Here is a 57,671-nt window from a genome sequence, read left to right as displayed (position 1 = left end):
CCAAAAGAGGAGGAGAGATTCAATGACTAAATACGAAATTCTTTATATTATTCGTCCAAACATTGAGGAAGAAGCTAAAAAAGCTCTAGTTGAACGTTTTGATGGGATTCTAACTGAAAACGGTGCTACAATCATCGATTCAAAAGACTGGGAAAAACGTCGTTTAGCTTACGAAATTAACAGATTCAATGAAGGTTTATACCACATTGTTAATATCGAAGCAGCTACTGACTCAGCAGCAACTAGCGAATTTGATCGTCTTGCTAAAATCAACGGCGACATTCTTCGTCATATGATCGTTAAGGTAGAAGCTTAATTCTAGTTTAATAAATCATAGGAGGACCATCTTATATGATTAATAACGTAGTATTGGTAGGGCGTTTGACAAAAGACATCGAGCTTCGTCAAACTGCTAGCGGACAATCAAATACAAGTTTCACCCTTGCGATTACTCGTAATTTCAAGAACCAAAATGGTGAATATGATGCTGACTTTGTTCAAGTAGTAGCTTGGAGACAAACCGCAGAATTTTTAGCTCGTTTCGGTGCTAAAAAAGGTAATCTTCTTGGTGTTACAGGACGAATTCAAACTCGTAATTATGAAAATCAACAAGGACAACGTGTATATGTAACTGAAGTTGTTGCTGATAATGTTACTTTCCTTGAAAGTCGCGCAACTCGCGAAAGTCAAGGTGGTTCAGCTGGTGGTGGCTATCAAGCTCCACAAGGAAACAGCAATAATAATTCATACGGTTCATCAACTCAACAAAACAATGTGCCTGATTTCGGACGTAATGACTCTGATCCATTCGGTGGAGGAAGTCCAATCAACATTGATGATGATGATCTACCATTCTAATACCTTATTGATATATTAGTAATTCTTAAGGATTGCTAATGTTAATTAAAGGTTCTCATATTTTATATGAGTAGTTGACTATTATAAGAACGTAATTTCAAAATTAAGAAATAATATAAGGAGAAAAAATCATGGCTCAACAACGTCGTGGCGGATTCAAACGCCGTAAAAAAGTTGATTTTATTGCAGCTAATAAAATCGAACATGTAGACTACAAAGATACTGAACTTTTAAAACGTTTCATCAGTGAACGTGGTAAAATTTTACCTCGTCGTGTTACTGGTACTTCAGCTAAAAACCAACGTAAAGTGGTTACAGCTATCAAACGTGCTCGTGTAATGGCTTTACTTCCATTCGTAGCAAACGATGAAAACTAAAAAATAATAAAATAAGAACTAGCTTTAGCTGGTTCTTTTTCTTATATAAAAAGCAGCATTAGCTGCTCCAAAACAATATTTACATTTCACTCGGAAGGATAACAGTTTCCCTACCCATTCTGTCCACAACATGAACAACCTTTGGCCAATTTTTATCATAAGGAAAGTCGAAATCAAAAGCTATTTTATCGTATGATCCTTCTTGTGAGAAAAGGATTGTAAGATAACCGTCATTATTGATAAGTTCAAAATTAATAATTGGTTCTAAAACAAAAACCCCTTTTAAGTTATTATCAATAATGTACCAAAATGAATCAATGATTTGGCCTGGTAATTCAGATGCAATACCAAAGCTTGCATATCTTCCACTCGTATTTGTAAAAGCCATTTTCGCCCACCCCTTTCTTTTTTTTGAAAATTCAATTAGAATATAACCTAAGAATATATTAAAGGAATTAAAAGGTCAAGGAAAAGAAGTTGAGAATAGATGAACTCATAATGAAAAACTTTTTACTAAATAAAAAGGAAACGAAAAAGGCTATCAAAGAAGGTTTAGTAACAGTTGATGGAAAAATTCCCGCTAAAATTAGTCAAAATGTGGATAGTTCAGTACAAGATGTTATCTTTCGTGGAGAAAAAGTAATTTTTTATCCTCATAAATACTATATGCTCCACAAGCCTGTGCAAACAATCAGTGCAAATACAGATAAAAAACATGAGACCGTCTTTGATTTACTAGAAAATGTGGATAAGTCGGAATTATATCTGGTTGGTAGACTAGATTTTTGGACAAGTGGACTTCTTTTAATCACAGATAATGGGAAATTGGGGAGAAATATGCTAAATCCTGAGAGTCATGTGGAGAAAATATATCAAGTTACTACCAAAGAACCACTCGTAGCATCAGATGTGGATAAGTTTGCGCAAGGCCTTTCAATTGATGGTGATGTGTTATTGAAACCTGCTCAGTTAGAAATTACTGGTGCCCACCATGCTAATGTAAAAATTTCTGAAGGGCGGAATAGACAAGTGAGAAAGATGTTCCTCTCTACAGGGAAGCTTGTAACTGAACTTAAACGTATTAAATTTGGACCACTTGATTTGGGTGAGGACTTAGCACCTGGTCAATACAGAGAATTAACTATTAAAGAAGTAGAGTCACTAATACCACACTTTAATTAAAAGTCATATTCTCTAAGTTCCCTATTAATGGTATCGAAGTCAAATCCTTTACGTGCTAATGATTGAATAACTCGCTGTTTGAGATCATATCCGTCATATTTTCGACCATATTTTCTCATACTTTTTTCTATTTCGCTTTGAATTAAATCACTTTCCTGTTCACTATCTGATTCGAGCTCTAAACTTTCAATTGCAATTTTTGCAATATCATAAGAAAATCCTTTAGTTACAAGAGATTGATTTATTTTAATTTTAAGCATTTTGAGAGGTAACTTACTATACTTTTGCATTACTAACTTTTCAGCGATGTTAGTTGCGACATCAACTTGACTTTCTCTTGTATAAGTTTGACTCATGATTTCATCAATTAAGTCGGTTTTTATACCTTTTGTAGAAAGCTTTTGTTTAATTTGATAAGGTCCATTTGTCTGAGAGTTTATTTTACTGTTGATGAAACTTTCAGTATAAGAAGCATCATCAATATATTTACTAGATTCTAGTTCATCAATAATACGAGCAATTTGACGGTTATCTATTTCGTGCTCTTGTAAATATTTAATAACTTCAACTTTAGTTCTCATTTTAAAGCTAATATAGTAGATGGCTAAATTTTTTCCACGCGAAAAGTTTGCAAATTCAATGATTTCTTTTAGTTGTTCTTCACTGTATTCAGCAGCTTTAGACATCATATATTTAACTACAGTGTCTTCAGTGACATAAATTGTATCATGCTTATCAAATTCGACTTTATATAGTCGTTTTTTCTTTTCTATTGCAGTAATCTTTATCATGTATATTATTATACGTGAAAAAATTGCAAAAGTAGTCATGGAAATTTATTTTTTTAATATATATAATACTTGACAAAAAGTAACTAAGTCATTACACTGTAAATGTAAACAATTGATTACATTATGAAAGCAGGTCTTTACATTGATAAAAAATAGATTGAAAGTCTTGAGGGCAGAACGCGACTGGACTCAGGCAGACTTGGCAGAAATGGCAGGCATATCGAGACAGGCAGTAATTTCTATAGAAAAATATAAATATACACCATCACTTGATTTAGCTTTTACCCTAGCAAAAGTATTTGGTGTGGATATAACAGAAGTCTTTGTGCAAGAAGAAGATTAGAAAGGAATTATAATGGGTTCTTTTACAATTATTAATGCAATTATTACTATATTTAGTACATGGTCTGTATCTTTTCGTGACAAAAAACGTAAAGAGTACAATAATGATGAACGTTGGAAAACAGTTGAGCAAAAAGCAGCAAGTATATTTAGTTGGTATTTATTATCGATAATGATTTTGGCATTTGTTGCAATAGTACTAATCAATATTTTAAAAATAAGAGATGGTCAACTGTCTTATTCAGAAGTTGCTAGCTTGATTTTTACCCTTGCATCAGTTCCAATAGCTCTATACGGACTTGCTTTAAAGTATTATGATTCAAGAATATGAAGGTGGATTAAATGAGTAGTTTTGTATTTTGGGCAATAGTTAAGATGATTATAGCTATTGTTATAGGCTTTCCAACAATGTATCTTATTTTTATAGTCACTTAAAAATAGATTAATACATCGTTGCGATTTATACTAATAAGCTTGCTTATTAAAGTATAATCGACATCGGAGCAAGGCGTAGCGACTCATCTCGATGAACCCTAGTTCTATCATCGATTCATCGCCATTAGAGAACTAATTGCTTTAGCAATTTAAGTTCTATGGACATCGTAGCGAAGCGAAGTGCCTTGTCTTGCGACTTACACTAATAAGCTTGCTTATTTAAGTGTAATCGACAGCGTAGTAAAACGAAGATATTTCTATTTTAATCAACTATAAATATATGGGTTATTATCGTGATAAAGGAAGTGAATATGGAAACGATGAGCGCTGGATGATAATAAAATTAAAGGCTAGTAACGTTGTCAGGAGATATTATGATATATGTTGTCTTACAGCTGCAGCAATATACCTGTTATGGATTCTAGCACGACCTGTAGTCCTTCTTATTTTTGGTAAGATTTTACCAGAAGGTAGGACTTCTTTGGTATCAATAGTTGCCACTTTAGCATTTATTTATATGCTTTCAGTTATTGTAGAGTATTTTGCTTTAAGATACTATGACAAAAATATGTAAAATAGCAAAGGATGAACATTATGGATTATGATTTAATACAACTTCTTATTGATATTCTAATTGCAGGAATATGTATTTGGTATATTATTTATTCAGGCAACAAAGTGAAAGAATATGGAGAAGATGAGAGATGGAAAATAATTAGAGAAAAGGCGGGTAATGTTTCAAGATACTATTATTATTTTGCTTTAGATTTTTTCTTAGTTATATCGTTAGTTTTTACGATATTAAAAAGATTTTACCCAAATTTAAAGACTATAAATATTGATCTTTATAGTGTAATTATGATAATAATAATTGTATTATCTATTGGATTTCTAGTTGATCTTTTTGCTCTTAAGTACTTTGATAAAAAAATTTAAAAACTCGTCATTTGACGAGTTTTTTTGAAATATAAAAGGTAAATAAAGAGCACATCTTAAGATGTGCCCAGTAATATATTATTTAGCTTTCAAAGCAGCCATAGTGATATAGTTATATGGTTGGTTGAAGTGTGGTAAGAAGAAGATATCAAGAAGTTGAAGTTGATCAATTGTTAATTTTTCTTGAATTGCAAGACTAAACATATGAATGTTTGCAGAAATATCTTCTCTTGAAGCAAGTTGTGCTCCAACGATACGACGACTATCTTTTTCGTATACGATACGAATCTTAACCAACTTGTTATCATCTTTAATGAAAGAAGGTTTTTGTAAATCTTCATATTCTGTGTAAAGAACTTCAATATTGTTCTTGCCAGCAGCTTTGACAGAGATACCTGTAGAAACCATACCTAGACCGAAAATATCAATACCATTAGAACCTTGAACACCTGGTGATTCTAATTTAGTTCCACCAACATTATGTCCTGCTACAATACCAGAACGTACCGCATTTGATGCAAGAGCGATATATGTAGTATCTTGGATTGCATTTGAGTAGATTGTAGCACAGTCACCAACAGCATATACATCATCATTGCTAGTTTTTTGTGTACGGTCAACGATATATGCACCATTTCTGAATGTATCTAGGCTATCTTTTCCTAAATCAGCATTGGCAGTGAAACCAATTGAGTTGATAACCATATCAACATCATAAGTACCTTTACCAGTAATTACTTTGTTAACACGTCCATTAGCATCACCTTCGTATGCTGTAGCTGGTTCGCTGAAGTGTAATTCGATACCATTATCAGCAAGATTTTTATCCATCAATTTAGTGAAGTCTTCATCATAATATGAAGCAAGAGAAGTGTCTTCAGCATCAAATAGTAAAACATTTTTACCACGACGACGAGCAGCTTCAGCGATTTCAACACCGATGTATCCAGCACCAATAACGGCAACTGTCTTAACATCATCACGACTCATATCTTTATCAACAGCTTGTCCTTCTTGGAAAAGTTTAAGGAAATGAATTCCGTCTAAGTCTTTACCAGGAATGTTTGGAATGATAGGTTTTGAACCACTAGCGATAATTAGTTTATCGTAAGTTACATCAAATTCTTCACCATCTTTAGATTTAGCTTTTACTGTCTTGTTGTCAAAATCAATTTTGTCAACTTCAGTCTCCATAAAGATCTCAGCACCTTTAGCACGAAATTGTTCTTCATTTGTATAGAAAAGACCTTCGTAACCATCGATTTGACGTCCTACCCAAAGAGCAGTTCCACAACCTAGGTAGCTCAAGTTTGAGTTACGGTCGATCATCACGATTTCTTGATCTGGATAGTTATCCAATAGAGTGTTTGCAGCGGCGATACCAGCATGGTTGGTACCAATAATAACTGTTTTCATAGTTAATTATTCCCCTTTATTTTTTAAGATAGTTTTATTTTACACAAAAACAAAACTATTAGCAATATTTTAGCTTACAATTTAGAATTTTTGTATCCGTTAACATCATTTGTGTGGCGTGCTTTTCGGAAAGTGGACGCATACTACTTCTGGAACAAAAAAGTCATCCTGAATAAGTGATAATTTCCCAGTATTTTGGTCAATACTAAATAGGTTAATATAATCACTATATTGGAATCCACAAACTAAAAATTCTCCACTATCATTTATATTAAAATCACGTGGGAAGTTTCCTGTTGTATAGATTCTTTGAATTTCTTTAATGTCTTTTCCACTTTTTGAAACTTCAAAGACCACAATAGAATTTTCACCTCTATTAGAAACGTATAAATACTTACCATCATTAGAAAGTCGTATTGCAGCTGCACTATTGAAATCAACAAAGTCTAGATCAATAGTGAACGTTTTACTAATAGTTTTGAGTGTTGCCTCTTTCTTATCATATTCTAAAACGTTAACAGAACAGTCTAATTCCCCAACTACATATACGTATTTCCCGTTTTTACTAAAAACAAGATGTCGAGGTCCAGTTGCTGGCTTGGCGTGCCAAATACTTTTAAGGGTCAACTCACCAGTCTCTAATACATCGTATAGATAAACTCTATCAGTACCTAAGTCACAGGCGATTAATCTACCGTCAGGTGTTAGATTAGCAAAATGAATATGAGGAGCATCTTGGTTTTTATGTGGACCAATAGGTTCACTATGATATAGAGATTCAATGCTATTTAAATTTTTATTGTTTGTAATTTTATAGCTATTGAGCTCTCCTTTGTGATAGTTTGCTCCAAATAGTAGTTGTCGCTTTTCATCTATTGAAACATAACATACAGGAGATCCAGTCTCTAGTATTTTATCAATTAATTTATAATCTGAATCATAAGAAGCGACTCCACCCATTCTTTTATGTCCATTGACTGTAAATATAGAATTTTCTTTATTAGTAACTAAGTATGTTGGATTCGCTTCTTTGATAATCAAAGATGAATCTGTAAGCTTTCCTTTATCAAGATCTAGGTATGCCTCATACACTCCTTCACTCAAGTTTTTCTCTGAGTATGTTGGATCGTCAGTATATGTACCGAATAATATTCTTTCTTTTTTAACCATAAGTTACTCCTCCTGGATACCTTATACTTTATAATTTTTTAATTATTGGTTTAACGATTGAAGTCCAGAATGAGATTAGTGGACCACATCCGAAGGCACAAATAATTGTACCAACACCAATTGGACCTCCTGCAAGGAAACCAATGATAACGACAATTATATCTTGGGTTGTTCTAACAGGTGTATAACTTTTACCTGTTTGTTTACAAATTGTTGGTGCAATAGCATCATATGGCGAATCCCCCTGATTTGTTGCCATATATATTGCTGAACCTAGAGTAAACAATGCTATACCTATAATTAAACAAAGAGTTTGTGCAATTAAAGAATGAGTCATTGAATGTGTTAGCGGTTTGAACATTGCTGAAAACATATCAATGAATGCCCCTACTAGGAACATGTTTAAAATTGTACCTAAACCAATTGCTTTTTTATTGTATAGGTAAACATAGACTAATATTAAGCAGTTTACGATAATTTGGAATACACTTAGGCTTAATCCAACGTGACTAGATAATCCGATATTCATTGCAGTAAATGGATCAACCCCAAGTTTTGCTGTACGTAAGATACTTGATCCTACTGACATTGTAAGTAGACCTATTAAGATTATCACTACATTTTTAAAAAATTTCATAAATTACCTCCATTTCATTTATGAAAAAACCAGGGGCACTGTGACCCACTGGCTAACTATGTTGATTGTTTTTATCAACCTGCACCATGTTGGAATGAAGGGTATAGAGTCATTCCTCCATCAACGAATAAAGTTGTACCAGTTATATAAGAAGCTTCATCTGAAGCTAAGAAAGCTGCAGCATTCGCAATATCTTGTGGTTTACCGATATTTCCCATTGGTACCATGCTTTCAGTTTGAGCCAATTGTTTAGGGTCTGAAAACTTTTTAGCATTAATTGGAGTATCAATAGCCCCTGGTGCTATACAGTTTGCACGAATTCCTTGATCAGCATATTCAAGCGCAATTGTTTTAGTAAACATTTCAGTTGCACCTTTACTTGCTGCATAGTGCGCAAAAGTAGGCCATGGAATTTGTTGGTGAACTGAAGACATGTTGATGATTGTTCCTTTTTTCTTGTTTTTTGTAAAGTGTTTTAAGGCTTCACGAGAACCAAGGAACACACCGTCTAAGTTGACATCCAGTACTTTTTTCCATTCTTTAAATGGCATTTCAGCAGTATGACAAGCTTTTTCAACACCTGCATTATTTACCCAGATATCGATATCTCCAAAAGTATCAACGGCAGTTTTTGCTAGTCCCTCAACTTGTTTTTCGTTAGAAACATCAGCTTCAACGAATTTTACTCTATCTGGATGCTTCTTAGCAGCGTCAGCTAATTCATCAGGAAGTGTTCCAACATAGTCACCGACTACATTCATTCCTTCAAGTATATATCTTAGTGAAATTGCAAGCCCTAGCCCCGTTGCAGCTCCTGTAATTACAGCTACCTTACCATGTAATTCTCCGTACATATTAATTCTCCTTTTTAATTTGTATTAAGTATTAAGTTAGTTACGACATTAGATAAAATTCCCCATAATTTCTCTTCTAATAATCACCTCCTCATTTAATATGGCTTCATAATATAACTTTTCTTTAGAAATTGCACAGATAAACTGTACGCAGTAAATATTGTAAATTTGATTTTTTTTTTGATATTATGAAGTGTTAGTTGATGCTATTTTCTATCACAATTCACTATGATAGAAGTTTATAAAATAGCTTTTAGTATTGTACGTACTTTTGAAGAAGATTTTTCATATTAAATGTTATAATACTTCTATGGTATATTTAAAAGTAGGACAAAAAATCCCCCTTAAAATAAAAAAGATGGGGATAAATGGCGAAGGTATTGGTAATTTTAAAGGACAAACTGTATTTGTAAAAGGGGCGCTCCCTAAGGAAGAAGTTTATTCTGTTATTACTAAAGCTCAAGGCCGTTATGTAGAAGCAGAAATTGTAAATATTAATAAAAAATCACGTCAAAGAGTAGACCCAGCATGTAAGTACTACGAAGAATGCGGAGGTTGCCAGATTATGCACCTTGAGTATTCAGCTCAGTTGGAATTTAAGCGTGATATTCTTAAGCAATCCCTTCAAAAATTCAAACCAGAAGGTTTTTCGGATTATGAATTGAGACCAACGATGGGTATGAAGGAACCTTGGCATTATCGTAACAAACTACAGTTTCAAACTCGTCAAATCAAAGACAAGGTGAACGTAGGTCTGTATGCTGAAAACTCTCACCGTTTAATTGATATAAAAGACTGTCTAGTTCAAGACCAATTAACTCAATCGATAATCAATACTATTCGTAATTTGATTTCTAAATATAAACTTCCTTTATTTGATGAAAGGAGAAGTCAGGGTCTAAGGACAGTTATGGTCCGTCATGCTATGAAATCAGACCAAGTTCAGCTAGTTTTTATCTCGAGTAAAAATATTAATTTAGACCGAATATCGAAAGATTTAGTGGCAGAATATCCGCAAATCAAGACAATTGCTCTTAATATTAATACGAAAAAATCGTCAGAAATTTATGGACAACATACTGAAATTATTTGGGGACAAGAGGCCATTAATGAAGAAGTATTAGATTATGAATTTTCTCTTAGCCCACGCGCCTTTTATCAACTTAATAGTATGCAGACAAATGTCCTTTATCAAGAAGCTATAAACGCACTTGATGTATCAGAAAATGACAATATCATAGACGCATATTGTGGAGTAGGAACAATTGGCTTAGCTTTTGCTTCAAAAGTGAAGTCAGTTCGTGGAATGGATGTAATCGCACAAGGGATTGATGATGCTAAGAAGAATGCAGAAAATCTAGGTTTTGATAACACTCATTACGAGGTTGGACAAGCTGAGGATATCATTCCTAAGTGGTATAAAGAAGGTTATAGGGCAGATGCTATAATTGTCGACCCACCTAGAACTGGATTAGATGATAAACTACTGGATTTAATAGTGGAATATAAACCAGAAAAAATGGTTTATGTATCATGTAATGTATCGACACTTGCACGTGACCTAGTTAAATTATCGCAAGTATACAATGTTGAATACTTACAATCAGTTGATATGTTCCCACAAACAGCTCGAACAGAATGTGTAGTTAAATTAACAAGAAAATAGAATTTTGAGACCGAACAATTCGGTCTTTTTTTTGTACAAGAAATAAACACTAAAGGTCTAGTTAATAGAGTATTTTTGTATTATAGTTATAACAATTATAAGGAGATACGTATGGGAACAAAGAATAAAGGTATATTTTTAGCATTATTAGCTTGTAGTTTATGGGCTATATCAGGAATTTCAGGTCAGATACTATTTGAAGATTATGGCTTCACTGCTAGTTGGGTAGTCACAGCGAGAACTGTAATATCAGGAATTTTGTTACTTCTTAGTGCAAAATTTATTTTTAAGGAAAAGATATTTGAGATTTTCAAAAACAAGAGGGATTTAATCGATATTATTATTTTCTCTTTTGCTGGAATGTTCATGCTCCAATTTGCATTTTTTAAGACCATTGAACTTAGCAATTCAGCATTAGCTACTATTCTTCAATATACATGTCCATTTTTCATAATTATTTATGAAGCCATTAAAAATAAAAAGATGCCTTCGGCTAAAACATTTGTTCTCTTATTTGCAACAAGTATTGGCGTTCTTTTAATAGTAACAAAAGGAAATATATCAAATCTCATAACGTCTTTTCCACCATTATTCTGGGGAATCATGACAGCCGTAAGCCTTGCAATTTACAGCATTCAACCACAAAGGATTTTAAAAAAATATAGCACTATCTTAGTCGTTGGCTGGGGAATGATAATAGCAGGGATACCAGCAAATATTGTTCATCCATTATGGAAACCAACAGGAGTTTTCAACTTTACCACAATTGGACATTTAACAGTTGTAATCATTCTCGGCACACTTTTCGCCTATCTGGTATATCTCTCAAGCGTAAAATACATCAGCCCAGCACTAGCGGGAGTGTTAACTGCCTGGGAGCCCATCCTTTCAAACATCTTATCAATTTTTGTCTTTAGTCATAGACTGACTTACATTGAGATAATCGGCTTTATTCTAGTAATCGTCTCAATCGCTTTTCTCCAAAAGGATATTTAGTTCTTTGAGAAAAGGAAGAGACTTTGTTATACTTATTGCAAGGTGGAAATTAGATTATGACAGTCTACATTAGACAAGCAAAATTAGAAGATTTAGCAGAGATCATGCAGATCATAGCATCAGCTAAAGGATATCTGGCTCAGCAAAAAATCGACCAGTGGCAAAATGAATATCCAGCAGTTTCTGATATTGAAGATGATATCAGAAGTTCTGAAAAGGAAGCTTGTGTACTCGTGGTAAATGAGAAGATTGCAGGTTATGCTGTCATAATGACAAGTGTCGAACCAGCTTACCAGAAGATAGCTGACGGCAAGTGGCAAGAAAGTGATGGAGCAGAAAATTACGTCACTATCCATCGTATGGCTTTGTCTGCTGAATTTAGGGGACTTGGGTTAGCAAATATCTTTTGGTCAAATATATTGAGTACCATGAGAATGCAAGGATTTACTGATTTTCGTGTAGATACTCATCCCGAGAACAAGGTTATGCGTGGAGTACTTGAAAAACAAGGCTTTGAATACCGAGGAAACGTGATGTTTGAGGGACTACGATATGCCTATCAACTAATATTAAAATAAAGAAGGAAGATAAATATGACTTACGAACAAGAATTTTTAAAGGATTTTGAAGAATGGCTTAGCACACAGGTTATGGTTAATGAGATGGCCATGGGTGAGGCTCAAAAAGTAGCAGACGAAGATGATGATGCGCGTGCAGTGGACGCCGTTATTCGTTATGAAAGTAGACTAGATGCATATAAATATCTACTAGGAAAATTCGATAACTATAAAGCACAAAAAGGATTTCACGACCTACCTGAGGGATTATTTGGACAAAGAGAGTATTAAGATATCAAAATCTATACTGTCTTCATATTTCAATCAGGATTTTTCAGATGATGATTTGATTATTGAAAAATATAACCAATAGTACGCAGCACTTTCATGTAATTCTTTAAGTTTTAGAAGTAGATTGGCTAAGAAAACTCCAACTAAAAAAGGATATTTTCTTGCAATTTGGAAAAAGGATGAAGATAATAATAACCGTTCATTCAATAAAGAAGAAAGCCCAGAATTCTTATTTGTGATTATTAAAGATGAAAACAAAGAAGGTATTTTTAAGTTTCCCAAAGATGTTCTTGTCAGCAAAGGTATAATATCTGATGCTAAACGTGGGAAAATGGCATTTAGAGTTTATCCAGCTTGGGAAGTTGGACTTAATAAAACAGCTCTTAAAACGCAAAAATGGCAAGTTAAATATTTTGAGCATTTGACTACTAACTATTAGAGTAGAGGAACTAAAAAGTATGAAATCATATGATAGTAAGCAGGAGTTGATAGACGCAATACATGCTAGCTATGGAAAATATATAGAAGAATTTAAGGCTATCCCTGAAGATATGAAAGATATTCGAATTGACGGAGTAGATAAGACACCTGCTGAAAATTTAGCTTATCAGCTTGGATGGATAAATCTATTATTATCGTGGGAAAAAGATGAAATATCAGGGATAAAGGTTATTACCCCAACAGCTGACTACAAGTGGAATAATCTTGGAGGCTTATATCAATCATTCTATGAAAACTATGCTCAACTCTCTCTTAAGGAACGAATAGATTTATTAACTGGAAAAGTGGATGAATTATGTGATTGGCTTGAAAGTTTATCAGATGAAGAACTTTTTGAACCTGAGAAGCGCAATTGGGCTACTACGGCTGCCATGTGGCCAATATGGAAATGGGTACATATAAACTCTGTAGCTCCGTTTACAAATTTTCGTACTAAAATTCGAAAATGGAAAAAAGTAGCAATGATTGATAAGAAATAAATTTAATTTGAAAAATTCTTTTAAATCTGCTAGACTAGTAACAATCAAGAGGAGTAGTTTACGGGAGATTTGAGAGAGGAACTGGTTGCTGAAAAGTTCTATCAAAGGTAAATGAAGGTTGCTTGTGATTAAATTAAAATAATAAAATTGAGTGGTGATTAATCGTTTATACAAAGGACATTAATCACAATACAGGTGGTACCGTGCGTGAAGCACCCTGACTATATTTTATATATAGTTGGGGTGCTTTTCTTTATTATTTTATTGTAATAAGAAGGTAAAATGACAAGAATCAAACAATACGCAGAAGACTATCTTAATAGCTCAAATGCTAGTAATTACAGTTACAGCTCTGAAGATTTATATTTAGCAGTTTGTGGATATGAATCTGAATTATCAAAAAAGCTTAAAAACCTACACGGCATTTATATGCTTGAATTTATAGATGGAAGTAGATATATAGGTTCTGCTTTTCATGAAGAAGGTATGTATAATCGCATTAAGACTTACATTAAGTATTCAGCAGGATCTGGCAATCCACTTGGAAATCAAGCTAAAAAAGATGCCCTTCCCAAAAGTATTCAAGATAAATTTGCTACGGATAGAGAAAATTTTCTAACTGATGATGAAGATTATCTAACTTTTCATATTCTACACACTGTAGAAGCTATACAGGATGAACAAAAATATGGAATATTTGATGGGGATTTAGAGATTTTATCTGATATGCTTGATTTTGTAGGAGATGAGGGATTTACTTTTTACCGGAATCTCAATGACAATCAAGCAGAAGAGAAGTATTTTAAGGAACTTTTTGATACTAAAATTAATGGACTAAACCTAAACTAAAAGGAGAAATATATGACTGAACTTTCGACAAAATTCAATCCTGCTGAAGTTGAAGCAGGGCGTTATGAAAAATGGTTAGAAGCTGACGTTTTCAAACCATCAGGCGATGTAAATGCTGAACCTTATAGCATCGTTATTCCACCACCAAATGTTACAGGTAAACTTCACTTGGGACATGCTTGGGATACAACTTTACAAGATATGATTATTCGTCAAAAACGTATGCAAGGTTTTGATACTTTATGGTTACCTGGTATGGACCATGCGGGTATCGCTACTCAAGCTAAGGTTGAGGAACGTTTGCGTGAACAAGGTATCACTCGTTATGACCTTGGGCGTGAAAAATTCATCGAAAAAGTTTGGGAATGGAAGGATGAATATGCTTCTACCATCAAAGAACAATGGGGTAAACTAGGACTTTCACTCGACTATTCTCGTGAACGCTTTACTCTTGATGCAGGGCTTTCGGAGGCTGTTCGTAAGGTATTCGTTGACCTTTATAGTAAAGGATTAATCTACCGTGCCGAGTATATTATCAACTGGGATCCTGCTGCTCGTACTGCTCTAAGCGATATCGAAGTAATCCACAAGGATGTCGAAGGTGCTTTCTACCACATGACCTATGACCTTGAAAATGGTCAAGGCTCTCTTGAGGTAGCAACTACTCGTCCTGAAACAATGTTTGGTGATACTGCAGTAGCGGTTAACCCAGAAGATCCTCGCTATAAAGACCTTATCGGCCAAAATGTAATTCTACCTTTAGTGAATAAAGCTATTCCGATTGTAGGTGATGAGCATGCTGATCCTGAATTTGGAACAGGGGTTGTAAAAATTACACCAGCTCATGATCCAAATGACTTTGAGGTTGGCCGTCGTCATGATTTACCTCAAGTAAATGTTATGAATGCTGACGGTACTATGAATGAGCTTGCAGGTGATTTTGCTGGTATGGATAGATTTGCTGCTCGTAAGGCAGTAGTAAAAGCCCTTGAGGAAAAAGGACACTTAGTTAAAGTTGAGCCAATGGTCCACAGTGTAGGACATTCAGAACGTACTGGTGTTCCTGTAGAACCAAGACTTTCTACTCAATGGTTTGTTAAGATGGAAGAACTATCTAAGAAGGCTATTGAAAATCAAGCAACTGAAGATAGAGTTAACTTCTTCCCAGATAGATTTAATGATACATTTATCCAATGGATGGAAAATGTACATGATTGGGTAATTTCTCGTCAGTTATGGTGGGGACATCAAATTCCAGCATGGTACCACAATGAAACTGGAGAAATGTATGTTGGCATGGACGCACCAGCAGATGCTGAAAATTGGACTCAAGATGAAGATGTACTAGATACTTGGTTCTCAAGTGCACTATGGCCATTTTCTACTATGGGTTGGCCTGATACAGAAGCAAAAGACTTTAAACGTTATTATCCAACGAACACTCTTGTTACAGGATATGATATTATCTTCTTCTGGGTAAGTCGTATGATTTTCCAAGCCCTAGAATTTACGGATGAAAGACCATTTAAGGATGTCCTAATGCATGGACTAATTCGTGACGAGAGTGGTCGTAAAATGTCTAAATCACTCGGTAATGGAATTGATCCAATGGACGTTATTGAAAAATATGGTGCAGATGCCCTTCGTTGGTTCCTATCTAACGGATCAGCTCCAGGTCAAGACGTTCGTTTCTCTTATGAAAAAATGGATGCTTCATGGAACTTCATCAATAAGATTTGGAATGTGAGCCGTTATATCATCATGAATAATGAAGGCTTAACACTTGAAGATATTCAAGCTAATCTTGAAAAAGTAGCTAACAAGGAAGCTGGGAATGTAACTGACCGTTGGATTTTAACTCGCTTAAATGAGACAATTGAACGTGTTACAGAAAACTTTGATAAATTTGAGTTTGGTGAAGCAGGTCGTGCTCTTTATAACTTCATCTGGGATGAATTTGCTGACTGGTATATCGAACTTACAAAAGAAGTTCTTTATGGTGAAGATGAGACTGAAAAAGAGGTTACTCGTTCAGTTCTAACTCATGTTTTAGACCAGATTTTACGTTTATTACACCCAATTATGCCATTCGTAACTGAAGAAATTTTTGAAAATATCCCACATACTGAGGAAACGCTTGTAACAGCAAAATATCCACAAGTTCGTCCTGAATTTGATGATGCTCAAGCTGCACAAGGTGTCGAAGTACTTAAGGAAGTTATCAGAAGTGTACGTAATTCACGTGCTGAAGTTAATGTAGCACCAAGCAAGGCAATTACTATTTTAATCAAAACAAAAACTCCTGAAATTGAAGAATTCTTCAAAGCTAATGAAAATTACCTAAGAAGATTTACAAATCCAGAAGTTTTAGAAATCAGTTCAGATGTGGATGCACCTGCACAAGCGATGAGTGCTGTCATAACAGATGCAGAAATCTATCTACCACTTGCGGATCTTATCAATGTTGAAGATGAAATAACTCGTCTTAACAAAGAACTAGCTAAATGGCAAAAAGAACTAGATATGGTTGGTAAAAAATTAGCTAACGAAAAATTTGTAGCTAATGCTAAACCAGAAGTAGTTGAAAAAGAAAAAGAAAAGCAAGCTGACTATCAAGAAAAATTCAATGCGACAAAAGAACGTATCGAACAATTAGAAAACTTATAATTAAAAAAACTATCCTTGTGAGAATGAGGATAGTTTTTCTATGTCATTTTATGCCTTTTATGATTTAAAAATAACCACTTATGATTTTAATCTGTCTTTATTTATTTTATTGTGTTATACTTCAAATAAAGTAAACAAAGTTTTTGGATATAGTGTGAAAAATAAAGGGAATAAAAAATGTAAAGATATAATCATTTAGAATTCAATCATATTATGTCTGGGATTGTTTTTTGGTCTTTTAAGATAAGATAATAAATAATACTAAATAATTTATTATACTTATTTATTAATGAATAGATTTAATATGTATTTTTGGGGGATGTACTATTGTGGAAAATCAAACTGGAATGTTATCAATAAAGAAGATTCGAAAAATAAATTTTTTATTTAGTTTTATATCTTTTATTTTAATGCTAGTAGCAAGCATACTCTGTTTTTGGAGTAGTCATAGATTTTTAGGAGCTATATGTGTACTGTTGGTAGTAGTTTCAGTAGTTAATGCACTTAAAATGGATGATATGTATATCTCTTAGATTAGTATACAATCAAAGGATTCTGACAAAATTGTAAGTTTTCATATAATAAATGTCAGATTACTTGATTATATTCTTGCTAAAATGTATTTAAAGAAGACGGTGGAGTACATAATGTAAAGATGAGTGATGAATATTTTATATAATCATAATCTGTCAAGGAAGGATAAATGAAATATGGGTAAGGCTTTAAAAATTTATTTGCTTTTTATGATGGTAGTGTGTTTTATCATGTCAGCAATAAGTGTAGTATTTTTAGGAAAAGAAAATTATTTGCTTGGTTTGCCAACATTTGCTATTGCTGGATCTTTATTATGGAAAATAATGAAGTTTAATATGGATTTAAGAAGTTTAAAACAATTCTGAACAATAAAATATTAAAAGAGAGGTAATGAGATGGGAGAAAATAAAATTCCTGTTTTAAATGCTGGTCAGTTGCAGTTGTTGATTTCAATTATAATATGTTTATCTATCGTTGTAGTAAGTTTAATTTTAATTAGTCAAGGCAAGATCGGATTAGGTATAAGTGGTCTAGTCTTATCAGTTGCATCAACAACAATTGCTTTTAATATAAGTGAAAAGCTTTGGAGTGATGAAGAAATCGAAGAGTAAAATTTAAGGATAGTGGGATATAAATTTTTCACTATCCTTTTTAATATTACGAGGGTAAAATATGATTTTGTTATTATTATTTTTAGTTATATTTGGGGTTGTTTTAGTAATATCAGGAAATAATACAAATGATAAATCAAGGATGGTCACGGGATTTGTTTTATTATTGGTATATGCAGTTTTATTTTTATATTTGGGAGTATTATGATAAAAAAACAAAAGCTATATTTTATTCTTACAGTTATTGTTCTTTTACCAATTTTAATTTATTTAAGAACAGTGGATTATTCAATGGATGGAAACTACAGACATATTGATGTTCAAGAAATACCTGAATATGTCCCTAAACTAAAAATAAAAAAAGGTTTAGTACTTCCTTATTCCTCTAAAGATAATCTACAGGTAACACAAATTAAATTATTAAACTATAATAGAAAAATTGTAAATCTAAATAATCTCTCTTGGCCTTTAAGACTTAAATTTAATTATGAAGATGGATATTTTTCAAATTATAATATGCCAGATATGGAAGGTGATTTCAGTGATCACTGGTATAAAAATGAATCCAAAGCTCTAGAAAGACATGAAAATGTCAAAAAAAGGTTCTCAAATGCTGAAGGTAAATTAGAAGATATCGCTTATCAAGATTTTACAAAAAACTTACAAGATAAGATATGGGTAATTAAGTATCCTGAAAATGAGAATTATGATAAGGTGAAATTATCAATAAATAATGCAGAAATTTTTTATAAAGATGGCTCAAGTAAAAAATTCAGTGTTCAAAATGTTAAGGTAACGATCGGTATGGCGCAATATTATGATGCAGATACTAACGATAAAAAATATAAAGATTATATAGCTAGTCTAGATAAAGCTTTAAAGTGTACAACTATTGAACAAATGGAAAAGAATGGCATAGCAACATCATTAGACTTTAATATATCAGATTATAAGTATACAAGTCTCTCTTTAAACTTTATACCATCCAGTCATGATGACGTTATTTTAAGTAGAAATGATGTAATTTTGTATGATGAGTGATTTATAAAGTTTTTGATATTGGTTTTATATTAACCAGGTCTATTATCTCTTTAACTGATTAATAAAAATAAAAAGCTTAGAGATTTAACCTTGAGGGGTCGAAATTTCTAGCTTTTTCCATGCCTTCTTGATAAGATAGATTCATGAATGAACAAGACATGATGATGCAGGCATTGAGTAAGGCCTATATAGATGGTAGCAGTGGTCAGGCAGATAGAATCCACGCGCCAAAATTACTCAAAAACGATAGAGAAAGCAAAGAGACAGTTCTCGCTGCAGTCCTTCGAGATTTGGAAGACTGTCAGACTTTTGATATATCTACAGCCTTTGTTACAAAGGCTGGCTTGGCCCTCTTAAAAACTACTTTGTCAGATTTAGCTGATAAAGGTATTTCAGGTAGGCTTGTTACCTCTACCTATTTAGGATTTAATAATCCATTAGTATTTCGTGAACTTTTAAAAATTCCTAACCTTGAAGTGCGTGTTTCAAATTTAGAAGGATTCCATGTTAAGGGATATTTCTTCAAGAAAAAAGATTATAACTCTTATATTATTGGTTCTTCTAATTTGACGGATACAGCTCTTAAAACTAACTTCGAATGGAATTTCAGATTTACCTCAAAAGTTAGCGGAAATACAGCTAAGGAGCTGGAAAATGAATTCGAAAATCTTTTTAATTCATCGAATGAACTTACAGATTCCTGGTTAAAAGAATACGAAAAAAATTATGTATGGCCGAAATTCAATTCAGTATCAAACCAGATTCCCCGTGAACTTGAAAAATTAGAGATTATTCCAAATTCCATGCAGGAAAAGGCTCTTGATAATCTTGAGCTTTTGAGACGGGATGGAAAAGAAAAGGCTCTTTTAATTTCAGCAACCGGGACAGGGAAAACATACTTATCAGCATTAGACGTTGCACAAGCAAAGCCTGATAAGGTCCTTTTCATCGTTCATAGGGAACAGATTTTACTTGATGCAATGGAGTCATTTAAAAATGTACTTGGCGGCTTTGTTAGTGACTATGGATTTTACACAGGTACGCAAAAAGACCTTTCATCTAAATATATTTTTGCGACAGTACAATCACTCTCAAAGGAAGAAAATTTATCAAGTTTTGCAAAGGATCACTTTGATTATATTTTGATTGATGAGGTCCATAAGGCAGGGGCAAAATCATATCTCGATATCTTGAATTATTTCCAGACTAAATTTCTGCTAGGAATGACAGCAACTCCTGAAAGAACAGATGATTTTAATATTTTTCAACTTTTCGACTACAACATAGCTTATGAAATTAGACTTCAAGATGCAATGGACGAAGATTTACTTGTACCCTTTCATTACTACGGAGTAACTGACTTTGAAAAAGATGGAGACTTTATAGATGATACAGCTAGTCTCAGTCGTTTAATAAGTGAGGAAAGAGTAGATTATCTTTTGGACAAAATTAGCTACTATGGTGTATCAGGAGATAAGGTTCGAGGTCTAGTTTTCTGTTCAAGCGTTGATGAATCACGCGCTATGAGTGAGATTTTCAATGATCGTGGTTATAAAACACGCTGTCTGTCTGGGAGTGATTCTATCCTTGAACGCGAGCGACAGATTGAACTTCTTGAAGCAGGGCAGCTTGACTACATTTTTACCCGCGATATTTTCAATGAAGGTATTGATATTCCAAGTGTCAATCAGATTGTTATGCTGAGAAATACTGAGTCCAATATTGTCTTTATCCAGCAGCTCGGACGAGGACTTAGAAAACATCATTCCAAAGATTACACTGTCATTATTGACTTCATCGGTAACTACAAAAATAACTATTTAATTCCCCAGGCTTTAACTGGTGACAACACAGCAAGTAAGGATTCGCTCCGTCGGGACCTTTTTGCGACGAATTATCTATCTGGTCTTTCATCTATCAACTTTGAAGCTATCGCCAAGGAAAAAATTTACGAGTCTATAAATTCGGTAAAACTTGATTCAGTCAAGTTTCTCCGTGATTCTTATAACCGTTTGAAAAATCGTTTGGGGAAAATTCCTATGCTACTTGATTTTGAAAAATTTGCGGAAATCGACCCATTCATTCTTGCCACAAAATTTGATACTTATCCATCTCTGTTAAGGAAGATTGAACTAGAATATGATGGTAAATTAGATGAAGATGAATTCGTTATGCTAAGATTTTTTGGTCGTGAACTTCTAAAGGGAAAATCAAAAGGAGAATTACTTTTACTTGAATATTTAATGGAAAAAGAGAACATATCAAAAGATAATTTCTTTGACCTCTGTCACAATTTAGATATTCTAATGGATGAAGAAACTTTTAGAACATTAGTTAAAGTTTTAAATATGACCTTCTGGACATCTATTTATAAAAAAGTTTACTCAGTTCCTTTTATTAAGTATGATGAAAAGTCACAGCTTATATCAAAATCTGATGCCTTAATTTCTGCCTTGGAAAATCCAGATTTTGTTGAAAATCTGATAGATTATCTTGCTACTGCAAAAGTCAAAAACCACAACTTTGACAATAGACAAGCTATGACACAAGGTCAAAAATATGAAAAACGTGATGTTACTAGATTTCTTAACTTTGACCACCAAGAAGTTGACTTGGCAATTGCCGGCTATAAAATAAGACCTGATAAGAAGAAAATGATGATTTTCTTGACCATGACAAAGACTGAGGAATCAACAAGTACTCAGATTAAATATGTTAATAAGTTTATCGGAAAATCTAAAGTTTCTTGGTATAGCAAGCGTAAAAGAAATCTTAATAGTCCTGAAATCAAGGCACTTTTAGACTATGAGAATAACGGGATGGAAGTCTACGTCTTTATCAAAAAGTCGGATGCCGAAAAGGAAAGTGACTCATATTTCGTTGGACGAGCAAGACCACTTCTTGAAACTATCCGTGAGTGTAAGATAGATAAACATGATGGAAGTCAAGAAGATGTTGTTGAGACATACTTTGAGTTTATCGATAAGGTAGATGATGATTTGTATGGGTATTTACTTGGTTAAGATAAAAAACTGCCTAATGAGCAGTTTTTTATATATTTTGTATATAATTTAAGGTATAATTAACTTCCAATAAAAGGAGGTGATGATTATGAAGATACTACTGATTGGCTCGCCAGGCTCTGGTAAGTCAACTTTCGCAAGTGAAATTGAACAAATTTCTGATATACCCATATTACATTTGGATAAGATTTGGCATACAACGGATTATAGTCAAGAGGCTGAAAAGTGGTTCGTTTCAGAGCAAGAAAAATTTATGACGGGTCATGATTCATGGATTGTTGATGGAAATTATTTTGGTTCGATGGATACAAGGCTTAAGTACGCTGATACTGTGGTTTTATTAAATATTTCTAAGTATAAGCGTGTCTATAGAATTATTAAACGTTCTATAAAGCGTCGTTTGTCTAAAAGGAGCCAAGCAGACATGGCTTCTAATTTTTCGGAAAAATTTGATAGAGAGTATTTTGATTTCTTGAAGTTTGCTTGGAATTATGACAAGAATTTTGAAAGTAAGGAAAAAGAATTAGGAATTGTTAATCCCATAATCATCAGAAATAAGAAGGACAAGGGAAAATTTATAGATAGTTTGCTTAGAAACAGTAGGAAAAAATCATGAAAATAATTTTAATTGGCTCACCTGGTTCTGGGAAATCAACTCTTGCGCGTGAGATTGAGAAGTTAGCTCAAATTCCAATTCTCCACTTGGATAAACTATGGCATACAACCGATTATAGTGATAAGGCTATAGATTGGTTTATCAAAGAGCAAGAAAAATTCATGGATGAGAATGAGTCTTGGGTTATTGATGGTAACTATTTCAATTCAACTATTGAAAAAAGACTATCTTATGATGATGTAGTTGTTGTAGTAATTCAAATTCCTAGATATAAAAGAATCTATAGAATCCTTAAGCGTAGCGTAAAACGTCGTTTTTCAAAAGAAAATCGTCCGGATATGGCTTCAAACTTTTCAGAGAAATTTGATAAGGAATACCTCGACTTCTTGAAAATTGCTTGGACTTACGATGAAAAAGTTGCTCAAAGAATGATTGATTATGAAATCAAAAATCCTATTATCATAAAAAATCAAAGAGATAAGGAAAATTTTCTTAATATGATTAGTCAGTAGTCACGTTTCACAAAGTTACGTGGCATTTTTTGTTTCTATTTAAGAAAACATTAGGAATTTGTGCTAAAATAAGTAAATAAATTTGTACAAGGTGGTAAAACTGTGAGAGTAGTTGCAGGTGATTATGGAGGGCGTCCACTTAAGGCGCTTGACGGTAAAACAACGCGTCCAACGACCGATAAAGTCAAGGGTGCCATTTTTAATATGATTGGACCTTACTTCAATGGTGGTAGGGCTTTAGATCTTTTTGCAGGTAGCGGAGGACTTTCCATTGAAGCAGTTAGCCGAGGGATGGACGAGGCTGTCTTGGTCGAAAAAGATTTTCGTGCGCAGAAAATAGTCATGGAGAATATCAAGATGACTAAGGAAGATAGTAAATTTACTCTTCTTAAGATGCCAGCAGAAAAAGCAATGAATAGTCTAGCTGCTCAAGGTCAAAAATTTGACTTAGTTCTTCTTGACCCACCCTATGCTAAAGAAGAGATAGAAAATAATATTCAATTTTTACAAGATAAAGATATGCTCAGCGATGATGCTATCATTGTATGTGAAACTGACAAAAGCGTTGATTTATCTAATGAAATTGGTAGCTTTGAATTAATAAAACAGAAAGTTTATGGAATAAGCAAAATTTCTATTTACGAGAAAGTTTTAGATCAAGTTGAAGAAGAAAATAATGAAGATATGGAGCAAGTAAATGACTAGCAAAGAAAAGATTGGTCTTTTTACAGGGACCTTTGATCCATTGACTAACGGACATTTAGATATTATTGAAAGAGCTAGTAAACTTTTTGATATTCTTTATGTTGGAATTTTCAAAAATGACAGTAAGAATCCTCTCTTCACAACTGATGAAAGAAAGGCGATGATTTCAAAAGAAGTTGCTTCTTTTAAAAATGTTAAGGTTATTGTTCATGAGAAAGATTTAACAGTAAATATTGCTAAAAAACTAGGTGTAACTTCACTTGTTAGATCTGTTAGGAATGCACAGGATTTAGCTTATGAGAGTGAAATGGTCTTTTTTAATCGCCAAATGACAGGTGTTGAAACTATTATTTTGGTAGCGAAACCGGAGCTAGAATATATAAATAGTACTCGTGTTAAGGAAATTTTTAAACTTGGTGGAGATGTTAGTCCGTACTTACCGGCTGAAATTTTAAGAGAGATGGAGAAAATTAGTGACTGATAATAAAAATCCAATACAGATTCCTGAGGAAAAGAAAAAGAGATTTAGTATCTCAACAAGCACAAAAATTGTAATTGGGATGATGGTAGCTCTAGTTATTTTACTTTTCCCACTATCTGATTACTATATTGAAGTACCAGGTACAACTGAAAATGTGGCACCTATGGTTAAGGTGGATGGAAAAAATAACGATAAAGAAGAAGGTGGTTTTTACCTAACTACAGTTCAGATTGGTAAGGCAAATCTTGCAGGTATGATTAGATCTAAGCTAAGTCCTTTTGCAGATATTTATACTGCTAAAGAACTTATGGGGACGTCTAGTAATGAAGACTACAACCGAATGAGCATGTTTTATATGGAAAATGCTCAGAATATGGCAATTTATCAAGCTTTCAAGTTGGCAAATAAACCATTTGATTTACAGTATAAGGGTGTATATGTACTGGAGGTTACCGATGATTCAACTTTTAAAAATGAGTTACATGTTGCGGATACCTTAACAAAAGTTAATGGAAAAGATTTTAAATCTTCTAAAGAGCTGATTGACTATGTTGGTGGACAAAAAGTTGGAGATGAAGTTAAAATAACTTTCCTTGATAGTGGTCAAGAGAAAGAAGCAACAGGAAAGATTATTAAATTAAAAAATGGTAAGAATGGGATAGGGATTTCTTTAGTTGATAGAACTGAAGTCAAGAGTACGCCTGAAGTAACAATAGATGCTGGCGCAATTGGTGGACCTAGTGCTGGTCTCATGTTTACTCTAGAAACTTACGAACAAATTACAGGAGAAAACTTACGAAATAATCGTCAAATTGCTGGTACTGGGACTATTGAAAATGATGGAAGTGTCGGCCGTATCGGTGGTATTGATAAAAAGATTGCTACTGCAAGTAAAAGTGGTGCTAAAATCTTCTTTGCGCCAGATGATGAAATCACTTCGGATATGAAAAAAGCAGATCCAAAAATTAAATCAAATTATCAAGAAGCTCTCGATGCCGCTAAAAAGTTGAAAACTGATATGAAAATTATTCCAGTTAAAAATGTAGAAGATGCTCTTAAGTATTTGAAAGAAAATAGATAAGATATATGTCTAAAAAATAAGATAAGGGTTATGTATGAATACCCTTATCTTATTTTTTTATAAGTTTGTTAATCACATATCAATTTTGTGTTTTATTAAAATCAATCTGTGATATAATATTAGATGTAGAATCTTTAAAGTTATACATATATAAGAGGAGAAAGACTATGAAAAAGAAGCCAATTGATGTTAGTATGCTCGCTATGCCAATGAGTCGTAGTAGATATGGAGATGATCCTTATTCTACAAAACTAGTTGAAAAATTTGAGGATTTCGATGAATTTAAAGATCTGCAAAAGTTTATAGGTAATAGTGATAGTAATAATGAGTGGGTGTTCAGGTCAGTTATCGCAAAGGATAAATGTGTAATTAAGTGGCTAAAAAAACATGCTACAGAATTCGAACAACTGCTAATTGTGTCGGTAGGTCTTGATACAAAAGCAGATGCACTAGATTGCCTGCAAGATAAGGAATCATATGGCCTTGATATTTGTAAGGATGATATCCTAAATATATATGAATACGCAGGAATAAAAACTAAAACTAAAATTCTTCAATGTGATTTGGAAAAAGACGTCAATGATGAACTTTTAGCAAATCTTATTGAAGAAGGTTTCGATATTAAGAAAAAAACATGTGTATTGTGGATTGGTGCATCATTTTATATTAGTAAGGAATCTATAGATCATACACTGGATTTTTTCGATAAGAATATTAATATAAGTCACTTCGTAATTGACTTCATGAACAAAAGTGTATTTCAACCACCAAGAAATGAAACCGTAAGACTCCAACTTGAAGCTTTACAAGGATCAGAACTAGTATGGAAAAGTTTTTATTCGTATGAAGAAATCCAAAATTTGTATCGAAAACATGGATTTGAAAATATAGAGATTATTTTCCATGGAGAAGCAGAGTATGAAGCCTATGGGGAAGTCACTTTGGAAGATGACATGATGTTTACATCTTTCGCTATAAGATAAATTAATTAAGCTTTCAAATTATTTTAAGGAGAATTTATGTTTGTATTTGATTCATTTGAGATAAAAGGTAACCATATTTGTAAATTAGTCTTACCTGAAAAAGTTTATTCACAGGATTTGTTTCAAATAATTCAGGACGAACATGATCGTATTCAAGAGTGGTTGCCGATTCCAGAAAAGACAAAAACACTTGAAGATGAAGAAAACTTTATTGAATATGTGCAGAAAAAAATGATTGAAAAGAAGCTATTTACACTATGTATTCTTGTTGATAACAGGGTTGTAGGAACAATTGACTTACATGACATCAGCCATAAACATAGAAGAGCAGAAATTGGTTATTGGATTTCAGGCAAGTGGGAAGGCTATGGTATAGTAACCAATGCTTGCAAATCGATAATAAATTATGGTTTTTCTGTTCTTGACTTACATAAAATTTATATTGAAGTAGATAGTCAAAACTTTAAGAGTCAAGCAGTCGCTCAAAGACTAGGATTTTCAAAAGAAGCTCACTTTAAAGAAGTGCTAGTTCATAATGGAGATTATCATGATTCTATTTGGTTTGGATTAGTTAATGAGAATAACTAAAAATCAGCAGTCATTGACTGCTGATTTTTTAAATTTTTAATCTAGGTAGTGATAAGGGGGATACCAAGATTAAATAGTCCGGGATATGACTATAGTGATTTTTTTGCTTCTTTTATAAGTTTATCAACTTCTGAAATCTTAGCTTTGCGTTCGCTTTCGTCAGCGTTAGAAATCAGTAAAGAAACAAGATTTGCTGCATCAAGTCCTTCGTATTGATTAAGTACAAATTCTTCTTGAGAAAGTGTTGGTACATAAGTACGAGTAAGAACAGTACCGCTGTATGTGATACCATCAACAACTACTAGTTCTTTTTTCAAGAGTTTTTTCAGAGTACTTTGAATTGTACTCATAACAAGATTTGAATCTGCTTCAAGAATATCTTTTGATGTCATTGGAATGGCCTTATTCCATAAGATATCCAGAATTTCTAGTTCTTTAGGATTAATTTTTTGCATAGTTTGAAGTCCTTTTCTTTCTTTATTTTTTATAGAGAATCCTTTAATAATAAAAGAATTCTTTTGTTAAGTTTACCACTTTTAGCTTAAAGTACAATTAATTATGCCTGGATGTCCATTTTTAGTTGTTTTTTTGTTATTCAAGTAAAAAAGAACAGTAATCTGTCCCTTAGCAACTTTACTATTATATATTGTTTTATCAAAAAAGTTTAGTATTTTTTTTAATTGAAAAATAAATTTAATATTTATACATAGTGTGAATAAATATTAAATTGTAATTGCTAGTAGATCTATCCGAATAAAAAACTTGTAATGGGAAATGCAGCAAGAATGAGAGAACATAGCGTTTACATAATTTAATAAGTTAGGTCTATAATTCTTTATAACTAATAAGCTTAATCGGGTAATTTATCATATACTTTAACATGTTTAAAAGTTGCACTACGCTTAATAACCTCAAAGTCTTTTTCATTATAAGAATTACAGAATTGTCCTTTTTTATAATAATCATATTTATCATCATTTTTAACAAAGAACTCAGTAGAAGAAGAAGTCTTATTATTTACAACAGAGTCAGTTTGTTTATTTACACTTTTACCATCATCTTGTTTGGAAGATAATTTCTTTTCGCCTTTATTATATATTTTCATATCTTTAAATTGTTCACTTTTAAGTAATTGTTTTGTTTCTTTTTTATCTTTATTAAGAGCAAGTGAGCCGTTAATATAGAATAAATAGGATTCTCCATCTTTGATTATATAGGAAGTTTTAGGATCAAATGATAGTATTTCCGTTCCCTCTTCTTCTGGAGGGAGTGAATATGGTTCAAAAACAATTGAAGATAAAATTAAAAATCCTAGCAAAAGTAGTGGAGCGAATATGAATTTGATAAACTTATTATTAGATTTTCTTTTATTGTAATTTAAGATATTTTTTGATCTGTCTAGCAATAAGTCTTTATTTCCTGATACGGCAAAATATGAAGTAAGAGCAGCTTCATCATTAGTTTGTAACTGTTTACTAACATTTAGTAATGTTTCCACGTATTTGATTTTGTCTTCATTGGTATTGTTTTTTTCAAGAACACCTTCATCAACTCTTATTTCTAATATTTGGTCCATCTTATCTTTAAAGATATACCCAAGAGGATTCCACCAATAAACTATCATTATAAATTCGTAAAAGTACTTTATTATTAAATCGAAATTTGAAATATGTAATACTTCATGACTTAGTATGAAGTTAAACTCTTCTTTACTAAGATTGATATCAGGGATAATAATTGTAGGGTTTATTAAACCAATAACACTAGGAGAATCGACAACTGGAAGATATAAAATATTTATAGTACGTCCATTTATGTTAGTTTTCATGCTTTTTTTAGAAAAAAGTTTCACAAAAGAGTGCAACCTCAAACTTTGTTTAATTAAAATTGTAAGTTTCACTAAGCTACCGACTATCCAAATTGCAAAGATTATCATATAACCTTTAACCTCAAATTCCTTTATCTGAAATATGTCAGCAATAAATATATCTTGTATTCGAGGCATAACTGTTTTGGAGGGAATGGTTATCGTATAATCAAACTCCAAGGGAAAGATAGTACTTAGAATAGAAAGAGATATTATGAAAAATAGGATATTAGTATTAAATATCCTATTTCTGTTAAGATTTTTTAAGCTTACTGCTACTACTACTAGTAAAAGTGAATTTATTACCATCTTGGTAAATATAGTAGATAAACTAATAATCATATATTAAAGTTCTTTCTTCTTATCTTTGATAAGTTTTTCAATTTCAGAAATTTCTTTTTTGACTTCTTGTTTATCGGTACCACCTAATAGAAGAGATACTAAGTTTTTAACTTTTAGACCTTCATATTGGTTAAGTACAAATTCTTCTTGAGAAAGAGTTGGTACATAAGTACGAGTAAGAACGGTACCGCTGTATGTGATGCCATCAACAACAACTAGTTCTTTTTTCAAGAGTTTCTTTAGAGTACTTTGGATTGTGCTCATAACAAGATTTGAATCTGCTTCAAGAATATCTTTTGATGTCATTGGAACGGCCTTATTCCATAAGATATCCAGAATTTCTAGTTCTTTGGGGTTAATTTTTTGCATAGTTTTGAAGTCCTTTTCTTGCGTTTATTTTTTGTAGAGAATCTTTTAGTAGCAAAGAATTCTTTTGTTAAGTTTACCACTTTTAACTTAAAGTACAATTAAATATGATTTAAAGATTTGTTTCAAATTGTTTCTTGTTATTCAAGTAAAAAAGAACAGCTATCTGTCCCTTGGCAACTTTACTATTATATATTGTTTGAGCAAAAAAGTGTAGTATTTTTTTAAATTGAAAAATAAATTTAATATTTCAAAAAACTCTATAAAAATAAAAAGAAGGACTAAATGCCCTTCTCTTGATATTTATTCACTTAATTCAGATTCTTTAATCGCATCAATAATTTTATCAGCATCTTCTGGAGAAGCATCTTTGATTGCATCTGATAAGAATCTAGCAACTTCACCCTTGCTGACTTTTTTACCTGTCAAATCATCAGGTGAGAAGTTTTTAAGAACAGTCGAAGCAAGTTTAGCTAATTGAGTTGGAGATAATGTTTTAACTACATTATTGATTGCTTCCTTAACTCCTTGAGGTAATCCATCAGTCAATGTTTCAATTTGTTTGGCTAAATCTTCAGGAAGGAAATTTTTCCCCAATTTTTCTAAATCTTTCAAATCCATAATTCTCTCCTTTATTTTATAATATAATAGTCTAGCTACATACATTATGCTATATTTTGTAAACGTTGTCAAAAGAAAGTGAAAGATATATTTTTGTTTTTTTAATTATCAATAGATTCAATACAACTTCCCTTTAAATTTATTTGAAATAAATATATAATTAGAGGAACATATACATATAGATGAAGAAATGTAGGGAGGGTAATCATGGAGCAAATTAAAATCTTACATATAAATGATCTTCATTCTCATTTTGAAAAATTTCCCAAGATTGAGCGCTTCTTCAAAAGTCATGCAGAGGGAACTACCTTGGCTTTTGATATCGGTGACAATGTTGATAGAAGTCATCCTTGGACAGAAGCGACTCTTGGTCAAGCGAATATTAAATTACTTAATCGCTTGAATCTTACAGGTGCAACAATTGGAAATAATGAAGGACTAAGTCTTGAGCACGATTCCTTGGATCACCTGTATGATGAGGCTAATTTTCCAATAATTTTATCTAATATCAAGGATAATGGACAGGAACCAGAATGGGCGATTGAAAAAATGATTGTTGAAACTGAGACCGGGTTAAAGATTGGAGTTCTTGGCTTGACATATCCGTACCCTCTAGCCTATATTCCCTTTGGCTGGGACATTAAGGATCCTCTAGAAAGTTTAGACAGGGTTCTACCTACACTGGACTGTGATTTTACAATTCTTCTTAGTCACCTTGGAGTAAGATATGATGAAAAAATTGCTAATGAATATGATATTGATTTAATTTTAGGTGCCCATACCCATCATGTCTTTGAAGTCGGGGTTGAAAAAAATGGAACTTTATTAGCTGCTGCCGGATGTTATGGTGAATATATTGGAGAAATTACTCTGGAATTTGATGAACAAAAAAGACTGATTTCATCAGATATACATGCTGTTCCAACTAATTCTCTTCCAGCAGAAAAGCCAGATTTGACTACTATTAATTCCTGGAAGATCCGAGGAGAAAAACTCCTCGCAGAAAAAGACCATATATCTTTTGGACATGCTTTAACAAATACTGCTCCTAATTTTGAAGCATCAAATCTATTGGCAAGAATATTTTGTGATTATGCAGATGTTCCTGCTGCTATTTTAAATAGTGGACTTATTGTATATGATTTTCCACAAGAAATTAGCCCACAAGAATTACTTGAGATTCTGCCTCATTCAATGAGACTTGTTAGATATAAGGTTAGTGGAAAAGAATTAAAAGAGATTTTACCAGAAGTTACTAATGTAGCTAGTCTTTTAAAAACCCAACAAATTCATGGAATGGGTTTTAGGGGTAAATATTTTGGTGATTTAATCCTTTATGGAATGTCGTATCAAGTATATAATTATAAAGAAGAATTTTTGTACCAAGGTCAAGAGATAGAAGATGAAAAAGAATATGAGTTTGTAGTACCTGACCAATATTACTTTGCTAAGTACTTCCCTAGCCTAAAGAATAGTGGTGAGGCAGAGATTCTTTTTCCAAAATTTTTAAGAGAGATAGTATATAATTATTTGAAAGGAAACCATGGCTAAGAAAGAAATATCAGAAGAAATGATGAATTATAATCGTTTTCCTGGCGAACATGTCATTGTAAATAAGGAACAAGTATTAATTGGCGCAAAAGTTTTTAACCTTGTATATAATTACCGTGATGGTTTCGATGCTGAAAAGTTAGAACAAAGATTTTCAGAAGTTCTTACTAAGTATGATTATATCATTGGTGACTGGGGACATGAGCAGCTTCGTCTTAAAGGTTTCTATTCAACATCTCGAAAACAAATGTCAGATGAAGAAAAGATATCATCAGTTCAAGATTATATGGATGAGTACTGTAACTATGGGTGTGCTTTCTTTATTATCAAGAGACTTCGCGGACAAGAAAGTAAGGAAGTAAAAGACAAAGATTTCAGACCTGCTAGGGGTGAGCGAAACAGTAATAATAGTCGAAGAAACCGAAAACCAAATAGTAAACCACATCATCAGGATAATAAAAAGCAACAGTCGAATGTTTCAAGTTCACAAGATAATAGAAAAGATGAACATACAAGTAATTCTTCCACACATAAGAAAAGACCCAATAGAAGGAAGAATCCTAATAAAAAGGTAGCTTACACTGAAGAAAAAGTTTATAAGATTGAAGAAAAAAAACCGCATCATAATCGTAAGGTATCAGAAAAAAATGTACAGATAAGTAAGGTTAAAAAAGAAAGACATAGCTTTACTATTGTTCAAAAAGAGGACAAGGACTCAAACTAACCTGTTGTCAATATCAAATAAAAGTGATAAACTGATAAAATTGACTAAAGACAAAGGAAAAAATAATTTAGAATGAAACCTTCGATATATGGATTAACGCTTGCCGAGCTTACTGACTGGGTATTGGAAAATGGACAAAAGAAATTCCGTGCTAAACAAATTTGGGAATGGCTTTACCGTAAACGTGTAGATGAGTTTTCTCAAATGAGTAATTTATCTAAAGATTTAATTGAAAAATTAGATGAAAATTTTGTTATTAACCCACTTAAGCAAAGAATTGTGCAAGAATCTGCTGATGGAACTGTAAAATATCTTTTTGAGCTTCCTGACGGTCTTTTGATTGAGACAGTTTTGATGCGTCAAAAATATGGTTTATCTGTATGTGTAACTACTCAGGTAGGCTGTAATATTGGATGCACTTTCTGTGCAAGTGGTCTTCTTAAGAAGCAACGTGATTTGACTTCTGGTGAGATTGTAGCGCAAATTATGCTAGTGCAAAAATATTTTGACGAACGTGGTAATGATGAGCGCGTGAGTCATGTTGTCGTAATGGGTATTGGCGAACCATTTGATAACTATGACAATGTGATGAATTTCTTATATACAATAAATGACGATAACGGACTTGCTATTGGAGCTCGCCATATCACTGTTTCAACAAGTGGTCTAGCACCAAAAATCCGCGAATTCGCCCACAATGGCTTACAAGTTAACCTTGCTGTAAGCCTTCATGCACCAAATAATGATGTTCGTACTAGCATTATGCGTATTAATCGTAGTTTTCCAATTGAAAAATTATTTGAAGCTATTGATTACTACATTGAAGAAACAAATCGCCGCGTGACATTTGAGTATATCATGTTAAGTGGGGTAAATGATCGTCCTGAACATGCACAAGAACTTGCGGCTCTTCTTAAGGACAAGAAGAAACTTGTTTATGTTAACCTTATTCCTTATAATCCGGTTAGTGAACATGACCAATATAGTCGTTCTTCAAAAGAAGACGTTATGCGTTTTTATGATATCTTAAAGAAAAATGGTATTAACTGTGTAGTTCGCCAAGAACATGGTACAGATATTGATGCAGCATGTGGTCAATTACGTAGTAAACAATTGAAGAAAAAAGAAGCATAAGTGTAAAAAGACTTGTTAAGGCAAGTCTTTTTTCCATCCCTAAATTTATGATTTTCAAAAAATTAAATATCAAAAATCACAAAAATACATGTTAAATCGCCGTGAATTGATAAAAATTGTGAATAATTTTATAGGCATTATCTTTGACGAAAACGTTATCATTCTTTATAGTTAAGTTGTAACTAAATTAACAATATTACTAATATAAATGGAGGAATTATAATGTCATTAATCGGAAAAGAAATCGTAGAATTTTCAGCAGATGCTTATCACAATGGGGAATTCATCACAGTGACAAGTGAAGATCTAAAAGGTAAATGGAGTGTAGTATGTTTCTACCCAGCAGACTTTTCATTTGTTTGTCCAACTGAATTAGAAGATTTACAAAATCAATATGAAGAATTAAAAGGTCTAGGAGTAGAGGTTTATTCAGTATCAACAGATACTCATTTCGTTCACAAAGCTTGGCATGATGACTCTGATAAAATTGGTAAAATCGAATATATTATGATTGGTGACCCATCACATGCTATTTCAGCTGGTTTTGAAGTACTTGGAGAAGATGGTCTTGCACAACGTGGTACATTTATCATTGATCCTGACGGAATCATTCAAACAGTAGAAATCAATGCGGGTGGTATTGGTCGTGATGCAAGTGGACTAATCGATAAAGTTAAAGCTGCTAAATACGTTCGCCAACATCCAGGTGAAGTATGTCCTGCTAAGTGGAAAGAAGGAGAAGAAACTCTAGCTCCAAGTATTGATTTAGTTGGAAAAATATAGATTGGTTGAGGTAATCTGACATGTTAGATACAGAAATTAAAAAACAGTTAGCTCAATATTTGCAACTTTTAGAATCAGATATTGTCTTCAAAGCAAGTTTAGATTCTAGTGAAAATTCAGCAAAAGTAAGAGAATTTTTAACAGAAATTGTTGAAATGTCAGAACGTCTTTCACTTGAAGAAGCATCTTTGGAACGTACACCTTCATTTGAAATCAATAAGCCAGATGAAGTAAGTGGAGTAACATTTGCTGGACTTCCACTAGGTCATGAATTTACTTCATTTATTCTTGCTCTCCTTCAAGTGAGTGGTCGTGCACCAAAGGTTGATGATTCAATAATCAAACGCATTAAAACTATCAAAGAAAATCTTAAATTTGTTACTTATGTAAGCTTAACTTGTCACAACTGTCCAGATGTTGTTCAAGCCTTAAATATTATGTCAGTAACAAATCCAAACATCAGTCATACTATGGTTGAGGGTGGAATGTTCCAAGATGAAGTTGATGCCAATGGAATTATGGCGGTTCCTACTGTTTTTCTAAATGGTGAAGAATTTGCTGGCGGACGTATGTCTATTGAAGAACTAGTTGATAAGGTTGCAGGCTTTGATACTGAAGAATTTGCTAATAAAGAAACCTTTGACACTTTGGTAATCGGTGGTGGTCCTGCTGGTGCTAGCGCAGCAATTTATTCTGCCCGTAAAGGAATTAAAACAGGTATTGTTGCTGAAAAATTTGGTGGACAAGTAGTCGAAACAGTTGGTATTGAAAATATGATTGGTACTATCTACACTGAAGGACCTCAATTGATGTCATCTGTTGAAGCACATGTTAATGAATATGAAGTTGATATCATGAAAGGCCAAAAAGTAACTGATGTCAAAAAAGAAGATGATTTAATAAAGGTTGAACTTGAGAGTGGAGCCACACTAGAAACTAAATCATTAATTATTTCAACAGGTGCTCACTGGCGTAATATGAACGTCCCAGGTGAAGAAGAATTCCGTAACAAAGGGGTTACTTATTGTCCACACTGTGATGGACCGTTCTATGCAGGTAAAAATGTAGCTGTTATTGGCGGAGGAAACTCTGGTGCCGAAGCTGCAATTGATTTATCAGGTATAGCTAAGCATGTTTATATACTTGAGTTCGCTCCAGAAATGCGTGCAGACCAAGTCTTACAAGACAGAATTGCTAATACAGATAATATTTCGGTTACACTGAATGCAGCAACAAAAGTGATCAAAGGAAATGATGCTGTTGAATCAATCGTTTATGTTGATCGTGATACAAATGAAGAACATGAAATTGCTTTAGAAGGAATATTTGTTCAAATCGGACTCCTCCCTAATACAGCATGGTTGAAGAATACGGCAGTAGAATTAAACGAACGTGGAGAAGTAATTGTTGATAAGCATGGACAAACAAATGTTCCGGGAATCTTTGCTGCAGGAGACTGTACAGATTCGGCCTATAAACAAATTATTATCTCAATGGGAAGTGGTGCAACAGCAGCCCTTGGAGCATTCGATTACCAAATTAGACAGTAAAGAAGTTTTGAGACTATCGTTAAATATACTATACAAGAAATCAGATAGTTCATTTGCTGCAAGGAATTATGAACTATTAACAGAGTAGTATTTAAATATTTTGATAGACGAAACTCGATAAAAGAAGTTTTGAACCGATCGTTCAAATTTTGAATTTAAAAGACCATATAGTTTAAATCAAATGATTAAACGGTGTGGTCTTTTTTATCTTTCGAATTATTATTTATCACTAAAAGTTTTTTAAAAAAAACGGCCAATTCGACCGTCTAAGTTTATAAAAATTAATTTTGTCTTTGGCTTCCATCCATTGCACTTTGAATATTGTATCGTTTCTTAAGCAAATAACGAATACCAAGTGCAGCAGCACCAATTATTAGAGTAGCTATTGGAGAAAGTGAAGGATTAAATGATTTAGGTAATAGAGAAGCAAGGATAAATATAGCAATCCAAGCAAACATAGCCAATGTTAGTATAGCAAATGATTTCCAACGGCTACCATTTTTTTCAGTTTGTGCTTTGTAATAATTGTTGTACATTATATACATAACCACAGCAGCTCCAGCACTCATAAGAACAAGAGTAACAATACCATATGTTTGAGGAGTTTTGCTAAATATGCCTACAGCGCCGTTAACCACAGCAAGTACACCCATCAAAAGAAGGAAACTATCAAGCCACATTAAATATTTATTAGTATTTTTCGGCTTATCACTAGATTTACCACTAGCCGTAGTTTTTTCAATAAATTGATCAGTATAGGCAGTAGGAGTTCCCAGCAGCGCACGAGCAGTTAAGCCACTTTTTTGTTTTTCAACTATGCTAGGTATCACATCTTCTAAAATTGTCTTAATTTCTTCATCAGATTTACCAGCATCAGTTAATTGTCTAATTACAGTATGAAAATAGTCACTATTTTTACTCGTTAATTGTTCCAAATATTCTTCCATTTTGAACCTCTTTCTGTTTCATCACTTTGGTATTTTACCATATAAAAGCGTTTTTTTATAGATGTTTCTTGGAAAAGAAGCACATTTATCTCAAAAAAATCTTAATATCTGATATAATAAAGACATGTTAATTGTGAATGAAGATTTATTTGATATAGATGATGCAATAAATAAAATCGTGGAAAATTTTTTGAACTTTGAACAAGTCGTCAAGTACAAAAAAGTTCAAGCAGATTTTCAAGCAGACAAAGAACTGCAAATTAAAATACGTCTCTATGCCGATAAAAGTCGAAAACTAGAAGATAGTAAAGAATATGTAGCTTATCGTACAGAACTTAAAGAACTTCAAAGAGAAGTTAGAGCTTTACAAAGAGAGATTAATTTGAACGAGCATGTATATGCCTTGCGACTTGCAGAAAATGATTTGCAGTCTCTTATGGCAGAATTGACTCATGATATAGTAGAAACGGTATCTGAAAGTATTTCTGTAGATGAAGGACTACCTTTCTCTGGAAAAAAACATCATGGAAAAGGAGGATCTTGTGGAAAATAGTTTGGAAATTCAAAAAAGAAGAGCGCTTTATATTTATTACAACAGTTATAAACATACTAGACAGCTAAGGAAATTTGGCGAACCAGTTTATACATCACGTAAATTACGCTATGTAAAGATATATGTAAACGAAGAGGAAGTTGAAGAAGTAAAAGAAAAAATTGAAGCACTTCATTTTGTAAAAGAGGTTCAATTAAGTTATATTCCAGATCTTGAAATGGATTTTTCAGGTAATTCAAGTGTTCGCGTATAAAAGAATAAGAATTTTTGAGCCTAAAAAGCTCTTTTTCTTTACTTAATATATGAAAAACTTTTCAATCAAAATAGTTTACAAATGTAAATTAAAGGATTAAGATTACATATGTAAACAAGAAAGAATATTATATAAAATGTTATTTTAAAGGAGAAAATTATGTCATTCTTAGAAAATCTTGAAAAACGTCGCTCAATCTATAACTTAGGTAAAGACATTGATGTTGACCAAGCAATTGGAACAATTAAGGAAGCTGTTCGTCTTAGTCCTTCAGCATTTAACAGTCAAACAAGTCGTGTTTTAATTTTAACAGGAAAAGAACAAGATAGACTTTGGGAACTTGTAACTGAAGACTTAAGGCTTACAATGAGCGAACAAGGTGCATCAACTGAAGCTTTTGAAGCTACAAAAGCAAAACTTGCATCATTTGGAGCAGCAGCAGGTACTGCGTTATTCTTTGAAGACCAAGATATTATTAAAAATCTTCAAGAACAATTTCCTATCTATGCTGAAAATTTCCAAGGTTTCAGTGAACAACACACAGGGATTGCTGCTGTAAATGCATGGACAGCATTAGCTGAAATTAATGTTGGTGGAAATTTACAACATTATAATCCATTAATTGATGAATCAGTTGCGAAAACTTGGGGAATTCCTACAAGTTGGAAACTTCGTAGTCAATTAGTATTTGGTAGCATCGAAGAAGCAGCCGGTGAAAAAGAATTTATGAATGACGAAGATCGTTTCAGAGTATTTAAATAATATAAGGGATGCTTAAGTTATATTTCAGTTTGTTTTAAGCAAGCAGATTTATACTAAGTTCACTCCTAAAATAATAGCTCATAGCAAGCTGTAAAAACTTTTTCATAAAACTCCGAATCCAATAACCTTATGGTTATTGGATTTTTTATGTTTGTTAAATGATGTCAAATGATTATTTTTTATAAAACATAAAAATATTTTAGGTTAACCTAACAAAATCCTTTACATATGTTTTTTTTTGTTCTATACTTATCCTAGAATTAAGACAAGAATAAAAATGCCTTATATTTTATTAAAATAAATTTATTGAAGAGGAGAGAACATATGTCGAATGATAATAATTTCGTAAGGTATGCGAATGGACCGAGCTTAGAAGAGATTAATGATACTGTTGATATACCAGAGGGAGGAAGTTTTTGGAAAAATCTCCTTGCTTTTTCTGGTCCAGGTGCCCTTGTTGCTGTAGGATACATGGATCCTGGTAACTGGATAACATCTATTGGAGGTGGAGCTCAATATGGTTATCTTTTGTTATCTGTGATTCTATTGTCAAATTTTATAGCCATGCTATTGCAATATATGGCGGCTAAACTTGGTATTGTGACAGGAATGGATCTTGCTCAGGCTACTAGAAAGCATACTAGTAGGAAATTGGGTTTTATACTTTGGATTGTTACTGAACTTGCAATAATGGCAACTGATATTGCTGAAGTAATAGGAGGAGCGATAGCATTAAATCTATTATTTGGAATACCTATTGTATATGGGGTAATTCTGACCGTATTTGATGTATTTCTATTGTTATTTTTAATGAAGTTGGGGTTCAGGAAGATAGAGGCTATAGTAATAACATTGATTACTGTAATCTTGATAGTCTTTATTTATGAAGTAGCCCTTGCTAACCCTAGTTTTGCTGCAATTATGCATGGTTTTGTTCCGCAAAAACAAGTTCTTCACAAAGGAGAACTTACAATGGCCTTAGGTATCGTGGGTGCAACAGTAATGCCTCATAATCTCTATCTTCACTCAGCTATTGCTCAAAGTAGGAAATATGATAGGAATGATGAAGAAAAGGTTGCAAAAGCAGTTCGTTTCACAACATGGGATTCAAATATTCAACTGACAGTTGCTTTTGTTATTAACTGTTTGCTACTTATTTTAGGGGCAGCAATGTTTTTTGGAACAAAAGAAGACTTAGGAACTTTTACAGCACTTTATGATGCTTTGCAAGATAAAAATATTGCAGGATCTGTTGCCAGCCCACTTTTAAGTACATTGTTTGCAGTAGCATTGTTAGCAAGTGGTCAAAATTCAACTATTACCGGTACCCTAACTGGTCAAGTAGTTATGGAGGGGTTCGTTCATATGAGAATTCCAACTTGGGCACGTCGATTGATTACTCGAGCCATATCTGTACTACCAGTTCTTGCCTGTGCAATATACTTTAATGGGCGAGAAACAGCTCTTGATGATTTAATGGTCAGCAGTCAAGTATTTTTAAGTATTGCTCTACCAGTATCAATGGTCCCACTAGTGTATTTCACAAGTAGTGAAAAAATTATGGGTAAAAGATTTAAAAATAAACCAATTATTGCTGCACTTGGATGGTTGTCAGCAATAGTCCTTACAATTTTAAATATTCAACTTATCATTGGAATGTTTTAAATGGGTAATAGAAGAGGTATTTAGCTTGTAGCTAATATCTCTTTTTTGTTATAATAATAAAAATTGAAAGTTGGTAATTAATATGAAAAAAATATTTGATGAAAAATATGAATCTGATGGAATAACAAGTCGAAATGTGTGGGTAAGTGAAGTACCTCTTCTAAAGAAAATTGAATATGGTAAAATTGTTGACTTAAATGATCCAGAAAAACAAGATTCTATTTTATCTGTCATTAAAGAAGTTCTAGCAGAAGAAGATTCAGCCGATGAATATAACTTCTATTTTTATTCTGATCAAACAACAAAAGATGCATTGGATGAAAATATTCGTCCGTCACTTATGGTTCAAATTTCAGAAGGAAGAGTATTTAGTCATGTTAATATGTCTGACTATGATTTTGCTACAAATCTTCAAAATCTGCTTGATGCTAGTATGAATTTGGAAGAGAAGATCGAAGAAATTCTATAGTTTCACTTGAAAAATAATCCTAAAAAGCTATAATAATTTTAAAGACAACTTGAAGATTTAAGTTTTTCCTAGCGATTCGGGGATGATGGAAGCCTGATAAAAACACTTATTCAAGACTACTTTGAAAAACACTTTGGAAACTTTGTGCGTGGCAGTCGCGTTAAGACTAAGAGGGAATGGCGATTTTTCGTACATTCTGAATTTAGGTGGTACCACGTTTACAACGTCCTTTGTGTCAAGCAAGGGATTTTTTTTATGAAAAAGTGTACAGAAGGAATTAATAGATGAAAGAAATAAATAATGAAATTGATGTAGATTATTATCGAAATCTGGCATTGCAGAAGAGAAAAGTACATCAAAAATTTTTAGCAAGTCTGAAAAAAAAGCCACCTAAAAATCTAGATAAGATTACCAAGTCGATTCATGAGGAAGTTTTCGAGGAAGTGGATTGTACAAAATGTGCCAACTGCTGTAAATGTTTAGGACCATTATGGACGGAAGCAGATATCGAACGAGTTGCCAAACGAGAGAGGATGAAGCTCGCTGACTTTGAAGATGCATATCTTAGAGTTGATGAGGATGGAGACAAGGTTTTTCAATGTATGCCATGTCCATTTCTAGGCCAAGATAACTTGTGTGATATATATGATGTGAGACCAAAAGCATGTAGGGAGTTTCCCCACACGGATCGCAAGAAAATATATCAGATCAACAATCTTACTATTAAAAATACAGAGTATTGTCCAGCAGCATATCTATTTGTAGAAAAGTTGATGGCAAAGATGCAAGGTTAAGGTTAAGTTAAGCTATACCACGACCGAAAAGTCAAAAAACTATAATAAAAGGTGTTGACTAATGCCCTTTGGGCAACGTTGTCGATAAAACTAAAACGAACATAGTTCGTAAGTTTTATTCGCAGCCGACTGCTAAGAATTTGTATACTCTAATATTTGCTCTGCAAATAACGATGTCGATATGACCAATGCCACTAAAGTGACAGGTCATAGTCGCAAGAAAGTTTACAGTTTATTAACTTTGAACAACGTTCACTTCGTTATACTACGATGTCGATAAAACTAAAACAAACAGAGTTTGTTAGTTTCAATGGCAAGCCCGTAAAAAAGGTGCTGACTAATGCCTTTGGACAACGTTGTCGATAAAACTAAAACGAACAGAGTTCGAAAGTTTTAGTCGCAGTCGACTGCTAGTATCTAAATACTATGAATAAACTGTAATTAACAATTTAAAAATGAATCTAATATAAGAGAGGATATATATAATGATAAAAATTACTTTCCCTGATGGAGCTATACGTAAGTATGAATCAGGTGTAACACCTTACGAAGTTGCTGAATCAATCAGTAAATCACTTGCTAAAAAAACATTGGCTGGTAAATTTAATGATCAATTAATTGATTTTGATCGTCCAATTGAAGAAGATGGAACATTGGAACTTGTAACTCCTGACCATGAAGATGCTCTTCCTTTACTTCGTCATTCAGCAGCACATTTATTTGCTCAAGCTGCTCGCAGATTATTCCCTGATATTAAATTAGGTGTAGGTCCAGCAATTCAAGATGGTTTCTACTATGATACTGATAATGCTTCTGGTCAAATTACAGATGAAGATCTTCCTCGAATTGAAGAAGAAATGATGAAAATTGTAAAAGAAAATCATCCTGCAGTCCGTAAAGAAATTACAAAGGATGAAGCAAAAGAAATTTTTGCCGATGACCCATATAAACTAGAACTTATTGAAGAACATGCTGGAGAAGGATTGACAGTATATACTCAAGGTGAATTTACTGACTTATGTCGTGGACCTCACGTGCCATCTACTGGACGTATTCAAATTTTCCACTTATTAAATGTTGCTGGTGCTTACTGGCGTGGAAATTCTGATAATAATATGATGCAGCGTGTTTATGGTACTGCTTGGTTCGATAAAAAAGACCTTAAAAATTACCTTAAAGTTCGCGAAGAAGCTAAAGAACGTGATCACCGTAAACTTGGTAAAGAGCTTGATTTATTTATGGTAGATCCAGAAGTTGGTAGTGGACTTCCATTCTGGTTACCAAATGGCGCAACTATTCGTCGTACAATTGAACGTTATATTGTAGACCAAGAATTAGCGCGTGGTTATCAACATGTTTACACACCAATCATGGCAGATGTCGAGTTTTATAAAACATCAGGTCACTGGGATCACTATAAAGAAGATATGTTCCCACCAATGGATATGGGTGATGGAGAAGAGTTAGTACTTCGCCCAATGAACTGTCCTCATCATATTGAAGTGTATAAGAGCCATCCTCGTTCATACCGTGAATTACCAGTTCGTATTGCAGAACTTGGTATGATGCATCGTTATGAAAAATCAGGTGCATTGTCAGGACTTCAACGTGTACGTGAAATGACTCTTAATGATGGGCATATCTTTGTTCGCCCTGATCAAATTAAAGATGAATTCCAACGTGCTTTAAATCTTATGATGGATGTTTATCGTGATTTCAATATCACAGACTATCGTTTCCGTTTGAGCTATCGTGACCCTGAGGATACTGAAAAATATTTCGACAACGATGAAATGTGGGAAAATGCTCAAACAATGCTTAAAGCAGCAATGGATGACCTTGGACTAGATTACTTTGAAGCAGAAGGAGAAGCAGCCTTCTATGGTCCGAAACTTGACGTTCAAGTTAAGACAGCACTTGGAAATGAAGAAACACTTTCAACAATCCAATTAGACTTCTTATTGCCAGAACGTTTCGAGCTTGAATATATTGGAGCTGACGGAGAAGGACATCGTCCAGTAATGGTTCACCGTGGTATAGTTTCAACAATGGAACGTTTTGTAGCTTACCTAATAGAAGTATATAAAGGTGCATTCCCAACTTGGCTTGCTCCAACACAAGCTACAATTATCCCAGTTTCAAATGAGGCACATGCTGATTATGCATGGGACGTTGCTAACGCCCTTAAAGAAAAAGGAATTCGTTTGGATGTAGATGAACGTAATGAAAAAATGGGCTATAAGATTCGTGCTAGTCAAACAAATAAAATTCCATATCAAATAGTTGTTGGAGATAAAGAGCAAGAAGAAGGAACAGTAAATGTTCGTCGTTATGGAAGTAAGGAAACAAAAGTATTAAAACTTGATGAGTTTATCGAAGAAATTACTTCTGATATTGCAAATTATTCAAGAGCATAAAAAATTTAAACCTAGCTTTGACTAGGTTTTTTTGCTACCTCAAAATATAAAAAATCAAATTAATTTCTGTGAAAGAAAAAACTTTTTATCTTGAAAACGTTTCCAAAAATTGCTATAATATTATAAAAGATAAGAGAAAAAGAAGGTGGAGAAATATATATGGATAAGAAACAAATGATTTTTAAACTCAAACAACTAGCGCATAATCAACAAAAGATCCAAGAAGTATTCACTAAGAATGGGGAAGAACATAGGGCAGATATTGCTAAAGTGAAAAAACTTATGTATGAAGATTTCGCAGAGTTATTGGAAAGCTGGCTTGAAGCATAGATTAAAGACTGCCTGTCTATATGAGGGGTAGTCTTTTTTATTAGTTATATTTGTAAATACAATAGTGGTGTTTTTAATGTTTTTTTCTGTATTCTTTAACAGATTATCAATTCAAACTAGAATAATAACTCACAAAGTGATATAATATCCATTGTATGAGGGAATAATCCCTCAATTCTAAAAAAACTTTGGAGGAATATGAAATGCCAATCGTTTCAGCTGAAAAATTTGTAAAAGCTGCTCGTGAAAACGGATATGCTGTAGGTGGATTTAACACTAACAACCTTGAGTGGACACAAGCAATCTTACGTGCTGCAGAAGCTAAACAAGCTCCTGTACTTATCCAAACTTCAATGGGTGCTGGTAAATATATGGGTGGTTATAAAACTGCTAGAGCAATCGTTGAAAACCTTGTAGAATCAATGAATATTACTGTTCCTGTAGCTATTCACCTTGACCATGGTCATTATGAAGATGCTCTTGAATGTATTGAAGTTGGTTACACTTCATTAATGTTTGATGGATCTCACCTTCCAATTGAAGAAAACCTTGAAAAAACTCGTGACGTTGTAGCACGTGCACATGCTAAAGGTATCTCTGTAGAAGCTGAAGTTGGAACTATCGGTGGAGAAGAAGACGGTATCGTTGGTGCTGGTGAACTTGCTCCAATCGAAGATGCTGTTGCAATGGTTGAAACTGGAATTGACTTCCTTGCTGCAGGTATTGGTAATATCCACGGACCTTACCCAGCTAACTGGACTGGTCTTGATCTTGGACACTTAGAAAAACTTACTGAAGCTGTTCCTGGATTCCCAATCGTTTTACACGGTGGATCAGGTATTCCTGATGATCAAATCCAAGCTGCTATCAAACTAGGTGTTGCTAAAGTTAACGTTAATACTGAATGTCAAATCGCATTTGCAAAAGCAACTCGTGCTTTCGCTGCTGAATATGAAGCTAATGAAGCTGACTACGATGCTAAAAAACTATTCGACCCACGTAAATTCTTAGCACCAGGTGTTAAAGCAATCCAAGAAGCTGTTGAAGAACGTATCGACGTATTCGGATCAGCAAACAAAGCTTAATAGTTTTAAAGTTAATTATTAATCTTACTAAGAATTCAAGTTCAGTAAGGAAATAATTACTGATCAATTTCTACGAAATTGATTGAAATAAAACTAATAAAATAAAAAAACTTCCACGAGGGAGTTTTTTTATTTTATTGGCATACTTTGATATATTCTAAAAGATTATATCAAAAAATGAATATTAAATTTAAAAATACAGATAAAAAGCTCAAAAAATGAGCTTTTTAATAAATTCCAAATTCATATATTGTTTTGTGAACAGATTCAGTATCAGCTTTCAAAACAATATTACCAAATCCTTCATGATTTGGAGCATCAGGTAATTCTTGAGGTTCAATAGCAATTCCAAGTTGAGAAGACATCTTTTTACCATCATTTAGGGTGAAATCAGCATTAAAACCTGTCGTTGAAAAGATTACAAAAGCTTTTCTATCAGTCGTAATTGATAAAGTTCGTCTAGAATTTGGATCTCTTAGTATTAATGTAGGAGTATAATTATCTATGCTTTCATTAATAACAAGACAATTGTCAATCCCATTTGGTAATTTTTCTAGTGAATTTTTGATTAAAGTAGGTTCATTAAAATTAAACGGTGTACCCTCAACATCTTTTAATTCACCAGTAGGAATATTCAATTTATCTGTTTCTACAAATTTATCAGCTAAAATTTGTAATTCGTGTCCGTCGATTTTTTCTTTTATATCACCCGAAAGATTAAAATAGCTATGGTTTGTAGGATTATAAAATGTATCGGTATCGGTTTTTGCAAAATTTGTCATAATGAGCTTATCGTCTTCGAGTTCGTAACGAATTTTTGCGTCTAATTGTCCTTTATAACCAGAGTAAATATCTTTTAGAGAAAATTCTATCCAGTTATTACCTTTTTCGTATGCCCAAGTTTTGTTCCACCATCCATCATATCCCGAATGCATATTTATGCCATGAGCAGTATTATCCTCAAGAGTAGCAAAATCATAATCAAGTCTACTTAAACGACCTGCAACTCTTCCGACACTAGCTCCAAATTGGGCAGTATCTTGCTTAATAAAATCTTCATCTAAAGATAAAAGAACATTTTCAGATACTCCATCAACATCTTTAACGAAGATTTCATATATTCTAGCACCATAATCTAAGAAAGTAACTTTTAGATTTTTGTTTTCTAAACAAACTTTTTCAAAACTCATTCTATTGATCCTCCGTATATTTATAATTATATTATATCAGATATGTCACTAAATAAATAAAAAACATTTTAATATCCCGTTGACAGTTTGTTAAATATTTAATATACTTATATTATCAAAAATGCAAGCGATTGCACGAAGCGTTTGTATACTTATTTTTATATTTTTTACATGGAGGAGTTATGAAAAAAATACTTAGTTTCGAATTCTGGCAGAAATTCGGAAAGTCTTTAATGGTTGTTATTGCAGTAATGCCAGCTGCAGGTTTAATGATTTCAATTGGGAACGCAGTTCCATTGTTGGCACCTAATATTGACATACTAATGAAAATTGGGAATGTGATTGCTCAAATCGGCTGGGCGATTATTGGTAATTTACATTTACTTTTTGCACTAGCTATTGGTGGCTCATGGGCTAAAGATAGAGCTGGTGGAGCTTTTGCAGCAGGCATTGGCTTTGTGCTTCTAAATAGAATTACGGGTGCGCTATTCGGGGTAACTAACGAAATGCTTGCAGATCCTAATGCAACAGTCAATACTCTTTTGAGTGGCCGAGTGTTAGTTCGTGGCTACTTTACTTCAGTACTTGAAGCACCAGCCTTAAATATGGGAGTTTTTGTAGGTATTATTGCTGGTTTCATGGGTGGAACAATCTATAATAAATATTATAATTACCGTAAGCTTCCTGATGCACTTGCATTTTTCAACGGAAAACGCTTTGTACCTTTTGTTGTGATTGCTTGGTCTGTAATTGTATCAATCATCCTTGCTATATTCTGGCCAATTGTTCAAACAGGAATTAATAGTTTTGGTCTTTGGTTAGCATCTTCAAAAGATTCAGCACCATATGTAGCCCCTTTTTTATATGGGACATTGGAGCGATTGCTTTTGCCATTTGGATTACATCATATGCTTACAATCCCAATTAATTATACTCAATTAGGAGGTAGTTATGTTATCCAAACAGGAGCTGACGCTGGTACAACGGTATTAGGACAAGATCCACTATGGTTTGCATGGGTTACTGACCTTGGTAATTTTAGAGCAGCAGGAGATACAGCAGCATACAATAAATTAATTACAACAGTAACACCAGCACGTTTTAAAGTTGGTCAAATGATTGGTGCTTCAGGAATCCTTATGGGACTTGGTATGGCTATGATCAAAAATGTTGATCCAGATAAAAAGAAAAAATATAAATCTATGATTTTGGCATCAATGTTTGCAGTTTTCCTTACAGGTGTAACTGAGCCAATAGAGTATATGTTTATGTTTGTTGCTATGCCTCTCTATGCAATATACGCTGTACTTCAAGGTTTAGCATTCGCAACAGCTGATTTTTGGACTGAACGCCTACATTCATTTGGTAACCTTGAATTATTAACTAGAACACCACTTGCATTGAAAGCAGGTATTGGAATTGATTATGTTCATTTCATTATTACAACGATCTTATTTGGTTTCATCATGTATTTTGTTGCAGATTTTATGATTAAAAAATTTAATTATGCCACACCTGGTCGTAATGGTAACTATGATGATGACAATGATGATTCTGAAGGAAGTGGAAGTTCTGCGGTTGTAGATGCTGATAAACAAGTTGTTGATATAATTAATGCCTTAGGTGGTGCAGCAAATATTGGTGATGTTGATGCTTGTATGACTCGTCTGCGCATTACAGTAAAAGATGAAAACCAAGTAGTGGATGACCAAATTTGGAAAAAATTAGGAGCTAGTGGTGTAATTCGCAAAGGTAAAGGTATTCAAGCGGTTTATGGTCCAAAAGCAGATGTTCTTAAATCTGATATTCAAGATCTTCTTGATTCAGGTGCTGAAATTCCAGAATCGAATTTTACAGGGATAAGTAGCCAAGCAGTTGATAAAGCTGAAAAAACTGGTCCATTAGTTGATGAAAAGATTTATGCAGTAGCTGAAGGAAAAATAATTTCACTTACAGAAGTTAAAGATGAGGTATTCTCTCAGAAAATGATGGGAGATGGATTTGCAGTTATACCAGAGAAGCATGAAATATATGCACCAGTAACAGGTGAAATTGTAAGTATATTTCCAAGTAAACATGCAATTGGAATTATGACACCAGCAGGTGCAGAAGTTCTCGTACATATGGGATTAGATACAGTAGAACTTGCAGGTGCACCATTTGAGAATTATGTTTCAGTAGGAGACAAAGTAAATCCTCAGACAAAAATTGCTGATATGGATATTGAGCAAATTCAAGAGGCAGGAAAAGGAACTGATGTTGTTGTTTTATTTACAAATGTTGATAAAATTAAATCAGTTAATATAAATTCAACTGGAAGAGTTGATAGCCAAGAAGAAATTGGGAACATTATTGTAGGATAAAAAGGGCTTTAGCCCTTTTATCCGTTAAGGAGAATATTATGGAAAAATTATTTACTTTGAATACTCATAGTTGGATTGAAAATAATCCAAAAGATAAGTTAGAGAAACTAATTGATTTTATTATAAGAGAAGAACCAAATTACTTTTGCCTTCAAGAAATAAACCAACAAATTACTAGTCCGATAGTCAAACCGGATCAATTCTATGTTGAAGCTAAAGGGAATAATTTTCCAATAAAGGCAGATAACTATGCCTTACTAATAGCTGAAAAACTTGCTTCTAAAGGTCTAGTGTATTATTGGTCATGGGCAGTAAATCATGTTGGATATGGAAAGTATGACGAAGGGGTTGCTATATTTTCAAAAGAAAAACTGACAGATGTTGAGTCAATTTTAGTAAGTCAAACTGATGATTACGAGGATTATCATACTCGAAAAGTATTGGTAGGGAATACGAGTAATAAAGCTATATATTCTGTACATTTTTCTTGGTGGGTTGATGATAAAGGTGAAAAATGTTTTGAGAAAGAATGGGATATCGTTTTGAAAACCATTGAAGCACGAAGAAGTTTGGGTTATCAAATTATTATAATGGGAGACTTTAATAACGCTGCACATATCAAAGATGAAGGTTATCAATTAATTAAAGCATCAGCTCCTTTCCTAAAAGATACATTTATTAATTCTAAAAGTGTTGTCGGACAATTTACTGTATTAAATGAAATTGATGGATGGGATGGTAATAATCAATCGTTGAGAATTGATTATGTTTTTGTCGATGAAAATGTTGAAGTAGACAAGCATATGGTGATTTTTGATAACGTGAACGAAGAGATTATTAGTGATCATTTTGGAATAGCGATAGAACTATAACAGTTTTTAAAAATTAGTAAATTGTACTAATAAAGTTTGTTGCAAAACAAATGATTTTTACTTGTGGAAGCGATTTCTGTATGGTATTATAAGGATGTAAATATAACAGGTCGTTAAATTGACCATTTTATCTGGAGGTAAAGATAATGAAAACTGAAGTAACTCAAGATGTCTTTGAAAAAGCTTGGGAAGGTTTTAAAGGCCTTGACTGGAAAGAAAAAGTTAGCGTTTCTCGTTTCGTAAATGCAAACTACGAACCTTATGATGGTGACGAATCATTCTTAGCTGGTCCTACTGAACGTAGCCTTAAAGTAAAACACATTTTAGATTCAACAAAAGATCACTATGAAGCAACTCGCTTCCCAATGGACACTGACCGCGTAGCAAGTATTGCTGATATTCCTGCTGGATATATCGACAAAGATCTTGATGTAATTTACGGTCTACAAAATTCAGAACCATTCCGTTTAAGTTTAATGCCAAAAGGTGGAATTCGCATGGCGGAAACTACTCTTAAAGAAAATGGTTATGAAATTTCACCAGAACTACATGAAATTTTTACTAAATACGTAACAACTGTAAATGATGGAATTTTCCGTGCTTACACTCAAAATATCCGTCGTGCTCGTCACGCTCACACTGTAACTGGTCTTCCAGATGCATATTCTCGTGGACGTATCATTGGTGTTTATGCTCGTTTAGCACTTTATGGAGCTGATTTCTTAATGAAAGAAAAAGCAGCTGACTGGAATGCTATTACTGAAATTGATGAAGAATCAATTCGTCTACGTGAAGAAATCAATCTACAATATCAAGCTCTTGATGAAGTAGCTAAATTTGGTGATCTTTACGGATTAGATGTTCGTAAACCAGCAATGAACGTTAAAGAAGCTATTCAATGGACTAACATTGCATTTATGGCTGCTGCACGTGTAATCAATGGAGCTGCAACTTCTCTTGGACGTGTGCCAATCGTTCTTGATATTTTCGCACAACGTGACTTAGAACGTGGAACATTTACTGAATCAGAAATTCAAGAATTCGTTGATGATTTCGTACTAAAACTTCGTTCAGTTAAATTTGCTCGTACAAAAGCATATGATGAAATTTATTCAGGTGATCCAACATTCATTACAACTTCAATGGGTGGATTAGGTAACGACGGTCGTCACCGTGTTACTAAAATGGACTACCGTTTCTTAAACACATTAGATAACATCGGTAACTCTCCTGAACCAAACTTAACTGTTCTTTGGTCACCAGAATTGCCATACAACTTCCGTCGCTACTGCATGAGCATGAGCCACAAACATTCTTCAATTCAATATGAAGGTGTTGAAACAATGGCTAAAGATGGTTACGGAGAAATGTCATGTATCTCTTGTTGTGTATCTCCACTTGATCCTGAAAGTGAAAACCAACGCCATAACATTCAATACTTTGGTGCACGTGTAAACGTACTTAAAGCACTTCTTACAGGTATTGATGGTGGATATGACGATGTACACCATGATTATAAAGTATTTGATATTGATGCTATCACTTCTGACGTATTAGACTATGATGAAGTAATGGAAAACTTTGATAAATCACTTGATTGGTTGACTGATACTTATGTAGATGCATTAAATATCATTCACTACATGACTGATAAATACAACTATGAAGCAGTTCAAATGGCATTCTTGCCATCACATCAACGTGCAAACATGGGATTCGGTATCTGTGGATTTGCAAACGTTGTTGATACACTTTCAGCAATTAAATATGCTACTGTTAAACCAGTTCGTAATGAAGAAGGACGCATCGTTGACTACATCACTGAAGGTGAATTCCCACGCTTTGGTGAAGATGATGACCGTGTAGATAACATTGGTAAACTAGTTATGAAGATGTACCATGAAAAACTTGCTAGCCACAAACTATACAAAAATGCGGAAGCAACAGTTTCATTATTAACAATCACTTCTAACGTAGCATACTCTAAACAAACAGGTCACTCACCAGTAAACCGTGGTATCTTCTTAAACGAAGATGGATCAGTAAACTACAGTGAATATGAATTCTTCTCACCTGGAGCTAACCCACTACCTGCTTCTAGAGGTGGATGGTTACAAAACTTGAACTCAATTTCAAAACTTGAATTCAAGCATGCAAATGATGGTATTTCATTAACTACACAAGTATCACCACGTGCACTTGGTAAAACTCGTGAAGAACAAGTAGCTAACCTTGTTGACATTCTTGATGCATACTTCATTAATGGTGGACAACACATGAACTTGAACGTTATGGATCTTGCAGACGTATACGACAAGATTATGAACGGTGAAGATGTAATCGTACGTATTTCTGGATACTGTGTAAACACTAAATACTTAGGCCCAGAACAACGTAAAGAATTAACTAAACGTGTATTCCATGAAGTTCTTTCAATGGACGACGCAGTTAAATAATAAATATTTAATTAAAATTTAGATGTCAATTAAATATATTAAAAGGAGTTATACGTTATCGTATAGCTTTTTTTATCTTTTAAAAGTTAAAAAAGTACGAATTTATTAGTATTTTTTGGTATAATATACTTAAAGGAGAGCTTAAAGTATGTTGGAATATCCATTAATTAATGATACTAGTAGAAAAATCATTCATATTGATATGGATGCCTTTTTCGCATCGGTTGAAGAAAGGGATAATCCTAAGCTTATAGGGAAACCAGTAATAATTGCTCGTAATCCTCTTGAAAGTGGGGGACGTGGTGTTGTTTCTACTTGTAACTATGAAGCTAGAAAATATGGAATTCATTCTGCTATGAGCGCAAAAGAAGCTTATGAACTATGTCCACAAGCAATCTTTATCTCTGGTAATTATCAAAAATATAAAGAAATATCTGCTCAAATCCATGAGATATTTCACCGATATACTGATTTAGTTGAAGGTATTGCTACCGATGAAGCGTATTTGGATGTAACTGAAAATAAAATAAACAGTACAAGTGCTGTAAAAATTGCTAAATTAATTCAGCATGATATATATCAAGAAATTCATTTAACCAGCTCTGCTGGAGTTTCTTATAACAAATTTTTGGCAAAGTTAGCTAGTGATTTTCAAAAGCCAAAAGGTCTGACTCTGATTACACCAGGCGAAGCAAAAGATTTTCTAAAAGACTTGCCAATTGAAAAATTTCATGGCGTAGGTAAGAGAACTGAGGAGAAATTAAATGAAATTGGAATTTATAAAGGATCAGATATAATAGAAATAAATCCTCAGATTTTAATTGACAAGTTAGGTGTAATGGGATGGCAACTTTATTTGAAAGGGCATGGAATTCATAATAGCAAAGTAAAGTCTAGCAGGCCAAGGAAGTCTGTTGGCAATGAAAAAACATATGGAAAGCTTCTTTATCTTGAAGAAGATATTCGTCAAGAAATAACTACTCTTTCTAAAAAAGTTTCTCAAACATTGAAAGAGAAAGATTTAAAAGGAAAGACGATAGTGCTTAAAATTCGAACAGCAGATTTTGAAACTCATACAAAACGTATAAGCGAGTCAGAAAAAAATAATGAATTTGAACAGATAAATAAATTGGCTCTTCAATTATTTGGTGAATTTGAAAATTTAATTGAAAAAGGCATAAGATTATTAGGTGTTACTGTAACAGGATTGTAAAGGATAAGATTAGCAAATATACAGAATACATGAATGGAACAAAAGGAATGATTTTTTTCTTCCAAATGATAAAATATACAATTCCTAAAAACGATGAGAATTGGATTAAAAATAGTATTTGAAGCTCGGTTAAGGATAGACTTAATATTGCTAAAAAAAGAAAGTCACCTGAACCTATTTTTATATCAAATATAAATGCTAGTATTGTTAGTATTATCAAAAATATAAAAAGAAGATTTATAGAATTTAATAAAAGTAGAGGTAGTGTAAACATTAACCATACAACTAATGGATAGGAATTTTCTTTTATATCAAATGCTGATAATATCATACCCAATAAAATAATGGAAAAATCAGTAAAGTTAATTGCTTTTAAGTAAAACAAAACAAAAACAAGACCTGTGAATAATTCTACTACAGCATACCAATATGGAATTTTAGATTTACAGTATCTACATCTGCTCAAACACACAACCTGTGAAATTATTGGAATTAAATCCAATACTCCAAGCTTATGCAGGCAATTTGTACAGTGTGAAGTAGGAAAAAATAAGGAAGAATTGTAAAATCTATCAACTAATAGACAAAAAAAAGAACCAATGATACTTCCATAAATAAAATATATAAACATAAAATCACCTCACAGATATATACGTAAAATAATCACAGATTTTCAGTTGAAATTTTTGCAAAAAGTATTGTAATGGCTTAGAATATAAATATAGAAAGGTTTAGGTGTTAAAATGTCTAGAGAAAAAACAAAAGAACTTTTAAATCAATCAGTTGCTGACTTATCGAAAGCTAGTGCTCTCGTTCACCAAGTACATTGGTATATGAGAGGTCCTGGTTTCATGAAATTACATCCAAAAATGGATGAATTAATGGATCAATTAAATGGAGCGCTTGATGAATTATCAGAACGTTTGATTACAATTGGGGGAAGTCCAGTATCTACACTTAAAGAATTTGATGAACTTTCAAAAATCGAACTTGAACCAGCTGATTGGAATAAATCTATCGCAGAAAGAATTGAAGAAGTAGTAACAGCCTATAAATATTTAGCTGATTTATTTGAACAAGGTATTGAAGCTTCTGATGAAGAAGGAGATGCTGTAACTTCAGATATCTTTACTTCAGCTAAAGGTGGACTTGAAAAAACAATTTGGATGCTAGAATCTGAAATTGGACGTGCACCAGGCTTATAAAAATATAGTGATGAAGAGAGTTATCTATAATGGTAATTCTCTTTTTTGTTGAAATATATTTGTTTTATATTAATTATTATTAGTATTTTTATGATTGAAAATGAATGATGAACTTACAGAAAAAGAAATTATTTGTGACTTTTTCATCTTGAAAAACAAGCGTTTTCATGCTATTCTTGTAATGTATGAAAACTATGAAAAACCTTTATGACGTTCAACAGTTTTTAAAAAGATTTGGTATTTTTATCTATGTTGGAAAAAGGATTTATGATATTGAATTAATGAAGATAGAATTGAAAAATCTCTATGATTTAGGTTTAATTGATAAGACAGATTATCTTCAAGCAGAACTTGTTTTAAGATCAGAGCATAAAAAAGAAGAAGATGCTAATAAGCATATATAATTAAGGGGTAAATATCTATGTCAGAAAAAAAAATAATCGGAATCGATTTAGGTGGAACTACAATTAAATTTGGTATTTTAACTCTTGAAGGTGAGATTCAAGATAAGTGGGCTATTGAAACTAGAATTACCAATGAAGGCAAATATATTATTCCTGATATCATTGAAAGTATTAATCATCGTATAGATCTTTATAATTTAACAAAAGCTGATTTCTTGGGAATTGGAATGGGCAGTCCTGGAAGCGTTGATATCGAAAACGTTACTGTAAAAGGTGCATATAATTTGAATTGGAAAAATATTCAACAAGTTGGTAAAGAAATTACTGAAGGTGTTGGATTACCATTTGCGATTGACAATGATGCTAACGTTGCAGCCCTTGGAGAACGTTGGGTTGGAGCAGGAGCAAATAATCCTGATGTAATATTCGTGACACTTGGAACAGGTGTTGGTGGTGGTATTATTGCTGCTGGTAATTTAATACATGGTGTTGCTGGTGCAGGTGGTGAAATTGGTCATATTACAGTTGATGTTGATGGCTTTGATTGTACTTGTGGGAAAAAAGGATGCTTGGAGACAGTTGCTTCTGCTACTGGAGTTGTTCGTTTAGCACGTAAACTTTCTGAAGAGTATGAAGGTGAAAGCCAAATTAAAGATTCTATTGATAATGGTGAACAAGTGACATCGAAAGATATTTTTGGTGCTGCGGAAGCAGGAGATCGTTTTGCGGTTATAGTAGTTGACAAAGTATCTCAATATTTAGGGCTTGCATGTGGTAATTTAGGTAATACATTAAATCCAGATTCAATCGTTATCGGTGGCGGAGTTTCCGCTGCGGGAGAATTCTTAAGAAATCAAGTAGAAAAATATTTCTTAGAATATACATTCCCTCAAGTTCAAGAAACAACTTCAATCAAATTAGCGCAGCTTGGTAATGATGCAGGCATCATTGGAGCTGCAAGCCTTGCAATGAAATTTGATAAATAATAAAAAAGGAAAAAATTAATGTTAGCTATAAATTTAATACTATTGGCAGTACTTTTAGCAATGGCGGGGTGGTCATTATATAAAACACTACAAGTACGTAGAGGATCAAAAAAAATTAATAATGAAGAATTTGCTGAATTAATCCCACAAGGTCAACTTGTAGATATAAGGGAACCAAGTGAATTCCGTATTAAGCATATCTTGGGAGCAAGAAATATTCCGGCAAATCAAATTGGGAATAGTCTTGCAGCATTAAATAAAAACAAACCAGTCCTAATCTATGAAATGGGTAGACCGCAACAAGCAGTAAGTGTCGTTCCTACTCTGAAAAAAGCAGGTTTTACTGAAATATATCTTTTAAAAGATGGATTAGCAGCATGGGATGGAAAAGTTAAATAAGACGATTATTATCGTCTTTTCTTATACAAAGAAGAGGATAAAATGACGATTTGGACAAGCACCTTAGTTATACCGAATTATTATTCACAAAAAGAATTATATGTGAAAAATAAGCAGACTGCTCAAATATCAAAGAGTCTTGGTTTCGAAAGTTTGGAATATCATATTTATAATGATCGAGATAAGTCAGATGACGAGCTTAGTCATGATATTTCAGTAATCATTAGTGAAGTTAAAACGGGTGATGTTGTTTTTCTACAGTACCCAATGCTTCAAGGTAACATTAGATATGATATTGAATTTATTAGACAACTTAAAGAAAAAAATATTAAATTAGTTGGAATAGTTTGGGACATTCCAGCTTGGGAATTTGATTCGACAATAAATGCACTAGAAGATGATATACAAAGGGAACTACAACATTTTGATATTCTTATTGTTGAAAATACAATGATGAAAGACCGTATAAAATATTTATGTAAATTTAAAAAGAAAATAATTACACTTGGTATTACTGACTACTTATTAGATGACAAAATAAGTTATTATATAGAGAAAAGCGATAATATCTATCAAGTAAGTGGAGCATCCGATGAATTAATTTCACTTGATAACATAGATAAAATTGAAAGCATTCAACAATTCTTACTAATAAAAAAATATTCAGGTTTTGGATTTGTAGTTAATAATGATTTAAACAATTCACTGCTGTTATCAGTTTTCCTAAGTGTTGGTTTACCTGTAGTAATTCCATATAGTAGCCATCAGTCTAATATGGTAAAAGAATATAAATTAGGAGTAGTTTATTCATCACTGAAAGATTTGAGAGAACAAATAGGCTGTATAGATGATTTCGACTACGAAGCGCTAAAATTAAACGTAAGTAAAATATCGCAACTAACATCATCAGGTTTCTTTACAAAAAGAGCTATGATAGCTGTAGTAGATAACATTTATAGAATATAACTCCAAGTAATAAAAAATTAAGTAAATACTGTTGACATGGAAAGTATGAAGTGATAGACTAATCAAGTTGTCTCATGACGAAATATTTATTTTCAAATTAACAGAATGTGAAAGCAAACAAAGTTATTGACAAACAAATATGGTGGTGATAAGATAATAACACTGTCAAGGACGAAACAGTCAACGAAAAAAACTTGTGAAAAAGTTTTAAAAAGTAGTTGACAA

Annotated in this window: 61 protein-coding genes and 2 pseudogenes; 50 read left to right on the top strand and 13 right to left on the bottom strand. The window is 33.0% G+C overall.

Features of this window, described 5'->3' with window-relative positions; genetic code table 11:
- Positions 1 to 22: 22 nt before the first annotated feature.
- From rpsF to rpsR, 3 genes are all read left to right on the top strand, one after another.
- Complete coding sequence (gene rpsF / locus BG262_RS00910) at positions 23 to 316, top strand: 30S ribosomal protein S6 (protein ID WP_070787012.1); 294 nt, start codon at positions 23 to 25, stop codon at positions 314 to 316.
- Positions 317 to 351: 35 nt separating this feature from the next.
- Positions 352 to 858, top strand: coding sequence for a single-stranded DNA-binding protein (gene ssb, locus BG262_RS00905; RefSeq protein ID WP_070787011.1), 507 nt, complete (start codon positions 352 to 354; stop codon positions 856 to 858).
- Between the two features lie 131 nt (positions 859 to 989).
- Positions 990 to 1,235 (top strand): 30S ribosomal protein S18, encoded by a 246-nt coding sequence (gene rpsR, locus BG262_RS00900; protein ID WP_070787010.1) that lies wholly within the window; start codon positions 990 to 992, stop codon positions 1,233 to 1,235.
- A 79-nt stretch (positions 1,236 to 1,314) separates the two neighbouring features.
- Here the strand turns inward: rpsR and BG262_RS00895 are convergent, their stop codons facing one another.
- Entirely contained in the window at positions 1,315 to 1,623 is a 309-nt protein-coding gene (locus BG262_RS00895; protein WP_070787009.1) for a DUF960 domain-containing protein, read from the bottom strand.
- A 110-nt stretch (positions 1,624 to 1,733) separates the two neighbouring features.
- Between BG262_RS00895 and BG262_RS00890 the strand changes: the two genes are divergently transcribed.
- Positions 1,734 to 2,417: a pseudouridine synthase gene (locus BG262_RS00890; protein WP_143602625.1), complete on the top strand. Its 684-nt coding sequence runs from the start codon at positions 1,734 to 1,736 to the stop codon at positions 2,415 to 2,417.
- On the opposite strand, the gene recX is transcribed toward BG262_RS00890, so the two are convergent.
- Positions 2,414 to 3,205 (bottom strand): recombination regulator RecX, encoded by a 792-nt coding sequence (gene recX / locus BG262_RS00885; RefSeq protein ID WP_173861952.1) that lies wholly within the window; start codon positions 3,203 to 3,205, stop codon positions 2,414 to 2,416. The two genes, BG262_RS00890 and recX, sit on opposite strands and share 4 nt — an antisense overlap.
- A gap of 160 nt (positions 3,206 to 3,365) precedes the next feature.
- On the opposite strand from recX, the gene BG262_RS00880 reads away from it, so the two are divergent.
- The 4 genes from BG262_RS00880 (at position 3,366) to BG262_RS00865 (ending at position 4,921) form a co-directional block, all read left to right on the top strand.
- Positions 3,366 to 3,551, top strand: a complete 186-nt coding sequence (locus tag BG262_RS00880; RefSeq protein WP_371827958.1) for a helix-turn-helix transcriptional regulator — start codon at positions 3,366 to 3,368, stop codon at positions 3,549 to 3,551.
- A gap of 12 nt (positions 3,552 to 3,563) precedes the next feature.
- Entirely contained in the window at positions 3,564 to 3,881 is a 318-nt protein-coding gene (locus tag BG262_RS00875; RefSeq protein ID WP_070787006.1) for a hypothetical protein, read from the top strand.
- Between the two features lie 384 nt (positions 3,882 to 4,265).
- A complete protein-coding gene (locus tag BG262_RS00870; RefSeq protein WP_070787005.1) occupies positions 4,266 to 4,559 on the top strand; it encodes a hypothetical protein in 294 nt (97 codons plus the stop codon).
- A gap of 20 nt (positions 4,560 to 4,579) precedes the next feature.
- Positions 4,580 to 4,921: a DUF2178 domain-containing protein gene (locus tag BG262_RS00865; RefSeq protein ID WP_070787004.1), complete on the top strand. Its 342-nt coding sequence runs from the start codon at positions 4,580 to 4,582 to the stop codon at positions 4,919 to 4,921.
- Positions 4,922 to 4,999: 78 nt separating this feature from the next.
- On the opposite strand, the gene nox is transcribed toward BG262_RS00865, so the two are convergent.
- The 4 genes from nox to BG262_RS00845 all read right to left on the bottom strand — a co-directional run bounded on the left by nox (position 5,000) and on the right by BG262_RS00845 (position 8,998).
- Complete coding sequence (gene nox, locus BG262_RS00860) at positions 5,000 to 6,337, bottom strand: H2O-forming NADH oxidase (protein ID WP_070787003.1); 1,338 nt, start codon at positions 6,335 to 6,337, stop codon at positions 5,000 to 5,002.
- A 105-nt stretch (positions 6,338 to 6,442) separates the two neighbouring features.
- Positions 6,443 to 7,507, bottom strand: coding sequence for a lactonase family protein (locus tag BG262_RS00855; RefSeq protein ID WP_070787002.1), 1,065 nt, complete (start codon positions 7,505 to 7,507; stop codon positions 6,443 to 6,445).
- Between the two features lie 28 nt (positions 7,508 to 7,535).
- Positions 7,536 to 8,144 (bottom strand): YczE/YyaS/YitT family protein, encoded by a 609-nt coding sequence (locus tag BG262_RS00850; RefSeq protein ID WP_070787001.1) that lies wholly within the window; start codon positions 8,142 to 8,144, stop codon positions 7,536 to 7,538.
- Between the two features lie 74 nt (positions 8,145 to 8,218).
- The gene (locus tag BG262_RS00845) at positions 8,219 to 8,998 is read right to left on the bottom strand and encodes a glucose 1-dehydrogenase (protein ID WP_070787000.1); all 780 of its coding nucleotides are present in this window, start codon (positions 8,996 to 8,998) and stop codon (positions 8,219 to 8,221) included.
- A gap of 310 nt (positions 8,999 to 9,308) precedes the next feature.
- Between BG262_RS00845 and rlmD the strand changes: the two genes are divergently transcribed.
- The 19 genes and pseudogenes from rlmD to BG262_RS00745 all read left to right on the top strand — a co-directional run bounded on the left by rlmD (position 9,309) and on the right by BG262_RS00745 (position 27,179).
- The gene (gene rlmD, locus BG262_RS00840; RefSeq protein ID WP_070786999.1) at positions 9,309 to 10,664 is read left to right on the top strand and encodes a 23S rRNA (uracil(1939)-C(5))-methyltransferase RlmD; all 1,356 of its coding nucleotides are present in this window, start codon (positions 9,309 to 9,311) and stop codon (positions 10,662 to 10,664) included.
- A gap of 111 nt (positions 10,665 to 10,775) precedes the next feature.
- Positions 10,776 to 11,660 (top strand): DMT family transporter, encoded by an 885-nt coding sequence (locus BG262_RS00835; RefSeq protein ID WP_070786998.1) that lies wholly within the window; start codon positions 10,776 to 10,778, stop codon positions 11,658 to 11,660.
- A 56-nt stretch (positions 11,661 to 11,716) separates the two neighbouring features.
- On the top strand, positions 11,717 to 12,238 hold the full coding sequence (locus BG262_RS00830) for a GNAT family N-acetyltransferase (protein ID WP_070786997.1): 522 nt from the start codon (positions 11,717 to 11,719) through the stop codon (positions 12,236 to 12,238).
- 15 nt (positions 12,239 to 12,253) lie between these two features.
- On the top strand, positions 12,254 to 12,508 hold the full coding sequence (locus BG262_RS00825; protein ID WP_070786996.1) for a DUF1912 family protein: 255 nt from the start codon (positions 12,254 to 12,256) through the stop codon (positions 12,506 to 12,508).
- A gap of 103 nt (positions 12,509 to 12,611) precedes the next feature.
- Positions 12,612 to 12,947: pseudogene (locus BG262_RS00820) on the top strand (MepB family protein); the annotation flags it as partial.
- A 19-nt stretch (positions 12,948 to 12,966) separates the two neighbouring features.
- Positions 12,967 to 13,488, top strand: a complete 522-nt coding sequence (locus tag BG262_RS00815) for a ClbS/DfsB family four-helix bundle protein (RefSeq protein ID WP_070786995.1) — start codon at positions 12,967 to 12,969, stop codon at positions 13,486 to 13,488.
- Positions 13,489 to 13,770: 282 nt separating this feature from the next.
- Complete coding sequence (locus BG262_RS00810) at positions 13,771 to 14,337, top strand: GIY-YIG nuclease family protein (protein WP_070786994.1); 567 nt, start codon at positions 13,771 to 13,773, stop codon at positions 14,335 to 14,337.
- 12 nt (positions 14,338 to 14,349) lie between these two features.
- Positions 14,350 to 17,004 carry a valine--tRNA ligase gene (locus tag BG262_RS00805; protein ID WP_070786993.1) on the top strand — a complete coding sequence of 885 codons (2,655 nt, stop codon included), beginning with the start codon at positions 14,350 to 14,352 and terminating at the stop codon, positions 17,002 to 17,004.
- Positions 17,005 to 17,714: 710 nt separating this feature from the next.
- A complete protein-coding gene (locus BG262_RS00795) occupies positions 17,715 to 17,903 on the top strand; it encodes a hypothetical protein (RefSeq protein ID WP_070786991.1) in 189 nt (62 codons plus the stop codon).
- Positions 17,904 to 17,933: 30 nt separating this feature from the next.
- Positions 17,934 to 18,149 (top strand): hypothetical protein, encoded by a 216-nt coding sequence (locus BG262_RS00790; protein ID WP_070786990.1) that lies wholly within the window; start codon positions 17,934 to 17,936, stop codon positions 18,147 to 18,149.
- A gap of 204 nt (positions 18,150 to 18,353) precedes the next feature.
- Positions 18,354 to 19,190, top strand: coding sequence for a hypothetical protein (locus tag BG262_RS00785; protein WP_070786989.1), 837 nt, complete (start codon positions 18,354 to 18,356; stop codon positions 19,188 to 19,190).
- A 143-nt stretch (positions 19,191 to 19,333) separates the two neighbouring features.
- The gene (locus BG262_RS00780; protein ID WP_070786988.1) at positions 19,334 to 22,213 is read left to right on the top strand and encodes a DEAD/DEAH box helicase; all 2,880 of its coding nucleotides are present in this window, start codon (positions 19,334 to 19,336) and stop codon (positions 22,211 to 22,213) included.
- Positions 22,214 to 22,301: 88 nt separating this feature from the next.
- A complete protein-coding gene (locus BG262_RS00775; RefSeq protein WP_070786987.1) occupies positions 22,302 to 22,829 on the top strand; it encodes a P-loop NTPase family protein in 528 nt (175 codons plus the stop codon).
- Positions 22,826 to 23,341 carry a P-loop NTPase family protein gene (locus BG262_RS00770; RefSeq protein ID WP_070786986.1) on the top strand — a complete coding sequence of 172 codons (516 nt, stop codon included), beginning with the start codon at positions 22,826 to 22,828 and terminating at the stop codon, positions 23,339 to 23,341. Before BG262_RS00775 ends, BG262_RS00770 begins: the two co-directional genes overlap by 4 nt.
- Before the next feature lie 96 nt (positions 23,342 to 23,437).
- Positions 23,438 to 24,046 (top strand): annotated as a pseudogene (rsmD, locus tag BG262_RS00765) (16S rRNA (guanine(966)-N(2))-methyltransferase RsmD); the annotation flags it as partial.
- Positions 24,039 to 24,527: a pantetheine-phosphate adenylyltransferase gene (gene coaD / locus BG262_RS00760; protein ID WP_070786984.1), complete on the top strand. Its 489-nt coding sequence runs from the start codon at positions 24,039 to 24,041 to the stop codon at positions 24,525 to 24,527. The pseudogene rsmD and the gene coaD, both read left to right, overlap by 8 nt.
- Before the next feature lie 79 nt (positions 24,528 to 24,606).
- Positions 24,607 to 25,608, top strand: a complete 1,002-nt coding sequence (locus BG262_RS00755) for a SepM family pheromone-processing serine protease (protein WP_083312848.1) — start codon at positions 24,607 to 24,609, stop codon at positions 25,606 to 25,608.
- A 167-nt stretch (positions 25,609 to 25,775) separates the two neighbouring features.
- Positions 25,776 to 26,591 carry a class I SAM-dependent methyltransferase gene (locus BG262_RS00750; protein WP_070786983.1) on the top strand — a complete coding sequence of 272 codons (816 nt, stop codon included), beginning with the start codon at positions 25,776 to 25,778 and terminating at the stop codon, positions 26,589 to 26,591.
- 36 nt (positions 26,592 to 26,627) lie between these two features.
- A complete protein-coding gene (locus tag BG262_RS00745) occupies positions 26,628 to 27,179 on the top strand; it encodes a GNAT family N-acetyltransferase (RefSeq protein WP_070786982.1) in 552 nt (183 codons plus the stop codon).
- 89 nt (positions 27,180 to 27,268) lie between these two features.
- On the opposite strand, the gene BG262_RS00740 is transcribed toward BG262_RS00745, so the two are convergent.
- From BG262_RS00740 to BG262_RS00725, 4 genes are all read right to left on the bottom strand, one after another.
- Positions 27,269 to 27,634, bottom strand: a complete 366-nt coding sequence (locus tag BG262_RS00740) for a BlaI/MecI/CopY family transcriptional regulator (RefSeq protein ID WP_070786981.1) — start codon at positions 27,632 to 27,634, stop codon at positions 27,269 to 27,271.
- 395 nt (positions 27,635 to 28,029) lie between these two features.
- Positions 28,030 to 29,355 (bottom strand): M56 family metallopeptidase, encoded by a 1,326-nt coding sequence (locus BG262_RS00735; RefSeq protein WP_233278806.1) that lies wholly within the window; start codon positions 29,353 to 29,355, stop codon positions 28,030 to 28,032.
- A 36-nt stretch (positions 29,356 to 29,391) separates the two neighbouring features.
- Positions 29,392 to 29,757, bottom strand: a complete 366-nt coding sequence (locus BG262_RS00730; RefSeq protein ID WP_070786979.1) for a BlaI/MecI/CopY family transcriptional regulator — start codon at positions 29,755 to 29,757, stop codon at positions 29,392 to 29,394.
- A gap of 300 nt (positions 29,758 to 30,057) precedes the next feature.
- Positions 30,058 to 30,375 (bottom strand): hypothetical protein, encoded by a 318-nt coding sequence (locus BG262_RS00725; RefSeq protein WP_070786978.1) that lies wholly within the window; start codon positions 30,373 to 30,375, stop codon positions 30,058 to 30,060.
- Positions 30,376 to 30,582: 207 nt separating this feature from the next.
- On the opposite strand from BG262_RS00725, the gene BG262_RS00720 reads away from it, so the two are divergent.
- The 5 genes from BG262_RS00720 (at position 30,583) to ahpF (ending at position 36,117) form a co-directional block, all read left to right on the top strand.
- Entirely contained in the window at positions 30,583 to 31,926 is a 1,344-nt protein-coding gene (locus tag BG262_RS00720; protein ID WP_070786977.1) for a bifunctional metallophosphatase/5'-nucleotidase, read from the top strand.
- A complete protein-coding gene (locus BG262_RS00715; RefSeq protein ID WP_070786976.1) occupies positions 31,919 to 32,650 on the top strand; it encodes a YutD family protein in 732 nt (243 codons plus the stop codon). Before BG262_RS00720 ends, BG262_RS00715 begins: the two co-directional genes overlap by 8 nt.
- Before the next feature lie 72 nt (positions 32,651 to 32,722).
- The gene (gene rlmN, locus BG262_RS00710; protein ID WP_070786975.1) at positions 32,723 to 33,784 is read left to right on the top strand and encodes a dual-specificity RNA methyltransferase RlmN; all 1,062 of its coding nucleotides are present in this window, start codon (positions 32,723 to 32,725) and stop codon (positions 33,782 to 33,784) included.
- A 222-nt stretch (positions 33,785 to 34,006) separates the two neighbouring features.
- Positions 34,007 to 34,567: an alkyl hydroperoxide reductase subunit C gene (gene ahpC, locus BG262_RS00705; protein ID WP_070786974.1), complete on the top strand. Its 561-nt coding sequence runs from the start codon at positions 34,007 to 34,009 to the stop codon at positions 34,565 to 34,567.
- 20 nt (positions 34,568 to 34,587) lie between these two features.
- The gene (gene ahpF / locus BG262_RS00700; RefSeq protein ID WP_070786973.1) at positions 34,588 to 36,117 is read left to right on the top strand and encodes an alkyl hydroperoxide reductase subunit F; all 1,530 of its coding nucleotides are present in this window, start codon (positions 34,588 to 34,590) and stop codon (positions 36,115 to 36,117) included.
- Between the two features lie 281 nt (positions 36,118 to 36,398).
- Here the strand turns inward: ahpF and BG262_RS00695 are convergent, their stop codons facing one another.
- Positions 36,399 to 37,064 carry a DUF1129 domain-containing protein gene (locus BG262_RS00695; protein ID WP_070786972.1) on the bottom strand — a complete coding sequence of 222 codons (666 nt, stop codon included), beginning with the start codon at positions 37,062 to 37,064 and terminating at the stop codon, positions 36,399 to 36,401.
- Positions 37,065 to 37,188: 124 nt separating this feature from the next.
- On the opposite strand from BG262_RS00695, the gene BG262_RS00690 reads away from it, so the two are divergent.
- The 9 genes from BG262_RS00690 (at position 37,189) to BG262_RS00655 (ending at position 45,392) form a co-directional block, all read left to right on the top strand.
- Positions 37,189 to 37,617 carry a YlbF/YmcA family competence regulator gene (locus BG262_RS00690; RefSeq protein ID WP_070786971.1) on the top strand — a complete coding sequence of 143 codons (429 nt, stop codon included), beginning with the start codon at positions 37,189 to 37,191 and terminating at the stop codon, positions 37,615 to 37,617.
- Positions 37,607 to 37,870: a DUF2129 domain-containing protein gene (locus tag BG262_RS00685; RefSeq protein ID WP_070786970.1), complete on the top strand. Its 264-nt coding sequence runs from the start codon at positions 37,607 to 37,609 to the stop codon at positions 37,868 to 37,870. Before BG262_RS00690 ends, BG262_RS00685 begins: the two co-directional genes overlap by 11 nt.
- A 159-nt stretch (positions 37,871 to 38,029) precedes the next feature.
- Entirely contained in the window at positions 38,030 to 38,632 is a 603-nt protein-coding gene (locus BG262_RS00680) for a nitroreductase family protein (protein ID WP_070786969.1), read from the top strand.
- A gap of 324 nt (positions 38,633 to 38,956) precedes the next feature.
- Complete coding sequence (locus BG262_RS00675; RefSeq protein ID WP_070786968.1) at positions 38,957 to 40,297, top strand: Nramp family divalent metal transporter; 1,341 nt, start codon at positions 38,957 to 38,959, stop codon at positions 40,295 to 40,297.
- An 82-nt stretch (positions 40,298 to 40,379) separates the two neighbouring features.
- Complete coding sequence (locus tag BG262_RS00670; RefSeq protein ID WP_070786967.1) at positions 40,380 to 40,766, top strand: hypothetical protein; 387 nt, start codon at positions 40,380 to 40,382, stop codon at positions 40,764 to 40,766.
- 284 nt (positions 40,767 to 41,050) lie between these two features.
- Positions 41,051 to 41,560: a YkgJ family cysteine cluster protein gene (locus BG262_RS00665; RefSeq protein WP_070786966.1), complete on the top strand. Its 510-nt coding sequence runs from the start codon at positions 41,051 to 41,053 to the stop codon at positions 41,558 to 41,560.
- Positions 41,561 to 42,045: 485 nt separating this feature from the next.
- Positions 42,046 to 43,977, top strand: a complete 1,932-nt coding sequence (thrS, locus tag BG262_RS00660; RefSeq protein WP_070786965.1) for a threonine--tRNA ligase — start codon at positions 42,046 to 42,048, stop codon at positions 43,975 to 43,977.
- Between the two features lie 159 nt (positions 43,978 to 44,136).
- Positions 44,137 to 44,307, top strand: a complete 171-nt coding sequence (locus BG262_RS10675) for a hypothetical protein (protein ID WP_158006627.1) — start codon at positions 44,137 to 44,139, stop codon at positions 44,305 to 44,307.
- 203 nt (positions 44,308 to 44,510) lie between these two features.
- Positions 44,511 to 45,392: a class II fructose-bisphosphate aldolase gene (locus BG262_RS00655; RefSeq protein ID WP_070786964.1), complete on the top strand. Its 882-nt coding sequence runs from the start codon at positions 44,511 to 44,513 to the stop codon at positions 45,390 to 45,392.
- Between the two features lie 227 nt (positions 45,393 to 45,619).
- Here the strand turns inward: BG262_RS00655 and BG262_RS00650 are convergent, their stop codons facing one another.
- The gene (locus BG262_RS00650; protein ID WP_070786963.1) at positions 45,620 to 46,582 is read right to left on the bottom strand and encodes an aldose epimerase family protein; all 963 of its coding nucleotides are present in this window, start codon (positions 46,580 to 46,582) and stop codon (positions 45,620 to 45,622) included.
- 182 nt (positions 46,583 to 46,764) lie between these two features.
- Between BG262_RS00650 and BG262_RS00645 the strand changes: the two genes are divergently transcribed.
- The 4 genes from BG262_RS00645 to dinB all read left to right on the top strand — a co-directional run bounded on the left by BG262_RS00645 (position 46,765) and on the right by dinB (position 53,486).
- The gene (locus BG262_RS00645) at positions 46,765 to 48,945 is read left to right on the top strand and encodes a PTS transporter subunit IIBC (protein ID WP_070786962.1); all 2,181 of its coding nucleotides are present in this window, start codon (positions 46,765 to 46,767) and stop codon (positions 48,943 to 48,945) included.
- Positions 48,946 to 48,983: 38 nt separating this feature from the next.
- The gene (locus tag BG262_RS00640) at positions 48,984 to 49,817 is read left to right on the top strand and encodes an endonuclease/exonuclease/phosphatase family protein (RefSeq protein ID WP_070786961.1); all 834 of its coding nucleotides are present in this window, start codon (positions 48,984 to 48,986) and stop codon (positions 49,815 to 49,817) included.
- Between the two features lie 146 nt (positions 49,818 to 49,963).
- Positions 49,964 to 52,273, top strand: coding sequence for a formate C-acetyltransferase (pflB, locus tag BG262_RS00635; RefSeq protein ID WP_070786960.1), 2,310 nt, complete (start codon positions 49,964 to 49,966; stop codon positions 52,271 to 52,273).
- Positions 52,274 to 52,421: 148 nt separating this feature from the next.
- A complete protein-coding gene (gene dinB, locus BG262_RS00630; protein WP_070786959.1) occupies positions 52,422 to 53,486 on the top strand; it encodes a DNA polymerase IV in 1,065 nt (354 codons plus the stop codon).
- Here the strand turns inward: dinB and BG262_RS11015 are convergent.
- Complete coding sequence (locus BG262_RS11015) at positions 53,467 to 54,117, bottom strand: prepilin peptidase (protein ID WP_070786958.1); 651 nt, start codon at positions 54,115 to 54,117, stop codon at positions 53,467 to 53,469. The two genes, dinB and BG262_RS11015, sit on opposite strands and share 20 nt — an antisense overlap.
- A gap of 112 nt (positions 54,118 to 54,229) precedes the next feature.
- Here BG262_RS11015 and BG262_RS00620 point away from each other — a divergent pair, with 112 nt between their 5' ends.
- From BG262_RS00620 to BG262_RS00600, 5 genes are all read left to right on the top strand, one after another.
- Entirely contained in the window at positions 54,230 to 54,691 is a 462-nt protein-coding gene (locus BG262_RS00620) for a Dps family protein (RefSeq protein ID WP_070786957.1), read from the top strand.
- A gap of 185 nt (positions 54,692 to 54,876) precedes the next feature.
- A complete protein-coding gene (locus tag BG262_RS00615; protein ID WP_083312844.1) occupies positions 54,877 to 55,095 on the top strand; it encodes a YqgQ family protein in 219 nt (72 codons plus the stop codon).
- 17 nt (positions 55,096 to 55,112) lie between these two features.
- Positions 55,113 to 56,081 (top strand): ROK family glucokinase, encoded by a 969-nt coding sequence (locus tag BG262_RS00610; protein WP_070786955.1) that lies wholly within the window; start codon positions 55,113 to 55,115, stop codon positions 56,079 to 56,081.
- Positions 56,082 to 56,099: 18 nt separating this feature from the next.
- Complete coding sequence (locus tag BG262_RS00605; RefSeq protein WP_070786954.1) at positions 56,100 to 56,480, top strand: rhodanese-like domain-containing protein; 381 nt, start codon at positions 56,100 to 56,102, stop codon at positions 56,478 to 56,480.
- Positions 56,481 to 56,522: 42 nt separating this feature from the next.
- Positions 56,523 to 57,446: a glycosyltransferase gene (locus tag BG262_RS00600; protein WP_070786953.1), complete on the top strand. Its 924-nt coding sequence runs from the start codon at positions 56,523 to 56,525 to the stop codon at positions 57,444 to 57,446.
- Positions 57,447 to 57,671 lie beyond the last annotated feature (225 nt).

The organism is Floricoccus penangensis (assembly GCF_001832885.1).
Classification (GTDB): Bacteria; Bacillota; Bacilli; order Lactobacillales; family Streptococcaceae; genus Floricoccus; species Floricoccus penangensis.
The sequence above is the reverse complement of the archived record's forward strand: the minus strand, read 5'-3'. Positions and strand labels throughout refer to the sequence as shown.

Bases quoted from the DNA above. Each gene is read 5' to 3' on its own strand.
- BG262_RS00890 (WP_143602625.1), top strand. From the start codon at position 1,734: ATGAAAAACTTTTTACTAAATAAAAAGGAAACGAAAAAGGCTATCAAA.
- BG262_RS00845 (WP_070787000.1), bottom strand. From the start codon at position 8,998: ATGTACGGAGAATTACATGGTAAGGTAGCTGTAATTACAGGAGCTGCA.
- BG262_RS00715 (WP_070786976.1), top strand. From the start codon at position 31,919: ATGGCTAAGAAAGAAATATCAGAAGAAATGATGAATTATAATCGTTTT.
- BG262_RS00780 (WP_070786988.1), top strand. From the start codon at position 19,334: ATGAATGAACAAGACATGATGATGCAGGCATTGAGTAAGGCCTATATA.
- BG262_RS00785 (WP_070786989.1), top strand. From the start codon at position 18,354: ATGATAAAAAAACAAAAGCTATATTTTATTCTTACAGTTATTGTTCTT.
- BG262_RS00830 (WP_070786997.1), top strand. From the start codon at position 11,717: ATGACAGTCTACATTAGACAAGCAAAATTAGAAGATTTAGCAGAGATC.
- BG262_RS00795 (WP_070786991.1), top strand. From the start codon at position 17,715: ATGGGTAAGGCTTTAAAAATTTATTTGCTTTTTATGATGGTAGTGTGT.
- BG262_RS00750 (WP_070786983.1), top strand. From the start codon at position 25,776: ATGAAAAAGAAGCCAATTGATGTTAGTATGCTCGCTATGCCAATGAGT.
- BG262_RS00875 (WP_070787006.1), top strand. From the start codon at position 3,564: ATGGGTTCTTTTACAATTATTAATGCAATTATTACTATATTTAGTACA.
- BG262_RS00815 (WP_070786995.1), top strand. From the start codon at position 12,967: ATGAAATCATATGATAGTAAGCAGGAGTTGATAGACGCAATACATGCT.
- BG262_RS00865 (WP_070787004.1), top strand. From the start codon at position 4,580: ATGGATTATGATTTAATACAACTTCTTATTGATATTCTAATTGCAGGA.
- BG262_RS00615 (WP_083312844.1), top strand. From the start codon at position 54,877: ATGAAAACTATGAAAAACCTTTATGACGTTCAACAGTTTTTAAAAAGA.
- BG262_RS00725 (WP_070786978.1), bottom strand. From the start codon at position 30,375: ATGGATTTGAAAGATTTAGAAAAATTGGGGAAAAATTTCCTTCCTGAA.
- BG262_RS10675 (WP_158006627.1), top strand. From the start codon at position 44,137: ATGGATAAGAAACAAATGATTTTTAAACTCAAACAACTAGCGCATAAT.
- rpsR (WP_070787010.1), top strand. From the start codon at position 990: ATGGCTCAACAACGTCGTGGCGGATTCAAACGCCGTAAAAAAGTTGAT.
- thrS (WP_070786965.1), top strand. From the start codon at position 42,046: ATGATAAAAATTACTTTCCCTGATGGAGCTATACGTAAGTATGAATCA.
- BG262_RS00620 (WP_070786957.1), top strand. From the start codon at position 54,230: ATGTCTAGAGAAAAAACAAAAGAACTTTTAAATCAATCAGTTGCTGAC.
- BG262_RS00745 (WP_070786982.1), top strand. From the start codon at position 26,628: ATGTTTGTATTTGATTCATTTGAGATAAAAGGTAACCATATTTGTAAA.
- BG262_RS00680 (WP_070786969.1), top strand. From the start codon at position 38,030: ATGTCATTCTTAGAAAATCTTGAAAAACGTCGCTCAATCTATAACTTA.
- BG262_RS00755 (WP_083312848.1), top strand. From the start codon at position 24,607: ATGATGGTAGCTCTAGTTATTTTACTTTTCCCACTATCTGATTACTAT.
- rlmN (WP_070786975.1), top strand. From the start codon at position 32,723: ATGAAACCTTCGATATATGGATTAACGCTTGCCGAGCTTACTGACTGG.
- BG262_RS00775 (WP_070786987.1), top strand. From the start codon at position 22,302: ATGAAGATACTACTGATTGGCTCGCCAGGCTCTGGTAAGTCAACTTTC.
- ahpC (WP_070786974.1), top strand. From the start codon at position 34,007: ATGTCATTAATCGGAAAAGAAATCGTAGAATTTTCAGCAGATGCTTAT.
- BG262_RS00665 (WP_070786966.1), top strand. From the start codon at position 41,051: ATGAAAGAAATAAATAATGAAATTGATGTAGATTATTATCGAAATCTG.
- BG262_RS00600 (WP_070786953.1), top strand. From the start codon at position 56,523: ATGACGATTTGGACAAGCACCTTAGTTATACCGAATTATTATTCACAA.
- coaD (WP_070786984.1), top strand. From the start codon at position 24,039: ATGACTAGCAAAGAAAAGATTGGTCTTTTTACAGGGACCTTTGATCCA.
- BG262_RS00730 (WP_070786979.1), bottom strand. From the start codon at position 29,757: ATGCAAAAAATTAACCCCAAAGAACTAGAAATTCTGGATATCTTATGG.
- rpsF (WP_070787012.1), top strand. From the start codon at position 23: ATGACTAAATACGAAATTCTTTATATTATTCGTCCAAACATTGAGGAA.
- BG262_RS00895 (WP_070787009.1), bottom strand. From the start codon at position 1,623: ATGGCTTTTACAAATACGAGTGGAAGATATGCAAGCTTTGGTATTGCA.
- BG262_RS00805 (WP_070786993.1), top strand. From the start codon at position 14,350: ATGACTGAACTTTCGACAAAATTCAATCCTGCTGAAGTTGAAGCAGGG.
- BG262_RS00735 (WP_233278806.1), bottom strand. From the start codon at position 29,355: ATGGTAATAAATTCACTTTTACTAGTAGTAGTAGCAGTAAGCTTAAAA.
- BG262_RS00770 (WP_070786986.1), top strand. From the start codon at position 22,826: ATGAAAATAATTTTAATTGGCTCACCTGGTTCTGGGAAATCAACTCTT.
- BG262_RS00870 (WP_070787005.1), top strand. From the start codon at position 4,266: ATGGGTTATTATCGTGATAAAGGAAGTGAATATGGAAACGATGAGCGC.
- BG262_RS00740 (WP_070786981.1), bottom strand. From the start codon at position 27,634: ATGCAAAAAATTAATCCTAAAGAACTAGAAATTCTGGATATCTTATGG.
- BG262_RS00610 (WP_070786955.1), top strand. From the start codon at position 55,113: ATGTCAGAAAAAAAAATAATCGGAATCGATTTAGGTGGAACTACAATT.
- pflB (WP_070786960.1), top strand. From the start codon at position 49,964: ATGAAAACTGAAGTAACTCAAGATGTCTTTGAAAAAGCTTGGGAAGGT.
- BG262_RS00605 (WP_070786954.1), top strand. From the start codon at position 56,100: ATGTTAGCTATAAATTTAATACTATTGGCAGTACTTTTAGCAATGGCG.
- BG262_RS00835 (WP_070786998.1), top strand. From the start codon at position 10,776: ATGGGAACAAAGAATAAAGGTATATTTTTAGCATTATTAGCTTGTAGT.
- BG262_RS00790 (WP_070786990.1), top strand. From the start codon at position 17,934: ATGGGAGAAAATAAAATTCCTGTTTTAAATGCTGGTCAGTTGCAGTTG.
- BG262_RS00645 (WP_070786962.1), top strand. From the start codon at position 46,765: ATGAAAAAAATACTTAGTTTCGAATTCTGGCAGAAATTCGGAAAGTCT.
- dinB (WP_070786959.1), top strand. From the start codon at position 52,422: ATGTTGGAATATCCATTAATTAATGATACTAGTAGAAAAATCATTCAT.
- BG262_RS00670 (WP_070786967.1), top strand. From the start codon at position 40,380: ATGAAAAAAATATTTGATGAAAAATATGAATCTGATGGAATAACAAGT.
- ssb (WP_070787011.1), top strand. From the start codon at position 352: ATGATTAATAACGTAGTATTGGTAGGGCGTTTGACAAAAGACATCGAG.
- BG262_RS00825 (WP_070786996.1), top strand. From the start codon at position 12,254: ATGACTTACGAACAAGAATTTTTAAAGGATTTTGAAGAATGGCTTAGC.
- BG262_RS00640 (WP_070786961.1), top strand. From the start codon at position 48,984: ATGGAAAAATTATTTACTTTGAATACTCATAGTTGGATTGAAAATAAT.
- BG262_RS00655 (WP_070786964.1), top strand. From the start codon at position 44,511: ATGCCAATCGTTTCAGCTGAAAAATTTGTAAAAGCTGCTCGTGAAAAC.
- BG262_RS00855 (WP_070787002.1), bottom strand. From the start codon at position 7,507: ATGGTTAAAAAAGAAAGAATATTATTCGGTACATATACTGACGATCCA.
- nox (WP_070787003.1), bottom strand. From the start codon at position 6,337: ATGAAAACAGTTATTATTGGTACCAACCATGCTGGTATCGCCGCTGCA.
- BG262_RS11015 (WP_070786958.1), bottom strand. From the start codon at position 54,117: ATGTTTATATATTTTATTTATGGAAGTATCATTGGTTCTTTTTTTTGT.
- BG262_RS00720 (WP_070786977.1), top strand. From the start codon at position 30,583: ATGGAGCAAATTAAAATCTTACATATAAATGATCTTCATTCTCATTTT.
- BG262_RS00650 (WP_070786963.1), bottom strand. From the start codon at position 46,582: ATGAGTTTTGAAAAAGTTTGTTTAGAAAACAAAAATCTAAAAGTTACT.
- BG262_RS00675 (WP_070786968.1), top strand. From the start codon at position 38,957: ATGTCGAATGATAATAATTTCGTAAGGTATGCGAATGGACCGAGCTTA.
- BG262_RS00690 (WP_070786971.1), top strand. From the start codon at position 37,189: ATGTTAATTGTGAATGAAGATTTATTTGATATAGATGATGCAATAAAT.
- BG262_RS00850 (WP_070787001.1), bottom strand. From the start codon at position 8,144: ATGAAATTTTTTAAAAATGTAGTGATAATCTTAATAGGTCTACTTACA.
- BG262_RS00695 (WP_070786972.1), bottom strand. From the start codon at position 37,064: ATGGAAGAATATTTGGAACAATTAACGAGTAAAAATAGTGACTATTTT.
- rlmD (WP_070786999.1), top strand. From the start codon at position 9,309: ATGGTATATTTAAAAGTAGGACAAAAAATCCCCCTTAAAATAAAAAAG.
- BG262_RS00810 (WP_070786994.1), top strand. From the start codon at position 13,771: ATGACAAGAATCAAACAATACGCAGAAGACTATCTTAATAGCTCAAAT.
- ahpF (WP_070786973.1), top strand. From the start codon at position 34,588: ATGTTAGATACAGAAATTAAAAAACAGTTAGCTCAATATTTGCAACTT.